The organism is Treponema primitia ZAS-1, from assembly GCF_000297095.1.
GTDB lineage: Bacteria > Spirochaetota > Spirochaetia > Treponematales > Breznakiellaceae > Termitinema > Termitinema primitia_A.
Genome location: NZ_AEEA01000042.1, coordinates 1 through 55,705, shown reverse-complemented (window position 1 = coordinate 55,705; position 55,705 = coordinate 1). Strand labels below are relative to the sequence as shown.

59 protein-coding genes and 2 tRNA genes (1 of these 61 cut by a window edge) are annotated in these 55,705 nt (G+C 46.0%); 16 read left to right on the top strand and 45 right to left on the bottom strand.

Going from position 1 to position 55,705, the window contains the following annotated elements:
• Positions 1–31: the start of a polyphenol oxidase family protein gene (locus TPRIMZ1_RS0107250; RefSeq protein ID WP_010257038.1), read on the bottom strand. The gene continues 758 nt to the left of window position 1, outside the view; the window shows 31 of its 789 coding nt (coding positions 1–31); it begins with the start codon at positions 29–31; the stop codon falls past the left edge of the window.
• Between the two features lie 8 nt (positions 32–39).
• A complete protein-coding gene (locus TPRIMZ1_RS0107245; protein ID WP_010257034.1) occupies positions 40–1,776 on the bottom strand; it encodes a DUF5312 family protein in 1,737 nt (578 codons plus the stop codon).
• A 147-nt stretch (positions 1,777–1,923) separates the two neighbouring features.
• Here TPRIMZ1_RS0107245 and TPRIMZ1_RS21130 point away from each other — a divergent pair, with 147 nt between their 5' ends.
• Positions 1,924–2,358 carry a HEPN domain-containing protein gene (locus TPRIMZ1_RS21130; protein ID WP_010257032.1) on the top strand — a complete coding sequence of 145 codons (435 nt, stop codon included), beginning with the start codon at positions 1,924–1,926 and terminating at the stop codon, positions 2,356–2,358.
• Positions 2,301–2,639, top strand: coding sequence for a nucleotidyltransferase domain-containing protein (locus TPRIMZ1_RS0107235; protein ID WP_081503635.1), 339 nt, complete (start codon positions 2,301–2,303; stop codon positions 2,637–2,639). The genes TPRIMZ1_RS21130 and TPRIMZ1_RS0107235 overlap by 58 nt, the downstream gene beginning before the upstream one ends.
• A gap of 69 nt (positions 2,640–2,708) precedes the next feature.
• Here TPRIMZ1_RS0107235 and TPRIMZ1_RS0107230 read toward each other — a convergent pair.
• A tRNA-Ala gene (locus tag TPRIMZ1_RS0107230) sits at positions 2,709–2,781 on the bottom strand.
• Between the two features lie 20 nt (positions 2,782–2,801).
• On the opposite strand from TPRIMZ1_RS0107230, the gene TPRIMZ1_RS0107225 reads away from it, so the two are divergent.
• Entirely contained in the window at positions 2,802–4,010 is a 1,209-nt protein-coding gene (locus TPRIMZ1_RS0107225) for a glycosyltransferase (RefSeq protein ID WP_010257026.1), read from the top strand.
• Here the strand turns inward: TPRIMZ1_RS0107225 and TPRIMZ1_RS0107220 are convergent.
• From TPRIMZ1_RS0107220 to ilvE, 3 genes are read right to left on the bottom strand one after another with little or no spacing between them, the layout of a single operon-like run.
• Positions 4,007–5,200 (bottom strand): hypothetical protein, encoded by a 1,194-nt coding sequence (locus TPRIMZ1_RS0107220; protein WP_010257022.1) that lies wholly within the window; start codon positions 5,198–5,200, stop codon positions 4,007–4,009. The genes TPRIMZ1_RS0107225 and TPRIMZ1_RS0107220 overlap by 4 nt on opposite strands.
• A gap of 15 nt (positions 5,201–5,215) precedes the next feature.
• Positions 5,216–6,445, bottom strand: a complete 1,230-nt coding sequence (locus TPRIMZ1_RS0107215; protein WP_010257018.1) for a hypothetical protein — start codon at positions 6,443–6,445, stop codon at positions 5,216–5,218.
• Positions 6,446–6,479: 34 nt separating this feature from the next.
• Positions 6,480–7,580: a branched-chain-amino-acid transaminase gene (ilvE, locus tag TPRIMZ1_RS0107210; RefSeq protein ID WP_010257014.1), complete on the bottom strand. Its 1,101-nt coding sequence runs from the start codon at positions 7,578–7,580 to the stop codon at positions 6,480–6,482.
• A gap of 210 nt (positions 7,581–7,790) precedes the next feature.
• Here ilvE and TPRIMZ1_RS0107205 point away from each other — a divergent pair, with 210 nt between their 5' ends.
• Complete coding sequence (locus tag TPRIMZ1_RS0107205) at positions 7,791–9,182, top strand: alanine/glycine:cation symporter family protein (RefSeq protein WP_010257010.1); 1,392 nt, start codon at positions 7,791–7,793, stop codon at positions 9,180–9,182.
• Positions 9,183–9,421: 239 nt separating this feature from the next.
• Here the strand turns inward: TPRIMZ1_RS0107205 and TPRIMZ1_RS0107200 are convergent, their stop codons facing one another.
• Positions 9,422–11,122 (bottom strand): PAS domain-containing sensor histidine kinase, encoded by a 1,701-nt coding sequence (locus tag TPRIMZ1_RS0107200; RefSeq protein WP_010257006.1) that lies wholly within the window; start codon positions 11,120–11,122, stop codon positions 9,422–9,424.
• Positions 11,112–12,269, bottom strand: a complete 1,158-nt coding sequence (locus TPRIMZ1_RS0107195) for an FIST N-terminal domain-containing protein (RefSeq protein ID WP_010257003.1) — start codon at positions 12,267–12,269, stop codon at positions 11,112–11,114. Before TPRIMZ1_RS0107195 ends, TPRIMZ1_RS0107200 begins: the two co-directional genes overlap by 11 nt.
• Positions 12,270–12,384: 115 nt before the next feature.
• On the opposite strand from TPRIMZ1_RS0107195, the gene ychF reads away from it, so the two are divergent.
• From ychF to TPRIMZ1_RS0107180, 3 genes are read left to right on the top strand one after another with little or no spacing between them, the layout of a single operon-like run.
• Complete coding sequence (gene ychF / locus TPRIMZ1_RS0107190; RefSeq protein ID WP_010257001.1) at positions 12,385–13,512, top strand: redox-regulated ATPase YchF; 1,128 nt, start codon at positions 12,385–12,387, stop codon at positions 13,510–13,512.
• A 12-nt stretch (positions 13,513–13,524) separates the two neighbouring features.
• Positions 13,525–13,971 carry a cyclic nucleotide-binding domain-containing protein gene (locus TPRIMZ1_RS0107185; protein ID WP_010256999.1) on the top strand — a complete coding sequence of 149 codons (447 nt, stop codon included), beginning with the start codon at positions 13,525–13,527 and terminating at the stop codon, positions 13,969–13,971.
• A gap of 34 nt (positions 13,972–14,005) precedes the next feature.
• Positions 14,006–14,488 carry a flavodoxin gene (locus tag TPRIMZ1_RS0107180; protein ID WP_010256996.1) on the top strand — a complete coding sequence of 161 codons (483 nt, stop codon included), beginning with the start codon at positions 14,006–14,008 and terminating at the stop codon, positions 14,486–14,488.
• Between the two features lie 74 nt (positions 14,489–14,562).
• On the opposite strand, the gene TPRIMZ1_RS0107175 is transcribed toward TPRIMZ1_RS0107180, so the two are convergent.
• From TPRIMZ1_RS0107175 to TPRIMZ1_RS0107145, 7 genes are all read right to left on the bottom strand, one after another.
• On the bottom strand, positions 14,563–16,218 hold the full coding sequence (locus TPRIMZ1_RS0107175) for a peptide ABC transporter substrate-binding protein (protein ID WP_010256994.1): 1,656 nt from the start codon (positions 16,216–16,218) through the stop codon (positions 14,563–14,565).
• A gap of 167 nt (positions 16,219–16,385) precedes the next feature.
• A complete protein-coding gene (locus TPRIMZ1_RS20030) occupies positions 16,386–16,559 on the bottom strand; it encodes a type II toxin-antitoxin system HicA family toxin (RefSeq protein ID WP_010256991.1) in 174 nt (57 codons plus the stop codon).
• Complete coding sequence (locus tag TPRIMZ1_RS0107165; RefSeq protein WP_010256988.1) at positions 16,556–16,735, bottom strand: type II toxin-antitoxin system HicB family antitoxin; 180 nt, start codon at positions 16,733–16,735, stop codon at positions 16,556–16,558. The genes TPRIMZ1_RS20030 and TPRIMZ1_RS0107165 overlap by 4 nt, the downstream gene beginning before the upstream one ends.
• A gap of 146 nt (positions 16,736–16,881) precedes the next feature.
• Entirely contained in the window at positions 16,882–17,841 is a 960-nt protein-coding gene (locus TPRIMZ1_RS0107160; RefSeq protein WP_010256984.1) for an ABC transporter ATP-binding protein, read from the bottom strand.
• Positions 17,838–18,896, bottom strand: a complete 1,059-nt coding sequence (locus TPRIMZ1_RS0107155) for an ABC transporter ATP-binding protein (RefSeq protein WP_010256978.1) — start codon at positions 18,894–18,896, stop codon at positions 17,838–17,840. Before TPRIMZ1_RS0107155 ends, TPRIMZ1_RS0107160 begins: the two co-directional genes overlap by 4 nt.
• Before the next feature lie 10 nt (positions 18,897–18,906).
• Complete coding sequence (locus tag TPRIMZ1_RS0107150) at positions 18,907–19,932, bottom strand: ABC transporter permease (protein WP_010256976.1); 1,026 nt, start codon at positions 19,930–19,932, stop codon at positions 18,907–18,909.
• The gene (locus TPRIMZ1_RS0107145; RefSeq protein ID WP_010256972.1) at positions 19,932–20,870 is read right to left on the bottom strand and encodes an ABC transporter permease; all 939 of its coding nucleotides are present in this window, start codon (positions 20,868–20,870) and stop codon (positions 19,932–19,934) included. Before TPRIMZ1_RS0107145 ends, TPRIMZ1_RS0107150 begins: the two co-directional genes overlap by 1 nt.
• A gap of 187 nt (positions 20,871–21,057) precedes the next feature.
• On the opposite strand from TPRIMZ1_RS0107145, the gene TPRIMZ1_RS0107140 reads away from it, so the two are divergent.
• Positions 21,058–22,965 carry an HD-GYP domain-containing protein gene (locus TPRIMZ1_RS0107140; protein WP_010256968.1) on the top strand — a complete coding sequence of 636 codons (1,908 nt, stop codon included), beginning with the start codon at positions 21,058–21,060 and terminating at the stop codon, positions 22,963–22,965.
• A gap of 523 nt (positions 22,966–23,488) precedes the next feature.
• Here TPRIMZ1_RS0107140 and TPRIMZ1_RS0107135 read toward each other — a convergent pair.
• The 4 genes from TPRIMZ1_RS0107135 to TPRIMZ1_RS0107125 form a co-directional block, all read right to left on the bottom strand.
• Positions 23,489–23,746 (bottom strand): hypothetical protein, encoded by a 258-nt coding sequence (locus TPRIMZ1_RS0107135; protein WP_010256965.1) that lies wholly within the window; start codon positions 23,744–23,746, stop codon positions 23,489–23,491.
• Between the two features lie 171 nt (positions 23,747–23,917).
• Entirely contained in the window at positions 23,918–24,841 is a 924-nt protein-coding gene (locus TPRIMZ1_RS18620; protein ID WP_010256961.1) for a toll/interleukin-1 receptor domain-containing protein, read from the bottom strand.
• Positions 24,826–25,074 (bottom strand): helix-turn-helix domain-containing protein, encoded by a 249-nt coding sequence (locus TPRIMZ1_RS21125; RefSeq protein WP_010256957.1) that lies wholly within the window; start codon positions 25,072–25,074, stop codon positions 24,826–24,828. The genes TPRIMZ1_RS18620 and TPRIMZ1_RS21125 overlap by 16 nt, the downstream gene beginning before the upstream one ends.
• 262 nt (positions 25,075–25,336) lie before the next feature.
• A complete protein-coding gene (locus TPRIMZ1_RS0107125) occupies positions 25,337–25,771 on the bottom strand; it encodes a hypothetical protein (RefSeq protein ID WP_010256954.1) in 435 nt (144 codons plus the stop codon).
• A 967-nt stretch (positions 25,772–26,738) separates the two neighbouring features.
• Between TPRIMZ1_RS0107125 and TPRIMZ1_RS0107115 the strand changes: the two genes are divergently transcribed.
• The 5 genes from TPRIMZ1_RS0107115 to TPRIMZ1_RS0107095 all read left to right on the top strand — a co-directional run bounded on the left by TPRIMZ1_RS0107115 (position 26,739) and on the right by TPRIMZ1_RS0107095 (position 31,132).
• Positions 26,739–27,470, top strand: a complete 732-nt coding sequence (locus tag TPRIMZ1_RS0107115; protein WP_010256952.1) for a hypothetical protein — start codon at positions 26,739–26,741, stop codon at positions 27,468–27,470.
• A 116-nt stretch (positions 27,471–27,586) separates the two neighbouring features.
• Complete coding sequence (locus TPRIMZ1_RS0107110; protein WP_010256948.1) at positions 27,587–27,763, top strand: helix-turn-helix domain-containing protein; 177 nt, start codon at positions 27,587–27,589, stop codon at positions 27,761–27,763.
• Positions 27,760–28,635: a hypothetical protein gene (locus tag TPRIMZ1_RS0107105; RefSeq protein WP_010256944.1), complete on the top strand. Its 876-nt coding sequence runs from the start codon at positions 27,760–27,762 to the stop codon at positions 28,633–28,635. The genes TPRIMZ1_RS0107110 and TPRIMZ1_RS0107105 overlap by 4 nt, the downstream gene beginning before the upstream one ends.
• Positions 28,636–29,300: 665 nt before the next feature.
• Positions 29,301–29,789: a hypothetical protein gene (locus TPRIMZ1_RS0107100; RefSeq protein WP_026043584.1), complete on the top strand. Its 489-nt coding sequence runs from the start codon at positions 29,301–29,303 to the stop codon at positions 29,787–29,789.
• Positions 29,786–31,132, top strand: coding sequence for a PcfJ domain-containing protein (locus tag TPRIMZ1_RS0107095; protein ID WP_010256939.1), 1,347 nt, complete (start codon positions 29,786–29,788; stop codon positions 31,130–31,132). Before TPRIMZ1_RS0107100 ends, TPRIMZ1_RS0107095 begins: the two co-directional genes overlap by 4 nt.
• Before the next feature lie 11 nt (positions 31,133–31,143).
• Here TPRIMZ1_RS0107095 and TPRIMZ1_RS20850 read toward each other — a convergent pair whose 3' ends face one another.
• The 24 genes from TPRIMZ1_RS20850 to TPRIMZ1_RS0106970 all read right to left on the bottom strand — a co-directional run bounded on the left by TPRIMZ1_RS20850 (position 31,144) and on the right by TPRIMZ1_RS0106970 (position 50,957).
• Positions 31,144–32,598: a zinc-ribbon domain and TM2 domain-containing protein gene (locus TPRIMZ1_RS20850; RefSeq protein WP_010256936.1), complete on the bottom strand. Its 1,455-nt coding sequence runs from the start codon at positions 32,596–32,598 to the stop codon at positions 31,144–31,146.
• A 32-nt stretch (positions 32,599–32,630) separates the two neighbouring features.
• The gene (locus TPRIMZ1_RS0107085; RefSeq protein ID WP_010256932.1) at positions 32,631–32,816 is read right to left on the bottom strand and encodes a hypothetical protein; all 186 of its coding nucleotides are present in this window, start codon (positions 32,814–32,816) and stop codon (positions 32,631–32,633) included.
• A 294-nt stretch (positions 32,817–33,110) separates the two neighbouring features.
• Positions 33,111–34,940 carry a hypothetical protein gene (locus TPRIMZ1_RS0107080; protein ID WP_010256929.1) on the bottom strand — a complete coding sequence of 610 codons (1,830 nt, stop codon included), beginning with the start codon at positions 34,938–34,940 and terminating at the stop codon, positions 33,111–33,113.
• Between the two features lie 16 nt (positions 34,941–34,956).
• Positions 34,957–35,943 (bottom strand): hypothetical protein, encoded by a 987-nt coding sequence (locus TPRIMZ1_RS0107075; protein WP_010256927.1) that lies wholly within the window; start codon positions 35,941–35,943, stop codon positions 34,957–34,959.
• Positions 35,940–36,545 carry a hypothetical protein gene (locus TPRIMZ1_RS0107070; RefSeq protein ID WP_010256924.1) on the bottom strand — a complete coding sequence of 202 codons (606 nt, stop codon included), beginning with the start codon at positions 36,543–36,545 and terminating at the stop codon, positions 35,940–35,942. The genes TPRIMZ1_RS0107075 and TPRIMZ1_RS0107070 overlap by 4 nt, the downstream gene beginning before the upstream one ends.
• A gap of 75 nt (positions 36,546–36,620) precedes the next feature.
• Positions 36,621–37,148, bottom strand: a complete 528-nt coding sequence (locus TPRIMZ1_RS0107065) for a hypothetical protein (protein WP_010256921.1) — start codon at positions 37,146–37,148, stop codon at positions 36,621–36,623.
• 55 nt (positions 37,149–37,203) lie between these two features.
• The gene (locus TPRIMZ1_RS20460) at positions 37,204–37,380 is read right to left on the bottom strand and encodes a hypothetical protein (protein ID WP_157784191.1); all 177 of its coding nucleotides are present in this window, start codon (positions 37,378–37,380) and stop codon (positions 37,204–37,206) included.
• Between the two features lie 197 nt (positions 37,381–37,577).
• Positions 37,578–37,958, bottom strand: coding sequence for a hypothetical protein (locus TPRIMZ1_RS0107055; RefSeq protein ID WP_010256918.1), 381 nt, complete (start codon positions 37,956–37,958; stop codon positions 37,578–37,580).
• Between the two features lie 103 nt (positions 37,959–38,061).
• Positions 38,062–38,433: a hypothetical protein gene (locus TPRIMZ1_RS0107050; RefSeq protein WP_010256915.1), complete on the bottom strand. Its 372-nt coding sequence runs from the start codon at positions 38,431–38,433 to the stop codon at positions 38,062–38,064.
• A gap of 12 nt (positions 38,434–38,445) precedes the next feature.
• The gene (locus TPRIMZ1_RS18610) at positions 38,446–39,075 is read right to left on the bottom strand and encodes a hypothetical protein (protein ID WP_010256912.1); all 630 of its coding nucleotides are present in this window, start codon (positions 39,073–39,075) and stop codon (positions 38,446–38,448) included.
• Between the two features lie 118 nt (positions 39,076–39,193).
• Entirely contained in the window at positions 39,194–40,219 is a 1,026-nt protein-coding gene (locus TPRIMZ1_RS18605; protein ID WP_010256909.1) for an ATP-binding protein, read from the bottom strand.
• A gap of 68 nt (positions 40,220–40,287) precedes the next feature.
• Positions 40,288–41,358 (bottom strand): AAA family ATPase, encoded by a 1,071-nt coding sequence (locus tag TPRIMZ1_RS18600; protein WP_157784190.1) that lies wholly within the window; start codon positions 41,356–41,358, stop codon positions 40,288–40,290.
• Between the two features lie 205 nt (positions 41,359–41,563).
• Complete coding sequence (locus TPRIMZ1_RS0107030) at positions 41,564–42,442, bottom strand: PD-(D/E)XK nuclease family protein (protein ID WP_010256903.1); 879 nt, start codon at positions 42,440–42,442, stop codon at positions 41,564–41,566.
• A 10-nt stretch (positions 42,443–42,452) separates the two neighbouring features.
• Positions 42,453–42,917 (bottom strand): hypothetical protein, encoded by a 465-nt coding sequence (locus tag TPRIMZ1_RS0107025; protein ID WP_010256899.1) that lies wholly within the window; start codon positions 42,915–42,917, stop codon positions 42,453–42,455.
• Between the two features lie 31 nt (positions 42,918–42,948).
• Entirely contained in the window at positions 42,949–43,200 is a 252-nt protein-coding gene (locus TPRIMZ1_RS0107020) for a hypothetical protein (protein ID WP_010256896.1), read from the bottom strand.
• Positions 43,201–43,278: 78 nt separating this feature from the next.
• Positions 43,279–44,232, bottom strand: coding sequence for a DUF932 domain-containing protein (locus TPRIMZ1_RS0107015; RefSeq protein ID WP_010256894.1), 954 nt, complete (start codon positions 44,230–44,232; stop codon positions 43,279–43,281).
• An 88-nt stretch (positions 44,233–44,320) separates the two neighbouring features.
• Positions 44,321–44,713: a single-stranded DNA-binding protein gene (locus TPRIMZ1_RS0107010; RefSeq protein ID WP_010256893.1), complete on the bottom strand. Its 393-nt coding sequence runs from the start codon at positions 44,711–44,713 to the stop codon at positions 44,321–44,323.
• A gap of 571 nt (positions 44,714–45,284) precedes the next feature.
• Positions 45,285–46,544: a hypothetical protein gene (locus TPRIMZ1_RS0107005; protein WP_010256891.1), complete on the bottom strand. Its 1,260-nt coding sequence runs from the start codon at positions 46,542–46,544 to the stop codon at positions 45,285–45,287.
• A gap of 93 nt (positions 46,545–46,637) precedes the next feature.
• The gene (locus tag TPRIMZ1_RS0107000) at positions 46,638–46,826 is read right to left on the bottom strand and encodes a hypothetical protein (RefSeq protein WP_010256890.1); all 189 of its coding nucleotides are present in this window, start codon (positions 46,824–46,826) and stop codon (positions 46,638–46,640) included.
• Positions 46,816–47,079 (bottom strand): helix-turn-helix transcriptional regulator, encoded by a 264-nt coding sequence (locus tag TPRIMZ1_RS0106995; protein ID WP_026043582.1) that lies wholly within the window; start codon positions 47,077–47,079, stop codon positions 46,816–46,818. The genes TPRIMZ1_RS0107000 and TPRIMZ1_RS0106995 overlap by 11 nt, the downstream gene beginning before the upstream one ends.
• Before the next feature lie 591 nt (positions 47,080–47,670).
• Positions 47,671–48,603 (bottom strand): ParB/RepB/Spo0J family partition protein, encoded by a 933-nt coding sequence (locus TPRIMZ1_RS0106985; RefSeq protein WP_010256886.1) that lies wholly within the window; start codon positions 48,601–48,603, stop codon positions 47,671–47,673.
• The gene (locus tag TPRIMZ1_RS0106980; RefSeq protein ID WP_010256883.1) at positions 48,603–49,373 is read right to left on the bottom strand and encodes a ParA family protein; all 771 of its coding nucleotides are present in this window, start codon (positions 49,371–49,373) and stop codon (positions 48,603–48,605) included. The genes TPRIMZ1_RS0106985 and TPRIMZ1_RS0106980 overlap by 1 nt, the downstream gene beginning before the upstream one ends.
• Positions 49,370–50,773 (bottom strand): tyrosine-type recombinase/integrase, encoded by a 1,404-nt coding sequence (locus tag TPRIMZ1_RS0106975; RefSeq protein ID WP_026043581.1) that lies wholly within the window; start codon positions 50,771–50,773, stop codon positions 49,370–49,372. The genes TPRIMZ1_RS0106980 and TPRIMZ1_RS0106975 overlap by 4 nt, the downstream gene beginning before the upstream one ends.
• A gap of 113 nt (positions 50,774–50,886) precedes the next feature.
• Positions 50,887–50,957, bottom strand: a tRNA-Gln gene (locus TPRIMZ1_RS0106970).
• Positions 50,958–51,112: 155 nt separating this feature from the next.
• Here TPRIMZ1_RS0106970 and TPRIMZ1_RS0106965 point away from each other — a divergent pair.
• Genes TPRIMZ1_RS0106965 through TPRIMZ1_RS0106955 form a run of 3 tightly spaced genes read left to right on the top strand, consistent with a single transcriptional unit; the run spans position 51,113 to position 53,473 of the window.
• Positions 51,113–52,084 (top strand): radical SAM protein, encoded by a 972-nt coding sequence (locus TPRIMZ1_RS0106965; protein WP_026043580.1) that lies wholly within the window; start codon positions 51,113–51,115, stop codon positions 52,082–52,084.
• 26 nt (positions 52,085–52,110) lie between these two features.
• A complete protein-coding gene (locus TPRIMZ1_RS0106960) occupies positions 52,111–52,395 on the top strand; it encodes a DUF4491 family protein (protein WP_010256873.1) in 285 nt (94 codons plus the stop codon).
• A gap of 58 nt (positions 52,396–52,453) precedes the next feature.
• Positions 52,454–53,473 (top strand): DUF362 domain-containing protein, encoded by a 1,020-nt coding sequence (locus tag TPRIMZ1_RS0106955; protein WP_010256871.1) that lies wholly within the window; start codon positions 52,454–52,456, stop codon positions 53,471–53,473.
• Positions 53,474–53,756: 283 nt separating this feature from the next.
• Here the strand turns inward: TPRIMZ1_RS0106955 and TPRIMZ1_RS0106950 are convergent, their stop codons facing one another.
• Positions 53,757–54,404 carry a hypothetical protein gene (locus TPRIMZ1_RS0106950; RefSeq protein WP_010256867.1) on the bottom strand — a complete coding sequence of 216 codons (648 nt, stop codon included), beginning with the start codon at positions 54,402–54,404 and terminating at the stop codon, positions 53,757–53,759.
• Positions 54,405–54,732: 328 nt separating this feature from the next.
• Entirely contained in the window at positions 54,733–55,374 is a 642-nt protein-coding gene (locus TPRIMZ1_RS0106945) for a CatB-related O-acetyltransferase (protein ID WP_010256864.1), read from the bottom strand.
• Positions 55,375–55,705: the final 331 nt, after the last annotated feature.

Genomic DNA, 55,705 nt, shown 5'->3' with positions numbered 1-55,705 from the left:
AAAGTGTAAAGGGATGGAGGGTCATCGGCATATATCGAGCTAGCGCCCGGCCTCCATGATACTTATTTTATGCATGAGTTTCCGCGCCTGGCTGAGCGTTTTAATAGTATTCGTAACGCTCTGGGCAAAGGTATCGGTGTTTCCGGACATGTCCGCTAAATTGGTAAGGGTGTCGAATTTCCCATCCGGGGCCTTGGTCAGTATGCCTTCCAGAACCTTCCCCATAAGATCCATGGCATCCCCGACCCGGTCGATGATCTTCTTCGCCTCGTCCGAAGCCTCATCCTCCACAAGCTGGACCTTGTGCCGTTTCACCAACAGGGAAGACATATCCATCTTCGCGGCGATATACCGCTTTCCCAGATCCCCCTTGATGGAGATATCCCCCTCAAAGTGTCTGATAATTTCATCAACCTTAAAGAGATCGTTATAGGCATCGGTAAATTCGGTGAGGTTTTCCTTTTTAAAAAATTCCCCGTCAATCAGGATGGGCCGGAGGACCAGATTCAACTCCGGGACAAGCAGTACGGAATGAAAGGTCCGCAGAAAGGAAAGACAGAAGGCCCCCCTAAAGGGAATCCCAACGGAGTTGTGATCCAGGGAGCTTGAAAAGTCCGATTCCGCCCCGGCAAGGGTCTGCAGCTCCGCGCCCTTAAAAAAATCCTGGAAGTCCTCGAGCAGTTCCCGGCGGCGGTGGTTGCGGTTATAATCGTTAAACTGCTCATCCACCGTACGTTTCCAGTATTCCTTGTACATACTGAACCAGTCCTCGCCGCCGCTTATAGCCTTGGGGAGGATAGTCATATCCCTTTCCGCACAGCGGAGTATCCGGTTCAGGGGCACCGTTTTATTGAAATTGCGGATCACGCCCAGGGCCTTCTGCGCCTGGCCGAGGAGCAGGGTCATCTCGGCCTCCATGTCAAACCCCGGCGTTTCCGACTTGTCCTGGAGGATGAATATAAAAAGGGACTCCAGAAGGGTCATGGGAGGAGTTTCCTTTAAGGAATAGAGGATGTTGTTTAGGTTCCGGAGGTAATTATTCACCAGATGGGCGGAGCAGACCTTTCCCGGCCACTCGCCGCTCCGGCTGGCAAAGGAGACCAGGAGCCGGTCAAACAGAAAGGATGAAAGTTCCTTCAGGCAGTGTAAGGTCCGGGCATTGTAGTACATCACCGCCCGGCGGTCATCCCCTATGGCGGCAATACCCTCCTCCATGGCCTGTGTACCCAGCTGCCGCAGAACCAGATCGGAAGCGCCGACATGCTTTTCCGCTACCTTTACAGGGTCCGTCCCTTCCAGCAGGAGGCGGTGGATATCCTCCATCTCCAGGGAGGCGAGGAAGACATAGAAGGCCCCCTTGTCCCGGTTCACGCTCATATCCAGGGCATCGTAGAAAAAACGGGCGCTGTCCTTGAGGTCCGTAACCGCCTTGTAAAAAGCCGGAAGGAGCTGGTCGTGCTCATAGTCGTAGATCCCCGGAGATTGTTCCTCAATAAGCCGTCCAATTTGGGCCACCTGCTGGCCCTGAAAAATCTGCAGGGGCGTTTTCCCCGCAAACAGGCCGATGATCCAGAAAAAAAGGCGGGTATACCAGGGCAGGGCGTCATACCTGTTTTTGATATCCATGATATCAGCCCCGGAATCCGGAATGCCGCGGTCATCATACAGGAACTGATCCGAATCCCCGGACTGGGCGTTGAGCTTTTCCAGAAGGCTTTTCCGGTCATCCATGGGAAGCGCCATGACCAGACGGTTAAAAACGCCGTTTTCTTCCATACATAACAGTATATGGTATTTGGGTTGTATTTACTACGGCGCACGATATATCGTGTAAGAGGGGCGTTTGTGAGAGCCTGTGGAGTTCAAGTTTTCCGCTTGCTACCATGCCGTTTTTCCATTATATTGAACGGAAGGTAGCGGCAAATGACTAACGAAGATAAATATGATTATTGGTTAGACATAGCTCAATATGATTTTGAATCCGCAGATGCCATGTGTTCAACCGGGCGGTGGTTGTATGTAATATTTATGTGCCAACAGTCGATTGAAAAACTGGTTAAAGGCTTATATACGCTTTACATCGGCGATAATGTGCCCCCAATTCATGATATCAACTCCATATTTTCAAAGTTCAAGAACAAATTGACCGTCCCGGTGGATGAAACTGTCATAGATTTTTTTTCATGGTTAACTTCTTTCTATCTCAACACCCGATATCCTAAGTTCAAAGCAAAATTAAGTGCCGCAGTTAGCAAACAGGATGCCGAAACTACCCTTAAAAAAGCAAAGGAGGTATTCGCATGGTTGCTGACATTGAAACCGTCAACCGAATCGTCCGACAATATATCAACGACGTAAAAAAGAAAATGCCCATCGACCGGGTGTATCTTTACGGCTCGTATGCAAAAGGGACCCCCAGGGATGACAGTGATGTTGACCTCTGTTTTTTCTCAAAAGATTTTGAATCTAAACGGGATTGGGATGTATTGTATGAGCTGTTTCGTATAAAGGCAAAATACGATGATGTATTACTTCTTGAGCCGAACGCCTTTCCAACTTCTGAGCTAGAAAACGATAATCCTTTTGTCAAAGAAGTGTTACGTACAGGGCGGGAGATTTTGCTGGAAGAAGGTATTTGAAATAATCTACCGACACTATATATAGTGTCGGTAGATTATTTTTTATCTTACAATACACCAGATACGTATTGGAGAATACCGGATTCGAACCGGTGACCTATTGATTGCGAACCAATCGCTCTACCAACTGAGCTAATTCCCCATAGGGCAGACTAAAGTCTGGTGAAAAGCATAGCAAATATTGTATACTTAGGCAATATGGTATCGGCCTTGGTTTTGTACAATATTTTCCGTTTTGGGTTTGCCTTCGTCTTTGTGGGGCTCCACGGTGTCCTCATGACGGGGCTATTTTTGGAGTGGCGCCGGGATAAACGGGCCGCCCGGGGAACTTCGTTGCAGGTAGCGGAGGCTGAGGCGCCTAAGCCCCTGGTTTCGGTGGTTATCCCCATCCGTAACGAGGCGCTGCGTATGGAGGGGCTGCTCCGGACCCTGGCCCTCCAGGATTGTCCCGGGACGGAGTATATTTTTGTGGATGATCGGTCCACCGACGAAAGTCCCGCCTTGCTTCAGCGTTTCGCCGGGACCTGGGGGAATGTCAGGATCATCGCCCTGACAGAAAATCCCGGGCCGAACCACAAACAATATGCCCTGAGCCGGGGTATCGATATTGCCCGGGGAGAGCTGTTCCTCTTTACCGATGCGGACTGCGAGGTTCCCCCTTCCTGGATACGCGCCATGACAGCCCGCATGGCCGATGAACGGATCGGGGCGGTTATCGGGCCGGTTTTTAAGCTGCCCCGGGGGAAGGGTTTTTTCCCGGTGTACCAGTGTTTTGACCATGCCATACGCTATATGTACCTGGCGGCTTCCACGGGAATCGGAGCGGCCGGGGGCGGGTTTGGGAATAACCTTATACTCCGGCGGGAAACCCTGGATTGTATCGGGGGCTATGAGCGGATTCCCCCTTCCCCCACGGAGGATGCGGCCTTGATTTCCCAGATCCGGGCGAAATCAAAGTACCAGGTACGCTCCGCCTGCGGCGCCGATGTCTTTGTGATGACCCGGGGGGAAACCTCCTGGGGGGATTTGCTCAACCAGACCCTCCGGTGGAATAACGGGGGGCTCTTTAGTCCCGAGATTTCCACCAGGCTGAATTTCGGTTTTCTGATGATTACTATTTCTATGGGGATGATAGCTATCCCCCTGGTTCCGTTCATCCCTTCCCTATGGCCCCTTCCCGCAGCGGTACTGCTCGCCATGACCATGAATACCCTGGCGACATTGAATATTTTTGGCGCCGCAGTCCCCAAGGCGGGGCCCGCATGGATACTCCACACGGTTTTTACCCCCCTGTATTTTACCCTCCTCACCATCCTGGGATTTCTTGGGGTCAAGCCTTCCTGGAAGGATGCAACGGTCCCCAGGGCTTAACGGAAAAGACCGGCGCCAAGGTAGATCTTGGCCTGCAAACTTGCGGAGTAGCGGGCCATCTGGTTCAGTCCCCAAACCGGTATAGCATAACTAAACGCAAATTCTGTCGGCAGTTTCCAATTTATAAAGAAAACAGAAACATTCGGCCTTACGGTAACCAAGAAATTTGGTGCGGTGGCCTTTAAACCGGGATAATTTTCATCCAGCTTCTTCTCGAAATTATCTTTGTTTGTAACAAGGATATTATCGTAAACAATCTCTTCAACACCGGAAAATGAATAGGTTTTCCCTGAATTGAATTTGAGCTGTACCGGAAGTCCTGCGCTAAGAACCATATCTCCGCCCAAGGGGGTAGTAAAGGCCGGTTCCAGTTCAACCCGTAAATCGTAGCCGTACCCAAGCTCCGCATCAGCATGTTCTACCTTAGCGGATTCGGTTTCTTGCGTGATCTCATCTCCGCCATTGGTAATAATCGTTATGGGAACCGTTTCCTTTTCAATCTGTACTGCCATGTACTCCAAAAAACTGCTGTCCTTCAAATTCTTTTTACCGAGATAATATAAAAATTCACCGCTCAGGTTGACCGCGAAGTGACTGGTAATACTGTAATCGGTATAAAACTGGGACCCAATGCCAAAGACATGGTTGTCCCCGTTAAGAACCGTAAGGGTATCCGCTGTTCCGGCCTTATTAAACTGTTTCTCAAAGTCCGTACCCGACAGGGGAATTTTAATTTCCGGGCCCAGGGTAAAGCGCAATCGAGAGAATTGTACCGGCGCCTTTTCGCCAATGATCTGAATTTTTGCTTCCAGAAAAATATCCGATAGATCGTTGGCATTGAGACTGGCATTGGAAGGTATTTTTGTACCATCGCTTTCAATAGCATAAAATGTTTCAAATTCCACATCCGATGCGAGGGTCAAGCCCGGTTTCCACCTGGCTTCAACGGAGATCCAGTCAAGAATGCCGTACTCCAGGGCAAGGGCGGTGTTGAATATCCGCAGGAGGCCGGTCTCATTAACCCAGTACGATGTACCCCCCTCGTAATTATAAACAAGATCCGCATATTCAAAGGCGGGGGTCAGGGAAAGGCTGAATGTTTTGGCGGGTATAAGCGCGGCATCCTCGGCGGAAAGTACAAAAGAAAACAACAGCAGAAAAACTATCCCCAGAAAAAATCTTTTTTTCATAGTAATCTCCTATATTTAAAAACTCATTCCTATGCTGAAGGTACTTGTTAATTCATCCGCCGCCACATTATAGGAAAGGCCGAGTCCCAGGGCGGGAATAGCTATTTTGCTTAGGTAGAAATTCATAGCGCCGGTGACGCCGTGATCGAATTGGTGTTCAAGAATAGGTCCGTAGGAATAGACTGCCTGATACGTGGCGAGGAGCGCCAGGGTTCCCTGGGAAAATTTAAAGAGGTACTTCTCCAATCCCAATACGGCGCCGGCATAATGCTGCGCAGAAAAAGTGTTGGGGAGTATATTGATACCCACGGAGGAGGCAGAAGATTCAAGGATGGGCGGAGATGCGGGGGCATAATGGATGCCGCCGCGGACAACTGCCTTAAAACCGGGAACCAGGGAACGTTCATAATTCCCCCGCAGGGAAATGGTATGCAGGGCAGGATCGTCCATCACCATAAGAAACGTATAATCCAGTTTTGCATTTTGCTGTGAAAGCAGGTACCCGTCCCAGTGGCTGCGGCCTATTTCCAGGGCCGGGTTGATGCCCCCGGCGAGGACGCCCTCTTCCGGGGACCTGAGGGCATCTTCGCTCTCCCGGATACTCCGCCGGTGCAGGGAAAATGAGACCGAAGTCTTAAGAAGCTCCGTTACCGAATAGTCCAGCCCAAGACGGCCGATGATAGTATCCTGATTGTATCTCCGGAGATCCTTCTTGTGCTGATCCGTATCCTGCTGGTTCTGCCTGCCGTACATGCCCATGAAATTCAAGCCCGGGAAATTCCGCTCCGGGGTAATCTGGTAGATAAGTGAAGTAATTATACCGGAGGTACCGAAGATCCCCGCCACAATAAACTTGTCGTTTAAGCCGAAGGCGTTGGCGTCCATAAAGGCGCCCCCGCCGCTCATACCCCCATCGGAATCCATAAAAAACACCGGGAAGGGGAAAAAGGCCCATTTTTCCCGGACATGCACCGTAAGGGTCATCCCCTCCCCGTCCGGGTTTTCTTCTACCCCGATAGAAAGGGGTTCGAGAATCCCCGTATTGACCATTGCCGCATGGACTTCGTTAAAATCAAGACCCATCCCGTCCCGGCCGATAAACTTTTTTAAGGGGTATTCCGCCACATAGGGCTTGGTACGGACGAGCCCTGTTACGGAAACTGCGGTGATCTCCTGAGCCTGAAGATAAACCCCCGTGACCAGTAAAAGAGTAAATAGAAAGATGCGCCGCGATAACTTTGTCACCGGATTAGTGGAAGTATATTGAACGGGTTATGTCTCATATAACCCGCACCAGCCACCCCTTGGTGTCCGGAAGGAGGCCGTATTGGATGCCTTTTAGGGTATCCCTGATTTCCGCGGTTAGTTCTCCTACCTTGCCGCCGTTGAAAACCGCTTTCTTACCCTGGTAGCTCAGGGATTCTATGGGGGTAGCCCCGGCGGCGGTACCGCTGACGAAACATTCCTTGGCTTCCGCAAAGACTTCGTCGATGGCGATTTGACGTTCCGAAACCTTCACGCCCCGGTCTTTGGCCAGCTCAATGATACTGGAACGGGTAATCCCCGGCAGGATGGTGTCCCCCAGTTCGGGGGTTACCAGTTCACCGGACTTCAGATGGAAGAAGATATTGCAGGAGGAGCCTTCCTCCACATATTTCCGGTGGGTTGCGTCCAGGAACACGCATTCCATAAAGCCTGCGTCCGCGGCTTCGTGTTTCGCCAGGGCGGAGATAACGTAGTTGGAGGACGCCTTGATCCAGCCCGTACCCTTGGGGGTAGCCCGGATCCGTTCGGTAACCACCGCTTCGGATTTGCCGGCGGAAAAATAGGAGCTTACCGGGGTGGTGACAATCACGACCCAGGGCTCGTGGGAGATATTCACCCCGATGCCCCCTTCGGCATAGGTAAAGGGGCGGATATAGATCGAATCGGCGGTCATGAAGGAATCCTTTTCCCACTCCGCCTTATACTGCAGTTTGAAACCCAGCTGGACATTCCGCTTAACCGTCTCCACGCAGGACCGTACAAAGGCGTCCTCGGGAAAGCCGGGCATATAGAGCCCGATCATGGACTTGTTGAACCGGGCCGCGTTCCGGTCGGGCCGGAAAATCGCCAGGCCGCCGTCTTTTTGGGGCAGCGCCTTAAGTCCCTCAAAACAGGACAGGCCGTATTGGGTGGTATAGCCTACCAGAGGCATATTGGTATAGAAATTCCGGGAATCCGCCAGGGCATTTGCCGCATCGGCGCCCAGGGCAGCCTCTTCCGCCGGGGTTTTATGGGGTTTCTCCAGATACTCTTCCTTCCATGTCTCGCCAGGGGACCCGGGTCCCTGATACTTTGCCCGATATATCACAGGGTAGGAACTCAACGCAAATGCCATCACCACCTCCTCAATTTGTACACACTATTTGCCCATTTTACCAAAGTACCCCTGCTCTGGCAATGGCTGAAGCGGAGGAAACGGGAAACGGTGAAGTCACCACGGTGTCACCACGGCGAAATTACAAATGTTTAGACAAATACGCCGGCCAATGCTACACTGAACCATGGCCTTTTAATTGCGGCCTAGAAATCGTTTTGAGGAGTTTTTATGGAAGCGTTTGGGAAAATCGTATCCACGATTGACGGGTGGCTTTGGGGGCCCTGGCTCCTGGTACTGCTTTTCGGTACCCACCTGTACCTGACCGTCAGAACCGGATTCATTCAGAGGAAACTTGGTTTGGGTATCAAGCTTTCGGTAACCAAGGACAAGGGCGGCCAAGGGGATGTGTCCCAGTTCGGCGCCCTGACCACCGCCCTGGCCTCTACCATCGGAACCGGTAATATTATCGGGGTTGGTACGGCGGTTGCCCTGGGCGGACCCGGGGCAGTACTGTGGATGTGGCTGACCGGCGTGTTCGGCATCGCCACCAAGTACAGCGAGTCCCTGATAGCGGTTAAGTACCGGGTAAAGACCAAGCAGGGTACCATGCTCGGCGGGGCCATGTTCGCCCTGGAGCGTGGGCTTAAACAGCGGTGGCTGGGGATTCTGTTTGCGGTCTTTGCAGCCCTGGCAGCCTTCGGCATAGGCGATGGGGTTCAGTCCAATGCGGTGGCGGATCTGGTGTACCGGAACTTCGGTATCGCCAAGTGGATCTCCGGGGTGGTAATGATGGCCTTTACCGGCCTGGTGATCATCGGCGGTATCAAGACTATTACCAAGGTGTGCGAAAGGCTGGTCCCGGTTATGTCTATCATCTACACCATCGGCTGTATCATCATCCTGGTTATACACCGCGCCTATCTCGGCGCCGCGGTTGTAGAAATCTGTACCTACGCTTTCGCCCCCAAGGCGGTGACCGGCGGATTGCTGGGTTACGGCGTGATGGCAGCAGCCCGGTTTGGTATTGCCCGGGGCTTGTTCTCCAACGAATCCGGTATGGGTTCCGCGCCCATAGTCGCCGCTGCGGCCAAGACCATGAATCCCGTCAGGCAGGCCCTGGTCTCCATGACCGGTACCTTCTGGGATACCGTGGTGGTGTGCCTTATGACCGGTCTCGTGGTGGTAAGTTCCGCAATCGCGAACCCCGCCATTGACTACAGTAACGGCGGCGCCCTGACCAATGCGGCCTTCGGCCAGATACCGATCCTGGGTACCCTCATTCTCACCTTCGGTCTGCTCACCTTCGCCTTCTCCACCATCCTGGGATGGTCCTACTATGGTGAAAAGGGCGCCGAATACCTCTTTGGGTCAAAGATCGTTATTCCCTACCGTGTCCTCTACACCATCATTGTACTAGTCGGCGCCGCCATTCCCCTGGGTCTTGTCTGGGATATTGCGGACGCCCTGAATGCCCTGATGATACTTCCAAACATCGTTGCGGTACTGCTTTTGAGCAAGGTAATTGTGCTTGAAACGAAGAAGTACGATGGCATCCATATTGATGATGTGGACACGACCCCCATTCCCTTTATGGAGGATCTCAGAAACGCTCCCCGGTGAAGCCATGCGCCTTTTATGGGGTTAGCGGAAGTGCGCAATGGTTCTGGGGGCCTGTCGCAGGAAAAAAAACATGAGCCTCCCCAGAGGGTCCCCTCATGTTTTTTTCCTGCGCCACCCCACGTTGAACTATTCGACGGCGCACTTCCGAGCCGTTAGGGCGCATGGCTTCACCGGGCCTGATCGCAGAACTACCACGCCTTAGGCGCGTATGCCCATTCAGGGTATTTTCTGTGCTGTTTTTAGGAGATTTTTTTGATAAGTCTTTCGGGCAGCCAGGTGAGGAGGACTTCGGCGACCATATAGGCGTCCATGGGCTTGGAGAGGAAACCGTTGAAGCCGTTGGCCAGGAACATTTCCTTTGCTCCGGAAACGGCGTTGGCGGTGAGGGCTATAATTGGAATACCCGCGTAGCAGCCCCCCAGGGCTCTGATTTCCCTTGTTGCCTCCAGGCCGTCCATTTCGGGCATCATGTGGTCCATCAGGATAAGATCGTACACATTGGCCTTGACCTTTTCCAGCGCTTCCCTGCCGCTTTTTGCCGTATCGGAATGAATCTCAAATGATTCGAGGATAAAACCGGCAACTTCAAGATTGATTTCAATATCGTCAACCAAAAGTACCCGCGCACCGGGGGCAGTAAATTTGATAACCCTTACTTCAAGCTCCGTCAGGTCCGATGGACGGCCTGTCTTGAGGGGCAGGGTAATGGAAAAAACAGAGCCCTTACCGTATACACTTTTTACATCGATCTCGCCCTGCATCATTTCACAGAGCCGTTTCGTGATCGCCAGCCCCAGCCCCGTTCCTTGGACTTGTTTGTTCCGCACCACATCCAGTTGTTCAAAGGCGGTAAAGAGCCGGGGTATGGAATCTTCCTTAATACCGATACCCGTATCCTCCACAACAAAACGTATCCTTTGGACGGTGTCAATCGCTTCCCCATCACATTCAACCCTGAACGTTACTCCCCCTTCCCGGGTATATTTAAGGGCGTTGTTGAGGATATTGGTCACTATTTGACCTATGCGTTTTTCATCGCCGTAGAGCACCTCCGGAAGATCGCCGGAGAAGGCACAGTTAAAGCTCAGATCCTTTTCGGGGAAAAGGAGTTCAAACATGACCTTCAAACGGCCCAACAGGGATTCGAGCCTGAAATAGTCCGACAGCAGTTCCAGCTTCCCCGCTTCGATTTTTGAGAAGTCAAGGATATCGTTGATCAGCGTGAGCAGGACATTGGATGAATTCTGGATGTTTTTAAGGTAGCCCATCTGCACATCATCCAACTTCGTAGATTTAAGCATATTGGAAATGCCGATGATTGCGTTCATGGGGGTACGTATCTCGTGGGATACGGTAGCGAGAAAATCGGACTTTGCCTTATTGGCCTTTTCCGCTTCCCGCTTGGCCGCAAGGAGGTCGGTAGTATCGTAGAAGAGCACCAGGGCGCCGATATTGGCGCCGGCCTCGTCTCGCATGGGGCTGATCTGTACGCTGTAATCCCGAAAGTTTCCGTCCTTGCCAAAGTCTATGGTTTCGTGGAGGTGCACCGGCCTGTTGTCGAGGTTGTCGCTGCGGGTATGCCGGTCATAAATATCATTGGCCTGATCGACAAAGGCTTTGGGGGTATATTCCTTCAGCAGATCCTCATAGTGCATTCCCTGGATCATGGCGAAGGCGGGAACACGGATGGCCTTGAGAAAAATATCGGTACAGTAAACAATTTTTCCGTCCCGATCAAAGAGAATAATAATATCAGGACAATTCTCCAGGAGCAGGTTCATGTATTTTTCCAGCTCCGATTTACTGTCCGAAATTATCTTACTTAAATTATCCTTGGCTGCGGCTACTATTTTATTGCGCTCAATAATAGTATTGGCCTGCTTGAGCTCCCTCTCAAGTTTCCGTATTTGCAGCTGAGCCTGTTCCAGTTCAGAGGACACAGATCACCATGGTATCGTTATGGCTGCGGTTGGTTAAGGCTCCGTTCTTTCCGTAAACCGGGCAGAGTTCCGTCCCGGAATAGGCAAGGTGGAAGGATGTGGCGCCGAGTACGGATTCTACCTTCTCCATCTCCGCAGTGGTATTGAAGCCCTGGGCAAAGAAACGGCCTACACAGCTGAACATCAGCCAGGATCGTTCCTTTCCGGAAGCAAGGGCCTCTTTCAGCACCGCCTCGGTGGTGGTAAGTACTTCCTCGGCAGTAATGGCGCCCACCATCAGCGTAGCTCCCTCGGGGACATAGCCGCCGCAGACCGCCGAACCGTCGGGAGCAATGGCGAACATTACCCGGATAATAGGCCGGGTCCCATCGTTATAATTCAGAATAAAAGGAAAGGAATTGATCCCGGTTATATCGCCCTTCTCGTCGGTTTCAAGCCCCAGGCCCTTCAAATAGGCCGCCACGGAAACGCCGTTGACGCCGCTTAAAAGGTTGCCCTTTGATGCGGTGACCACACCCTTATCCCGAAAGGCCTTCGACTCGGAAATGCCGCCGACAAAAAAGTGGGGATCAAGCTTTCCGTAACAGAGGATAAACACATACCGATCCCGGTACGCCAGACCGCCGTAAATGGTCTGGGCTTCATGGTAATCGGGGTTGTTATCCACCGCTAAGGTACCGAAGTTAGGCACATTGTCCGTAATGGCGGACCATGCCTCCACAAAAAAGTCCCCCGACACATTGAGCAGCAGGGGGGCAAAACTCAGCATTAAGGCAGGTTTTTCCGCCCGTCCGGCCACAGCCTTTTCCCAGGCCTGGCGCAGGGGCTTTTCATCCTCGCCGCTAATAGGCCCGGTCAGGCCGACGCTGAATTCCACATCATCGCTGGTGAGTACCGTAAGGATGAGAAGCATTTCGCCCATGGCGCCGTTGGTCGAACCCGCCAGGGTGGTGGTTCCTGCCAAGGGGAAGGGCAGCTTCTCCGCCAAAGCGGCGATTACCCCGGAACTGATAAAATCGGGGAAACAGGTAATAATGCCGACAGAATGCTTACTCAGGTGATCCAAATCAAGCTGAGAAAGTATATCGCCAACCGCCGCGTTCGTATCGTCAATTTCAATTGTAAAAGCCTTCGATGTTCTTATCATTGTTTATATATTATCACTGGTTGAAGTAAAAATCAACAAAATGCAATAAAGGAACAATCGGGACAAAAGTATTTAAGTGTTGACCCTAGGCTAAGGGTCCCGTACAATAGGAAGTATGGCACTTAACTGCGGCATCGTGGGGCTTCCCAATGTGGGAAAGTCTACTATCTTTTCAGCCCTGAGCTCGGCGCCGGCGGAAGCGGCGAATTATCCCTTCTGCACCATTAATCCCAACGTGGGGATCGTCGACGTACCGGATCCCCGGCTTTCCGAGCTTTCCGCCCTGTTTAAGCCTGAACGGATCATCCCGGCGGCGGTGGAGTTTGTGGATATTGCCGGTCTGGTGAAGGGCGCCTCCAAGGGTGAGGGGCTGGGGAACCAGTTTCTGTCCCATATCCGGGAGGTGGGGGTGATAGCCCAGGTGGTCCGCTGTTTTGACGACCCCGATATCATCCATGTGTCCAATAAGGTAGACCCCGATTCCGATATGGAAACCATAAACGTCGAACTGGCCCTGGCGGATCTTGAGACCCTTGCCAAACGCCGGGAGCGGGCGGAACGGTCCCTCAAGGTGCAGGCGAAGGGGGAACAGAAAAGCGCCGAGACGGTTCTGTCCGCCCTGGACAAAATCGGCCCCCTGCTGGAAGCGGGAAAACCCGCCCGGCAGGCGGACCTGAGCGACGATGAGCGGGCTGCGGTCTACGACTGTCACTTTATTTCCGCCAAACCCCAGCTCTACGTCTGTAACGTGGACGAGGAAACGATGAAGGCTATTTCGGCGGGTAAGGGCGGCAACAACTACATCGATAGGGTAAAGGCCCGGGCCGCCGCTGAAAATTCCGAGGCGGTGATCATCTGCGGGAAGTTCGAAGCGGAACTGGCGGACATCGATGACCCGGCTGACAAACTCGCCTTTCTGGAAGAGCTGGGGCTCACGGAATCCGGCCTGGGCGCCCTGGTTCATGCGGCGTACCGGCTCTTGGGGCTCCAGACCTTTTTTACCGCCGGGACGGATGAGTGCCGGGCCTGGACCGTGCATATCGGGGATACTGCCCCCAAGGCTGCGGGGGTTATTCACACCGATTTTGAAAAGGGATTTATCAAAGCAGAAGTATATTCGTATGAAGATATTGTTAAGTACGGTACTGAGGCGAAGATCAAAGAAGCCGGGAAGTACCGCATCGAAGGGAAGGAATATATCGTCCGTGATGGGGATGTGATGTTTTTCAAATTCAATGTGTAAAGGGGGTAGTCTATGGTGAGTCCTTCATCCTTGCAGAAATATTCACTGTTCGGCGGTCTTTTAGAGGACCAGATCGACCAGATCATGCCTCTAATGGAACAGGAAGACTATGCGCCCGGAGATGCTATCATCGTTGAGGGTGAGCCCAATGATAAGATCCGCTTTATCCTGGAAGGCCGGGTAGCGGCGGAGAAGACCGGCATCGTCCTCTTTGAATTTAAAGAGGGGGACGCCTTTGGGGAGATGGAAGTCCTTGACGTGATGCCCTCGGCGGCCACCATCAAAGCCCTGACTCCCACCCGGGTTATGTCCATCTCCAACCGGGCCCTGCGGAGCATTTACAAGCTGGATATCAAAGCCTTTTCCCTTATGCTGATGAACCTGGCCCGGGATCTTTCCCGGCGGCTCCGGTATGTGGATGACGGAATCGCCAGCGGGAAGTATAAGTCCTCAAAGTAGCCGGGCAAGTCCGCAATAATAAGGAGTGTGAAGTATGGGCAAAAAATTAGTCGCGTATTTTTCAGCAAGCGGGGTTACATCCGAACTTGCCAAGAAACTGGCGGAGGCGGCGGGCGCCGACCTGTATGAAATCAAGCCGGAAGTACCCTATACCAAGGCCGATTTGGACTGGAAGGACAGTCAGTCCCGCAGTTCGATAGAAATGAAAGGCCCATCATCCCGCCCGGCGCTTGCGGATAAAAATGCCAATATTGCGGCATATGATGTTGTATTTGTGGGCTTCCCAATTTGGTGGTATGTGGCCCCAACCATCATTAACACGTTTTTGGAAAGCTATGATTTTTCAGGAAAGACGATTGTGCCCTTTGCAACATCCGGCAGCAGCGGATTGGGCAAGACGAAAGAAAAGCTGCAAACTTCCGTTTCCGGCGCCGCTCTCTGGAAAGAAGGCAAATTGCTCAACGGCAAGCCCTCTAAGGATGATTTGGCCGCATGGGTAAAGAGCCTTAATGTATAGCTTATTTTAAAAGAATGAGGTAAGTCTTTGTATTACAAGGACTTACCTCATATTTCCCAAAAAGATTCAGAAGCTTATAGACCCGTCACGTTTTTATAGAAGAAGAATCCCAGGGGGGTGTAATACAGACCCTTGATACCGGGCTTTGACAGGTAGGGCTGGGTGTAGAAATAGATCGGCGCAACCGCGGCGTCTTCCTTCATGAAGATGTCCTCCGCCTGGTGCATAAAGCGAAACCGTTCCTCGGGAACCGATGTAGCCTTGGCGGCGGCTACAAGCGCGTCGTACCGGGAGTTTGAATACTGGGGATCGTTGTTGCCGCCCCCGGTGACAAATAAGTCCAGGAAGGAGATGGGGTCGTTGTAATCCGCGATCCAGCCGTGCCGGGCAAAGATATAGTTACCGAGCTTGCGGTTATCAATGAAGACCGCCCAATCCTGATTGCTTAAGGTTACGTTGACCCCCAGAACGGTACGCCACATATTCTGCATGGCTTCGCCAATGGCGCGGTGCTGGTCGCTGGTGTTGTAAAGGTATTCCACCACCGGGAACCCCCTGCCTTCGGGATACCCCGCTTCCGCCAGGAGCCGTTTCGCCTCCGCACTATTACTGTTGTAATCCGCAGAATTTATGCTGTAATAGTCCTTGCCAACTTCGCGGAAATCGCTTCCGGGACCGGCGGCGTCGGAAATGCCCGAGGGAACGAAGCCGGCGGCGGGTTTTTCTCCGGTACGGCTGATCTGGTCGACCAGATAGTTCCGGTCGATGGCCAGGGAGAAGGCCCTCCTAACCCGGGCATCGTTAAAGGGCGCCTTCTGGTTGTTAAAGGTAACAAAATAGGTACCCAGATAATCCGCCACGGATAAATCGCCCGAAGAAAGCAGGGTGGGGATTTCGTCCACCGGCGGATTCTCCGCAAAGTCAATGTCCCCGCTGCGGAAACCTGACAGTATGGCGTTATCATCGTCCATCAGGGCAAAGCGGAGGGTGTCCGGGCCGATGACCGGTTCGTAATAGTTGGGGTTTTTTTCGTAGAGAAGATAACTGTTGTGGACCCATTCCTTCAGGCGGTAGGGACCGTTTCCAATGTAGGTAGCGGGACTGAAGGTCCACTGATCCGCCGCTTTTGCAATAACATCGGCCCGGACCGGGAAGGCCGCGGGGAAGGCGGCGATTTCAAAGAAATAGGGGCAGTCATAGGTCAGGATAATTTCCAGGGTCCGGTCGTCGATTGCCCGGATGCCCAGCTGGCTTTTATCAAGCTCCCCTTCCATTATCTCGTTGGCGTTTTTAACCATATCAATCATGTAGTTATAGTCCGCAGCGGTATCGGGGTCCACCAGGCGCTGCCAGCCGTAGACAAAGTCCTTGGCGGTAAAGGCCTGACCATCGGACCACTTCAGGTTGTTCCGCAGCTTAAACAGGTAAGTAACGGACCCGTCGGGGTTTACCGTTTTCTCCGGCGCGCTTTCGGCCTGGCCGGGGACCAGGGCGGCGTTGCCCTTCCCGTTATCTTCATACTTGTAGAGCCCTTCAAAGCTCTGCACCAGATAGATAGCCCCGTCTACCGCTGAATTCAGCGCAGGATCGATGGTGTTCGGTTCGGACCCGACCACGATGGTCATTTGGGTCCCACCGGCCGCAGCAGCCGGTTTTTTGCCGCCGCAGCCGGTAACAACCAAGGCCGTTACCAGAACCAACAGAACCGGCAGTATACTATTTTTTTTCATAAAAATACCTCCTTGAAAAATAAATATGCTTCTTTATTGGATTTTAGAAAGCTAAGAGAATAGTATCAGAATATTCCAAATGAATAAAGATACTGAACACCGAAGTAGCGCAACGGTGACTGGAAACCGAAGGCGCCGTTTGGGGAGGAGGGGGCTGCCGGCTCGCCTTAGGACAAATTCTTGATGATGCTTTTGGCTACGTATTCTTTGATTTCCGTGTGCCGGGGAATAGCATCCTGTTTCCCGGTTTTGGGCTGCTTATAAACGTCATGACCGCCTCCATGGCGGACAAATACAGCGCCATTATTGGTAATGACTTTAATTAAATCCACCCTTTTCATGCAATAAATAATTTTGCTTTGTGATATTTGGAGAGTTCCAAACAATCGTATAAGTCCTTGAGCATGAGTTCCAGTTCTTCAATCGTCTGTCCCTGGGTTGGGTGATCGGGAAAATTGTCAAAGTATCCGATATACCACCCATCATCTTCTTGCCAGTAGGTGTATTGTAATTCCATGTATCTCCTCCGTCTGCTTTTCTGGATTAAGTATACTTCCCAATTTCCGCCCGGACAAGCCGGCCAGCGGCCAGACTTCCAGAATTAATTCCCAAATTAGGTTTATGGAATGAATGGCCGCCTATAAAGCCGAACAGCCGGGCGGTTTAAGCGAACAGGTGGCAGGCGGCCTGGTGTCCCGGGGCAGCTTCGGTCAACACGGGCGCTGTTTCGGAGCAGCGTTTCATGGCGTTGGGGCAGAGGGTACTGAACCGGCAGCCCGGGGGGAGGTCCATGGGGCTCGGGATTTCCCCGTTCAGGATGATCCGCTGCCGGGAACGGGTGATCCGCGGGTCCGGTATGGGAACCGCCTGGAGCAGGGTTTTGGTGTAGGGGTGCAGGGGGTTTTTGTACAGCTCATTGCTGTCCGCCAGCTCTACCAGGTTGCCCAGGTACATCACGGCGATGCGCCGGGAAATGTGGCGCACCACCGATATGTCGTGGGCGATAAAGAGGTAGGTCAGTCCCAGTTCCCGCTGCATATCCTCAAGCATGTTCACAATCTGGGACTGGATGGACACGTCCAGGGCGGATACGGGCTCGTCGCAGACAATAAACTCGGGCTCCACCGCCAGGGCACGGGCTATGCCGATCCGCTGCTGCTGGCCGCCGGAAAATTCGTGGGGATAGCGGTTGGCGTGCTCGCTGTTCAGGCCCACCCGGGAGAGGAGGTAGTTGATCCGATCCTTCCGCTCTGCCTTGGAAGCTGCCAGGTGGTGGATGTCGATCGGTTCCCCCACAATTTCACCCACGGTCATCCGGGGATTGAGAGAGGATGAGGGGTCCTGAAAGATGATCTGCATCTTCCTTCTATAAGGAAGCATATCCGCATGGGTAATGTCCTGGCCCCGGAAGAAGATTTTCCCCGAGCTTGGTTCGTGGAGCCGCAGGATGGTCCGCCCCAGGGTGGTCTTGCCGCAGCCCGATTCTCCCACCAGGCCTAAGGTTTCCCCCTGGTCAATATACAGGGGCACGTTTTCCACGGCGTGAATGTACCGGACTTTGCCCCAGGCTTCTTTGACGCGGAACCGCTTTTTCAGGTTTTCCAGTTCTATAAGCCGGGTCATGGTTGCGGCTCCTTCTGCCCTTGCAGGGATCGCTCCTGGATTGGCAGCCAGCAGGCGACCCGGTGTTCCCGCAGGGGCGGTGAACCGGGCGGGGAATCAAGTACTGTCTCCGGAGGCAGCTGCTGGATACAGATACGCATACAGCTTTCACAGCGGGGCGCAAAGGGGCAGCCCGGGTTCGGATCCAGCATATTGATGGGGGTCCCCTCAATGGGGATCAGCCGCGTGGCCTCCTCCGCATCGATGCGGGGCATGGACCTGAGGAGGCCCCTGGTATAGGGGTGGGCGGGGGCGTAGAAGATATCCTCCACCGTGCCCTGCTCGGCGATATGCCCGCCGTACATCACCAGAACGGTGTCACAGATTTCGGCGATCACCGCCAGGTTGTGGGTGATGAAGATCACGGCCATCCGGGTTTTTTCCTTGATGTCCTTCATCAGCTCCAGTATCTGGGCCTGGATGGTAACGTCCAGGGCGGTAGTCGGCTCGTCGGCGATGAGCAGCTGGGGCTCGCAGAGCAGGGCCATGGCGATCATCACCCGCTGGCGCATACCCCCGGAAAGTTCGTAGGGGTACTGGCCCATCCGCTGTTCTGGGTGGGTAATGCCCACCAGGCGGAGCATCTCAATGGCCCGTTCCCGTGCGGCCTGGACGGAAATTTTCGCCGTTCCCTTTGCCGTATCCGCCGAGTGGATACGCAGTACATCTATCAACTGGTTTCCGATGGTATACACCGGGTTAAGGCTTTCCATGGGGTTCTGGAAGATCATGCTCATCCGGTTGCCCCGGATCGTCTCCATTTCCTTCGCCGAATAGCCCAACAGGTCCCGGCCTTCGAAATTGATGGACCCGCCCACGACCTTTCCCGGGGAATCCAGGATGCCCAGAATCGAATAGGCCTCCACGCTTTTGCCGGATCCGGATTCGCCCACAATGCCCATGACCTCACCGTATTTGAGGATATAGCTTATGCCCCCCACGGCCTTCACCTCCCCCACGGGGGTAAAGAAGGAAACCTGTAAATCATGGACATCAAGCAAGGTATCTTCCACCATACCGCCCCCCCTATTTCTTGAGCCGGGGATCCAAGGCATCCCGCAGTCCGTCGCCAAAAAGATTAAAGGAGAGGATCAAAAGGCACAGTATCAGTGCCGGAATGATAAGCCGGTACGTATAGGTGTACATTCCCCCCAGGGCGTCCGCTGAAAGGGATCCCAGGCTGGTCATGGGGGCGTTTACCCCGAGGCCCAGGAAGGAAAGGAAGGATTCCAGGAAGATGGCGATGGGTATCTGAAGGCAGGTGGCTGCCACCAGGGAACCTACGCAGTTGGGAAGCAGATGCTTCAGGATGATCCGCGAATCCCGCGCCCCCAGGGCAACCGCGGCGATGACGTACTCCTGCTGTTTGAGCTGGAGTATCTGCCCCCGGACTATCCGGGCCAGGGTGGTCCAGTACAGCAGGGCAAAGGCGATAAAAATAGCGATAATGCTGGGCCCCAGGGAAATGACCAGGCGCCCCATAAGGTTAGTCTGGTTAGCGTCCGCGAAGGAACTGAGCAGGGGCTTCAGGGTTACTGCCAGCAGTAATACGACGAGCACATCGGGAACCGAATAGATGATGTCCACGATACGCATCATCACCAGATCCGTCCGCCCCCCTATGAAGCCCGAGATTGATCCGTAGACCACCCCGATAAGCAGGGTCAGTATCGCCGCCATAACCCCAATGAGCATGGACACCCGGGTTCCGAACATAACCCTGACAAAAATATCCCTGCCCAGGGTATCGGTCCCGAAGACGTGGGGAAAGACCCCTTCGCCCTTTGCAATCTTTTCCAGTTCAAGGGGAGAATTGGCGAGGGGCGCCAGGTTTTCACTGCCCCGCACCTGCTCATCGTAGGTATAGGCCACGAAAAGAGGCCCGGCATAGGCGAAAACTATGAGGAAGATGATAACCCCAAGGGAAACCATGGCGACATGGTTCTTCTTCAACCGCCTCCAGGCATCCTCCCAGTAGGAAACGCTTTTATGCTGGGGGGTAAAGGCTTCCTTTTCTTCCCTGGTGGCAGGGGTAAAGTCCAGGGCTTCCATCAGCCGGCCTCGTTGGAAAACTGGATCCGGGGATCGATGATCTTGTAGATCAGGTCAACCAGGACGCTCATCAGGATAACCAGGGCGGCAAAGAAGATGGTGGTTCCCATGATCAGCGGGTAGTCCCGGTTTTGTATGCTCTGGATAAAGTAACGACCCAGACCAGGGATGTTAAAGACGCTCTCCACCACAAAGGTGCCGGTCAGCACCGCCGCGATGAGGGGGCCCATGTAGGTAACCACCGGGATCAGGGCATTCCTGAGGGCGTGTTTGAAGATCAGGTGCGAAACCGGGTGCCCGTAAGCCCGGACGGTCTTAATGTATTCCTTATTAAGCACATCCAGCATAGAAGACCGGGTATACCGGGCAATGGAGCACATGGGGGTGAGCCCCAGGGTAAAACAGGGAAGCACATAGCTGATAGGCCCCCGGCTAATACCGGAGCTTGGGAAAACATGAAACACCCCCCCGGCAAAGAGAACCAGCAGCGCCGTGGCGCTGACAAAGACCGGGAAGGCCACCCCCAGGGTGGTAACAACCTGGAGCAGGCTGTCCTCCCACCTTCCCCGGGTATACGCCGCTAAGCACCCCAGGCTAATCCCCACAATGGTCGCCCAGAGCAGGGCAATGGCCCCAATCTTCGCCGAAACAGGAAACATCTCCCCAATAATGATCCGGACCGGCCTATTTTTCTGCATTTTTAAGGAAACCCCCATGTCCCCCCGGAGGAGGCCGAGGACATAGTTCTTTAACTGTACCGGAAGTGGCTTATCCAGGCCGTATTTCGCCTCAAGTTCCGCCAAAACTCGGGCCGAAATAGCCTTTTCTCCCAGAAACGGCCCCCCGGGGACGGTATTCATCAGAATAAAGGTCAGGCATATCACCAGAAGCAGGGTTGCCAAGGCAAGTAAGATTCGCTTAATGAAATATCCGGCCATTTACATTGCCTCACATTTCAGGATTAGTCATTACGGTAACACCCGAGGGGCGCTTGTGCAAGGGGGATTTTAATTTTGCATACCGGCGCGCGTTGACAAATTAACTCCGGGGCTGATATAGTTGGTTGAAAATCTGTAAAATTGGTTTTTTCTGTGATATATTCAGGATATAGGGGAGAACCTTAGATTGATACACAAAGAAATTCAGGATCATTTTATTGAAAACGCAGAAACCTATACCCGCCTGACCAATGAAAAATTGCCCAGGGGACTAAACGCGGACGAAATAATTAAGACCATGATCGAACGGACGGGAAAATGCCGTATCATCATGGTTGAAAATAACACCTTTATTGACGAAAATCTTAAACCGGTATTCGCCGATCCCGCCGCCCTTGCGGAAGCCGAGGCGGATGAGCTTTTTGCATTTGCCTGCCGGCTCTATTCGGTTCCCTATTTGGGAGATGAGGGTAAAAGCGTGGATCAGTTTCTGGCCCTGGAGCTCTTCAAGGCCCTGGCTGTAAATGCCCAGGCTACAGGAAAGATCGAGCGGGAGCTGCAATGCCAGTACATAATTGGGGAAATCTGTCATTACCTGAACGGCATTATGTTCACCGCCGAGGCTATCGAAGCCATGCACCGGGTATTGGATTTAGCCGGGGACTATGTTTCTATAAAAGATAAAAAAACCCGGTATTACGCCGTTGCGGCCTACCGCGGCCTGACAGCCTGTTTGTTCAATTACGGATCATACCGGGAGTTTTTTGACACCGTGGATAAGGCCGTTTTGTTCTATGCCCGGCAGGATGTGCGCAGTCTGGACCCGGATTTTCCCTGGGACGAATTGACGAATAAGGTCTATAAGCTGCAGGGTTGGGTTGGAAGCCATTTGGAGTTCGGGGTCGGCAAACCCATAGACGAAGATCTGGCGGAACGAAATTACCAGGTCCTGGTTCAGGGTTTTGACAGCCGGGAGCTGGGGATACTGCATGGTTCGGACCGGGAAAAGCGGAGGGCTGTTATAGGGGAGGAGACTAAAAAAACAGAAAAAGAAAACGGCATGACCATAGCCTGCTACGCCGTTTCCGCCTTCCACACCGGCCATATCACCATGGAACAATACCTCGACATACTCCGTGACTGCCTGGCAGTTCAATTTGAGTGGCAGGACCCTCCCCGGGATTTTGTAGTCACCAATAACCGGATCAACGTGGTGATAACCTGCAGCGCCCTCCTTGCCCGGTACCTGAACAGAATTTCCAGCAGCCATGAGGAGCTCCCGGGGGTAGCGCTGGCCCTGTTTAAATTCCTGCGGGGTATTTCCCTGGTGGACCTCAGTGTGATTGAAGCCATGGGGGATGAACTCCAGTGTGTCATGGATAACGCCCTGGATATACAAAACCGCCGGGAGTATATCGACCTGATCCTCAAAACCACCACCCACAACCACCTGCCCACCTATGTCCATTCCATGATGGTCGCCAGGATGATAACCCTGATCACCAAGTACTTCATCGACCACGATCCGGCAAAGCTCATCAATATGCGGGGGGCAAAAACCGCCGAGGAGGTTGTCGCCCTGGAAGAAGAAATACTGGAAGAGGCAAACCTGGCCGGCATGGCCCACGATGTCGGCAAGATATCCTACATACAGGCAGTCTCGGTTACCTCCCGCCGTCTGACGGACAATGAGTTCGGCATGATAAAGCGGCATCCCGGCGGGGGCTTTAAGTTCCTTGACAAGGAAATCTACGGCAGCATCCCCGATGTAGTGCGGGGTCATCATAAGGACCATAACGGCAAGCGGGGCTATCCCCCTGATTTTGACAACACCACTTCCCCCTACCAGTTTATGATCGATATTTGCACCATAGCGGATTGTATTGACGCCGCCACGGATACCATAGGCCGGAGCTATCAAATCAACCGTACTGCGGACTTTATCATGAATGAACTCATAGAACTGGCCGGAGACCGGTACAGCACTGAGGCGGTGGAAGCCCTGAAAGATCCGGAGATACGCTCTCAAATTACGGACGCCCTGAACAATTACCGCCGGGAAGCCTATTACAAGGCCTACCAGGAAATGTTATAGGGTACGCAGAACACTACGTCCAGCCAGTGGGTACAGCAGAAAAGAAATTGAATACGTTCCAGAGGTTCTTAATATAACTCTTTACCCTATAATGACTTACTAATTTCCCCAGGGAGGATTCGACCTTCCGGTCAGCAACATCCTGTTGCTTCCCTACAGGCGCCTCCACACCCTTACGCCGCCATCCTGGCGGCTTTTCCTCCCGTTGGTCGGCGGGTGCTCCGGGTTCGAATCCTCAATTTGGTTTAAAGTAAAATATCTTCCCCAGGGAGGATTCGAACCCCCACGAGCAGATCCAGAGTTTTAGTCCACTCTGTGTCACTAGCATCCAATTAAGGAAAATAATACATTTTTACTATAGGAAAACTCTCTTTTTTTGTCAACATCCGGTACCAGAATCCTCCTGACACATCTTGGAATCTCCTGAATTTTGGGGTTTTGCTCATACTTCCTGCTCATAGTGGGAAGCTGGAAGGATCTATACCAAGCCAAGGCTGCCAAACAATGCATGTGTCTGCTTGCTTTAGTCATCAACGGATTGTAAGGCGGCGATAAGCTGCTGCCCCTCCGGAGTTTTCTTCATATCAGCATCTGCCACAGACAGCCATTCAAAAATATTCATGTCATCGGGCCTGATCCGGGCATTGCCAATATATTCTTTCTTTTCCAAAAATTCCTGGTAATCTACATTGGTTAAGTTAAAACCCATCTTTCTCCCCTTCAAAAAGGCTCCCCCTAGGGAACCAAGAACTCCGGTTCCCTGAAACACCTTCCTGTACATATCCAGCATCCTCTTTTCTGGGCTTACTGGCAAGTTATTTATTCCGACCTTTTCCATTTGTGGCAAGGTTTTCGTCGCGCATTTCGGTGATGGCGTTCGGGAATAAAGTCACAAGCGTGACAAAATTGCGGGCGGTTTTATCCGCTCTGTAGAGCGGTAGTTTCTCGTTATTCAGTGGGGTTCGCTTTGTGTTGTTTCATTAGGCTGATTGATGCCTCCTTCGTAAAATAATACCTGAACGTCAATGGGTTTACCATCAGCGTCCTTTCCTCGGATAGATATCTTTTTTGTTTGGGGAATTTCTACACGCTGCACTGGTAAAGTACTATTTAATAATTTTACATATATGTCTGGTTTTAAGTCGTAATAACCCTGTTTTAGCTCAATAATATACCCGGTACGACTTAACCCAGTATTTGGTAAATCAATGAAACCAGAACGAAATATGTCTGGGAAAGCACGGGTAGCTTTATTGATTTCGGCAATAACAAAATCATCCCTGTGAAAAGCTATCTTACCTTTCCCATCAATGAGCCACAATAAGCATAACGAAAATGTGTTCCCACCAAAACTATTACAAATCGCAACTAAGATGTTCGAAAACGCCGCAATTAATCGATTCCAAAAAGTATATTGGGTTTCCAAAGTCAAAATACTTGTTATAAACTCATTAATGTTAATTATTGTATTTGAACATTGGGTAACCTTGCCGATTTTCTCAATTAATGTCTGGGCGTCATTTGCTGTTTTAAATGAAGTTCCTTGTAGTTTGTCAAAGAATGGCGGCAAGTCCTTAAACTCTAATCCTGAATGACATATAGGGATGCAAAGCTTACCTGTGAAAAAACTTGCCCCAGCTTCCGCGCAAATCCAAGGCCTTTGTATAGAAGTGGGACTACACAGGACTAACACAATATCGCTTTTCGTAAAATTATTTCGTATTTTATCAAGAAAAGCATCTCCCAACTCAAGTGTATACGACGAGATAAAACAAGTAATATTATTATAAAAACAATTCTCAATGAAAGTACCCAACAATTGTGCAAATTCTTTTTCTTCTGCATAGTGAGATATAAAGACTATCGATTTATCCATACTATCTCCTGTCTTATGCTTTTTCCGGTAAGCAGCCAGTTGATGTCTATATCTTGTTGAGCCAGCTTTTCCAAGGCTTCACGGGAAAGCCTACGTCTACCATTCATAAAGTGGGATAACTGAGACTTGGACAGGCCGCAGTTCTCTGCAAACTGTATGGCCGTAAGCCCTGATTTCTGGCAAAGGTATACAAGCCGGTCTGCTTCTGTCTTGCATGGCTGTGTCGGTTGCATTTTCCCATCCCATCTTACCTAAAGTTGACATATTGTAAACTGAATAGAGAATTTCGTCAATAAAAAATTACCGTAAAAAGAGGTATGGGCCATTTCAATACCCTTGATGTCCTTTTAGGCATATTTATTCCATCCGCGGGGCACATAACCCACCCCTTGGGACGGTTAAAATGAAGCAATGTTTACAATATGTAGTATGTACCATGCGAAGGAATAAAACATCAGAGTCGTTTCTCGATGGGAAACGACTCTGATTAATATTTTATGAAGCGTTCAGCAACAAGCATTGCCATTGTCGAGAGACAGTATCCGCTAGTTGTCGATTGAAAGTTTCAGCTTCACCGTTAACGTTCCAATGCCAGTAAAAATCGGCAACCCACTCATATAACTTCCCACCAAGATAAACCTGATACTCGCGGACTCCGGCATCCCATCCATCACAAATAATTGTGATAAGTACCTCTGGGTATCGAGCCGAAATATTTTTGAAGTATTTTTCTGGGACCCGACCGATTTCACTACCAAAAAAAATTGCGTTGGCATCAAGTAGCCCTTCGGTTCCAAATTCCGCAACTTCATCCCCGTCACCAAGCCGGATATAGGAGCACCCGTCTTTTTCAAAAAGAACATCCCGCCAAAATGCGTCTATTTTAGACACATTTCCATTGCATTTCATGACATAATTGTGATCCATCATCAAATGCCTCCTTGTATTACAAAAAAATTTTGGCCTAAAACGGCCTCAACTCAATATACGATCCTTTCCCAGAAAAATCAATATCTCTTTATAATATAAGGAATTACGTAGGGCTTTAATTATATTATTCCTTATTCACGGACGTAATGCCTCAAAATAAAATCTTACCGTAACAGATGGATGCCTCGAAATAAAAATCTTACCATGGCTAAAAAACCTCAAGGGCATCAACAGCCCGATGGACCTCCTGTTGTAACAAGACCGGGTTGTAGCGTTGGTACCGCTTGGACAACTCCGCCTTCGCCCCTTCCGGCTTTGCTCGCTCCCGGTTAGGCTACTCGTTTTGGGTAAGATTTTTTATGAGGCATGGTCCCGTTTCGGTAAGATTTTTTATGAGGCAACGCGGCTTATTGACTTTTTTTGTTTTTTTTTTAAAAATNCTTTTGTAGCCTAATGGTTCATATCAAAGGAATAAATGGCACACATTAATATAAATGGAACTACTAGGCTACAATTTTTTCTTACTGGACCATTTTATATAACCGCTCAAAATCTTTTAAAATTCCCATCATGCCATCTGCCTACCCAAAAGGGGCGGCTGTTCTCCTTTTTGGACAGCCTCGTTGTAACTCAGTTATGATTCATTCAATCGCTTTAAATTTCATGTATATATTTCTTTAAAACTTCTATTTCTATCAATCACGCCATAGCAGCGATCTGGGGCATTTTTCGATATAGACATGGGTTACTTAGTAACCCACACTTCATATTCAATAATAGATTATTGATGATTTATTCAGTCCTAATAAATATTCATTTTTTATAGGCTTTGTTTTCTCTAAGCCCTATGTTCCCGAATCATAGGATGTCGTTCTTCGCTGCCATAACCCACCTTGGTTAAACAGTCACAGCTAATCTAATCAAAAACAACATACCCGTGATCCAATTAATTTTAAGGAGCCAAAAAATGGATGAGATGTCCCATAAGCTTAGTATTCATTCTCTCGCATTGGCATTCAATAAAGCTTTTATCCGAAACATTGAAGAAGCGCATGGATTAAATATAAATTACCCGGCATACCGGTTACTTTACTATGGCAATACGGGAATATTAGTTATTGCAGGTGTCGTTTTAAATCCAATTATACCAATATTGACCCAAATAGCAAATATTTTTATACAGCTTATACACAAAGGCATACTTTATCCTAATATAAGTATTACAGATTTAAGAATTCATGAATTGGAATTACGGTACACTTTCTTGTATTATCAGCCATTCCTTTGTAAATCTTCCGGATTTCGCAAAGTTGGTAATCGTTATCTTTCACGGGATTATAGAAAGTACTATAGGACTAATGGGGAATTGAAGGAGACCAGAAAATCATTTTTGTGTATAGAATCTCATAATAATTCATCAAGTGTCATATTCAACATTACCGGGAAGAAGCGGCAATACCTTTGCCTTTCAGATTTAACGCTTACGATACCACAATTATTCTGTAAACTCATGCCCCTTCTGTCGTGTTTTTTATCACAGGCAACTAATCCCTTCTTTTTTAATATCAATCACAATTATTTACCGTATCTTTGCCCTGATTTTATAGCTATTTTAAGAAAGGCCGGATGGTTTAACAATTATAACCGCTTTGTAAAAAAACGTGTCCATAATTTTAATCCTGGGGGGCCTTTATGCTAAAATTTGACTTTATTATATTAACGCACAGCTTTTATTTTTATTCTTATACGGCATAACATACTAATGTGTACCACGTGGAAATAAATAATATTAATGGTACCAAGGAGTGTTAAGATATGGAACTATTAACCGTATCGGATGTTGCAAGTGCTTTGAGCGTTTCGCAATCTAAAGTTTATAAAATGGCAGAATCCGGAGAATTACAGTCTGTAAAGATTGGAAAATCATTACGATTTACAGAGGAACAAGTTAAAAAATTTATTTTACAAAAATCCGCAGGAGAAAATAAATGAACTATATCGACAATGATCCAAGATTGCAAACAGGAAAACCAGCGGGAATTGATAAAATATCTATTTGGATTCATCCTTTTCTTATAAGAGAACCGTCTGCTTTTCATCCATCATCTGGCAACAATAAAAAAGTTATTTTGAGATATACCAGTAGAAATGGATTTAGTATTGATTTTCAGGCAGAATTTTTTGATCCCTTTAAAAATATTTTTATTCAGATATTAGAATATTTAATAGGTTTATCTATTAGAGGAATTTTAAAATCACCAATAAATAAAGATTTTTCAACTGTAGAAAAATGTTTTTGTACCTTATTTACGGATTTATTTGCAATTGATTGTATTGAATTTTATTTTGATTTTATGAGAGGCCATTTAATCCTCTCAAATATTACTAATCAAAAATATAAAACAACTCGCTATAGCAATAATTATACCAGAGAAGGAAAATCCGTAATTATTGCTTATGATCGTATTGAAAGATTAAAATATGTAAACCAAATGAACTATGATGAAATTTCATCAATCATTTATCCAATGAGATTTGAATTTAAACTTAATCGCACAAATTGTGAATATCTACACCCTACAAATATTTTCGGGAATTATAATGTGATATTTGATAACTATTTAATATTTCTTGCAAAAAGATGGCGTATGTATAATCAACAAGTTGTATCAATTCCTGTATTGAATAATTTATATTATGCAGAAAAATTCAAAACAATTATACAATATTCACAGTGGCAATTTCCATATAGTATGATGAACCTTGAAAAAACACCTTCATGCCCTATGCCTAACAAAAGCGTTAAACTTAAGGATATAGACAGAAATTGGGCAGTTCAATTCTCGTTAAAGGACTGGGTATAATTAACTTTACGGGTACCCCTTAATATGCCCGTCGAAAGGCTAAAGATATTGATAGTTATATGTTGTTAAGTTTTATAAAATTATCATTTAGGAACAAAAAATGATCAATCCAGGAATGATGAGTAGCAATACCGATTTATGGGAAACATCCAAGATCTATTTGATAACCTAGACGCACAATACCGTTTTACCCTTGATATATGGCCATACCTCAGAACTCAAAGTGTCTGCGTATACATCGAAGCAAGACGGCCTTTTGCAAGATTGGAAAGGTATATGTTGGATGAACCTTCCGTATGGACGGGAAATTATAAAATGGGTTAAAAAAGCTTAAGAATCATCATTGGTCGGTACTACCGTGGTTGCATTGCTTCCGGCCCGAACCGATACAGTTTGGTTTTGGGAGTATGTTTATAATAAGGCAAAAATAACTTTTGTCCAAGGGCGGCTGAAGTTCGGCGGCTGGAAGGGGGCTGTGTCGTTCCAGTAAATGATTGCAGTATGGGATAAATAGTCTCCCAAAAGACTATCAAAGATAATTCAGAAAATGTCGCTTCATAAGCGACATTTTTCTGGATATAAAGTATTATATTATCAATACTATGAAAAAGCATCATATAAAAAGGTGGACTGTCTTCTCGTAGGGTTAAACCCAGGAGGCAGCCATGTCCAGAAGTTACCGCAAATTCCCCTCAGACCAATGCTCAGAATATTGGGGACCTGATTGGCGATGTATTCGTACTAAAGAGCGCCAATGTATTCATGAAGAAATGAGGACCCCCGAAAAAGGTGATATTATTTTCCCCCGTTATCATGCTACCGGTGATGGAAGCTGGTCTTCTTCATCACGGTTTTACTATCCCAAGAAAAGAGTATGGGATAAATACACCACTGAAATCAGAAATATCCTAAATGGATATTCCGATCATTATGACGATTTTGAAGATGATTTTCTGATAGATTTTAACCATATCAGAGTATTCAAATATTATGACGGTGTTCTTTTACATTTTGACTGGCTTAAATCCAAAGAAGCTAAACGAATAATCAAGGCGTGGGAAGGAAAACCGCTTGATGTGTTGTACTGCCTTAATTCTCATCGAATAATTGAAAAGGCGGCACAACATGCGTTAAATAGGATGGTCAGAAAATGAGGGAGCTTAAATCCATTAAACGTATTGAAACCCCCGAAGAAATCCACAGGAGTGAAAAAAGGCAGCAACGGCGCGAAAAAACTATTATGCAAACAAGAAAGAAAAGGCAACATAAGTTAGAATGTAAGGAAAAAAAAGAATCTGAAGATGCTGCAGTTGAAAAAAATTTAGCAGAGGATCGCAAGAAAAATACATTTGCGGAGAAGAAGCCTGACGGCTTTAAATTTCTTGAGGCGTTTTCGTATATAAATTGGACCCCTTTTGATAAAAGGGATAGACTACCCCAGGGATTTAGGTCTCGTTCTTTTAATAAAGAACGTCAGTATATAGATTTTTTCAAGTCCTATATATATCCTTACTCTGTTTCCCTTCCCTTGCTATTTACAACAATCCAAAAAGAGTATTTCCTAGATGAACAAGGCAAAAACAAAAAATCATCGTATTATGACATTATTATCCTTTCAAAGAGGTGGATACGGGACATAGTGAGCGGCGATTCATTCTATCGGAGAAACAAGGAATACTTTACTAAAGCCGAAGCCCATTATTTCCTAAACACAGCGATGCCCTATACCGGTCCGTCATCGGTTGTTGCACTATATTTCCATGCAAAGTGTAAGGCACGGAACCTTGACGCTAAATATTGTAGGATTATTGTCAAGATGTTTACACTGAAATTTGAAAAATATTTTGATCATGCCATAGTCACCGGTTTTCTCGATTTACTTGCACGCAGCCCGAACTGTCAGATTGAGGATGGTGAACTTGGGGATATTTGTGATTTTTTAATTACAAATATTCGCGGCACAATCAAATGGGGTACGAAATTTCCAGCCTTTTCATTCAGCGGAAGAACAATAACCAGCATTATTTCACTCGCAAACGAATGGCATGTTGAAATTCAACGAGATCAAGAAGCCCTGAACATGCTTACACAGGCGAGGCATCTTAGACAAAGGCAAAACAGGCCAATTATAAATGACACTTTTGCAAAAAAATGGGAAGGGATGGACATACCTAATTATAACTTTGAGACCGATGAATATGTATGGACGTTAACTCAGCTCTTGACTGCTCAGGATCTCCTTAACGAAGGCCGTAAAATGAAAAATTGTGTTTCTTCTTATACTTATGATTGTTCAAGCGGGGAATGTTTCATATTTAACCTTTCTTGTTTTAATAAATATTCTCGACTAACTGAAAGCAATGCAACACTACAGGTAACCAGGGATCGTATACTGGTTCAGGCAAAAGCTAAATGTAATTTTAGAATTGGACCTGCTGCTATGAATGTCATTATCCGGTGGGCTCAAGCGAACCGGATTAAAAATAGGGTATTATAATAAATATCAATTTAATTTGCTAAACTAATATAGTTTCCATCCCCATCGGTAAATTTTCCACTAAAAATAGCGATCAAATCTATCAGCGCCCATATCAAGCTTATGCCGGTTGCTGCTGTAAGTAGCATCAGTACTCCCGTTATGTTTTTACCGGCATAGAATCGATGTGCACCGATGAATCCCAGGAACAAACACAATAGGACAGTGGTAGCCCAGCTTTTCCCGCCTAAATCTATTTTTGATCTTCTGGAATGAATTCTTATATATTTTAACAAAACACTTTTTTTTGATTTAATTTTAGAAAAATTTACAGTTGGTGTTTTAGAATTATTGTTTGTATTGATACTAAATAATTCTGCAACTGAAATATAATAACTTTCTAAAAGGTCTTTTAGTTTATCATAAGCTATCAGTGCTTTTTTATAAGCAAATATTTCAGAAAAAGAGCTTGAAATGCAAACAATCAAATAAATAATATTAACTATAACCCATATACTCAATGCGACTTTTGGCGCATACAAATTCCATTGTATTTTTTCAATAAAATTAAGAAGTACTGGAATATAAGACAATCCAAATATTGCAGTAATTATAAAGAATGATTTTATCCACATGCCTGGATGATATATAAAACCACAAGGATTTTTAGGCTCACTAAAGCTTTGTTTTTCTATTAATTTATCCTTATAACGATATATAAGTTCTGATAAAAGAACTGATTTCCCAAAAATATTATTGTATCTAACAAGTTTTTCCGTAAAACCAACAAGGAAAACATCAAATTCATCTTTGATTTTTTGAACTCGTTCTTTCTTCCCTATAAAATCAAATAGCATACTAAAAAAACCATTTTTACTATTTAAATCATCAAACAACTTACTTGACATAATTTTAATGCCACCTAAAGGTCCTGCAGCAATAATAGAGGTTGCGGATTCAGCAAGCAATGAGCACCCTTTTTGCATAAGTTCTTTCCCTTGTTTAGAAAACTTATCCTCCTCGTAACGAACTTTGGCTTCCATAAAGAAAACCATATTTTGTACCATGAGTGAAGCTCGCATTTGCAATTCTTTCGTTTCATCTTCGTTTTTTGTTTTTCCATAAGCTCGGTATAATGATTCAATCATTAAGTCAAAAACACTGGAAACCATGGCAGGTGAATTTATTACTTCTAAAACTTGTAATTGAGCCTTTGCCGCAAGAGCAAGCGCTTCATCATTATCCCTTGAATTGCTTAACTGCATAAGATGGTCTTTTAACTGGGGAATTGTCGTTAATTCATTTGCTTTCTCGTTAGACTGGTTTATTTTTGTTTGATTAGTTATTTTGCTGTCTTTGTCATCATGCATTTCATATTCTATATCTTCAAATTGTGTTGTATCATCAGTTGAATTTATTTTTGCTCCGCATTTTTGGCAAAAATTTACTGGAGTAATTATTTTATTTCCGCAATTATGACAGTACATGACGATATTTTTAGCACCTCCCTTGTATATTTTTATTTACTACTTTTTATAACAGCGACAATTTTATATGAAACGGCACCATCATCTATATGCGTATACTTAAACATCTGCCTTGCTTCCCACATATTATCCGCAGTTACCATTGTTGACTTGATCCCCATTATTATCGGTGGTTTCCCTGTGCGAATAGTTTGATATTTTACGTTGAATGTTGCCATATCAGTCCTTTCTTGAAACTATTTTTTAATAAATATATGATGCCTTCGAGGGCTTGCATGACATGATTTTAATTCCTCTTGACTTTTATTCTGTGTATTAAATGAACCAGGGCAATATTTACAAATATAGTGAGCGGGTTGTTGGGTGACAACAAATTTAACCCATTGATGGATACCACCGCTTTTTGAACAATGATTAGAATGGGAAACCGGGTATGAACCGGTTGTATCTGTTGTCTGCCTACAATTTCTACAAATCCATCGTTGCATTTTTTGCAGCTCCTTATACTTATTTTAAGCTTCCTTTGGGTATGCAAAATAAAAATCTGTTTTATCATGCAACTCTGCTAGAATCGAATCATCGCTGGACATCGGATATCCGTTTTCAGAGTACCACTGTTCAAGAATAATCGACATATTATCTTGTAAGTTGGTAACTGATTCAACTGTAAGACTTTTTCTGAATTCTTCCTTGATATTAGCCGGAAAATCAGAAATAACCTTGATAAATTCAGATGATTCAATTAAAACTTCAATTGCGCTCTCAAGCTTTTTCTGATTTATTTCATTCTCGTTACCTTTAAGATTAAGGATATTGAAAGAGGTCTTGGAAGATATTTCCACTATCATGCCCATTGCTTTTACTTTTATTTTGTTGAAATCTATAATTTTAACTGAAACCAAATCAGCCTGTTCCTTGAAATAATCAGACCATCTCGCATTATTTTGGCGTTTTTGTATTGAAAACAAATCAAATTGCTGCATTTCGGTAAACATTTCATTCAAGGTATCGACTAGATATTGTGTAATATCGGTGTTTTGACTCCACTCTAGCCGTTTTTTTAGATTGGCTGTCTTATCATAAGCAACAAGTTCATTAAATTTTGTTTTGTATTTCAAAGTAAAATAATCGACAAAGCGATTAAACCCGGACATCAAATCCTTTTCCCGGCTTTCAATGTATTGCTTATCGGCCTCTGCATCATCCTCTATCCATGGTATAACGTTATTTTTACCGATACGGTCGAGAAGAATATCGTATTGGACTTTATTTTTTTCCCATTTGCAATAAATACGGCTAAGGAGTATACCATTTAGGCTGATATTGTAATCTTCGTTTACCAGGCGGCGTAAAATGGCCTTTGCATTTTTTTGCTCGCCTAGGGAGATGTAATTTAAAACTGCGATTTGAAGCACGTCAAAGTTATCTCCGGCAAGGCGAATAGCGCGGTCAAGCAATTTTCTTATCTCCTCGCCATCCTTTGCCTTGTCAAGCAGGACAATATGTTCAAGGGCGCAGGATGCGGCGATAACGTCTTCCCGCATGAGCTCTACATAGATTGTGTCAAATTTTTGATAATCTTCAAGGGCTTTTGCTTTATATGCGGCGGATATATCCTCTCTCTGCTCGTATTTCTTTGCCACCTCTTTTGCTGCATTGCCCTTATAATACCAGAATGGCGGAAATGCCTGGAAAATTTGCTTTTGGGTGTCAAGCCGTTCATAACGGCGCATCGGGTCTGGATCTAAAAGGATTGTGTTATATTGTCGTATTTGCTTTTCAGTAAGGCGATAACGATCATCAAAGTTATATTTATCGGAAAGACGCCACGCACAGGCAAACAATTCCCGTTGTAAAGCTGAGAATTGTTCAATAGCCGCCCTTTGAAGTTCCCACTTGGCCCTTTCTTCAGCAAGACCTGCTTCGCTTTTTGTTTTACGATAAGACATATAGCCAATACCGATTTGGCTCGCAATACCAATCGCCGCTGTTATCGGATTCCCTCCGGCAATGATGACACTTAAATTAGGTACCGCCGACCATATAGCATTTTTCAGTTTTGCCTGATATTCCTTTTCAATAAACTTCTTATCTCCTTCCTGTATTTTGAAGAAGGTAATTGTGTCAAGGATTTGCTTTAGAACAGAAAGTAAAACTTCATCATGAATAATATTTTGAATATTGAGGTTATTCAAAATTGCATCGTATTCCTGCTCAAGGATATAGATGTCGTTATAATCGACAATTTGTGAAACCGATACCGTACACAAATTCAATGCATAGGCCGCTTCAAGTTTTTGTCTGTCGGTAAATGTTTTTTCCAATGTATTTTCATTGCTCATAAGTCTTTATCCCCCATTAGTATCCACTGTTTAATTCAAGCTCCAATACAATTGGAACATGATCTGAAATTTGTTTTCGATGATTTTCTAAATCGTTATGGTAATATTTCTTAACGGAATTGATACGAGCAATCTTCAAAGGAATATCAACCAAATTTAACATATCATAGCTAAAATGGTCATAGTCATTGGCAAAATTCTCATCATTATCTGCACTGCTTTGCAAGCGACCACCATGGATGGCTTTTTTTACATGCTTTTTAAGAAAATTAAAGTGAACTTTTTCAGATTGTGAATCGGTGATATTCCTTTTTAATGTGGTTTTTTCTTCCTGTTCTGTAATCATCATTTGATTTGTACTATTTAACCCTGATTCACTACACCATGCTATCGGCATATTGTAATCACCTAAAAGGATCGTATAAGCAGGCATATTGTCGCCATATCTTTTTTTGTTTATCCGGTTATATACTTCTTCCGTGACAAGCGCGTATTCCTTCATTCTGGCCGCTTTATCTTCGGCAGGACTGCACAAATGCACATTTATCAAACGTATTTCAAAAAAACTTCCTCCGGGTAATCCGGCAGGAGTAAAACGTCCATAATACGGATTGCGTACTAATGCACCGTTTTTTATCTGTTCAAATATCTGCGGGCCATTTCTAGAACATTCCCGTACACGCTTGGTATTCCAAAGAAACGCATAGCCCTTTGCAGTATTTGCCGTACTTCTGACATTTTGTGAAATCTGCTGTTCGTTTGTGTTATCACCGTCATTAAAAAATTCGAGTTCACTTTTATTGCTTCTTGGCGATGCCTGGCTTCCCTCCCAATATAGGGGAAGTCGGCGCAATAGCATGGTAAGTGCTTCCGGACGTAAAACTTCCTGGAGGGCTATGATATCAAACTGCTCTGATACAATAATATTGGTAATGACATCAAGGTCTTTTTGAGTTTTCCCTGAAAAATTTAGCATATTAAAAGAACCGATGCGGTAACTCATATTTCCCCTGTGAAATCAGTGATAGCTTGTTCACAAAATATTTTAACCAGATACTTTTGCTGATTCTCAAATATTTTATCGTTATTAATTTTTCCATTGATTAAGAAAGCTGATCCTGCTGCCACCATTGCTGCAGCGCCAAAAAGAGCTGCTCCGCCGATAGCCCCGGCTATTTTTAATCCCGCTGGCAGCTTATTGATTTTACCCCCGATATTACTCAGTCCTTTTTTTATTGAATTTTCGGGAGTTGTATTGCCAAATAATTTAGCGAGTTCTGAAAGTTCTGCTTCACTCCATTTTCTTTTTTCTGTATATAGTAAAGCATTATTTCCATCCCAGCCATATTTCATACCGAATTCATCATAGCGCCATTGAATCTTATCAAAAAGAATGTCATTTATTTTCCCGGCAAAAATAAACATCGCGCCATCTTCCCTTGCCGTGCCAAGAAGTTCATATTTTAAATTCTCACCTTCATATTCCGATTTTGTTTGTATATTTACAGTGTATGTGCCTGTTTCATTTAAAGCCGATTCCAACAATTTTGCCAAGGAAGCATTCACATCTGCCTTGTCATATATGATATAAATTATTTTGCCCATGCCGTTTTCCTCCTTAGCATAATCAACAAAAAAGTGTGATCATACCCGATGTGGGTATGATCATTTAATCCTTACTCACTCTCTGCAAAGCACCTTCTGGTCAGCCTCTAATAACAGAACATTCACATCATAAATGTCATAAATCTGGTTATCCAAACAAAACATAATGGCCAAATCAAAAATAGAACTGGCATTAAGGACAAATCCCGCGCTGCTAAGCAGATTCTCCATTTCGGACATGGAAAGCTTAAGCGATAAGCCAAGGGCAATGACGGTATTTTTAACCGGATGATAATACCTGTTCCCAATGATTTTTGAATAAAGCCTTCGGTCAATCCAAGCTCCCTCATACAATTGAGCCGGGGTAAGCCCTTTTTCCTCCCGCAGTTTGTCCAGCAAAACCGCGAAAGTTTGGGGGCTTCTCCGCTTTTTAATATAACCGCCCATTTCACTTGACAGTTTATCCAAGGATGGCATTATTCCCTGCTTATGAGTATCGTTAGGGTAAGGTTTGAAGTCATTTGCAAGAGGATAATTACCCCGTAATACATAATGTCCCTTAATATACGCTTTTAGTCCTTGGACCATTGCATCATTAATCATTCGTTCCTCCATAGTAGCGGGTGTTTTGGGAGTATTTGTCCCTTTCGAGGCGACATTACTTTTTTAGTAAAGTATTATTTATCAAGCCAACCGGTTCAAATTCAGCCTTAATCTCTGCTTCCTTATTTTCATCTGACTTAGCTTGCGCAGATTTTTCCATCAAGATTTCTGTTTGTTTAAGACTTATTTCAACTGCCAATTCATTCATGTAATGCTCATTTTCTTGTGTCATATATTCTCCCTGATAATCAGTATAACACTGCTTTATTGATCTTTTGTCGCAATCACGGCGACACGCAATTAATACAATATATATTAATAATGCATGGATAAATCCGATAAATCAAATAAACCCCATAATGACAGCATACAAAATACGATGAAACAGTTTTAAACTTGAAACTGCTTCATCGTTTGAAAACAGTAATTTTATGCAGTTTCTTTTAGATCTTCAAGTTCTTCCCTCTTAAAGAAATGGAAACAATCAAGGCATAGAAACGTCTTTTCAGACGATATATCCTTTTTTGACTGTCCGAAACGCACCCCGACCGATGCTCCGCTAAAAGCGCCAAGCAGAAACATACTGGCAATTCTCTTTTTATCCCGAAATCCCATGAATGATATGAAGCCGGTAATAATTCCGCCCAAAAGACCTCCTATGCTTGCACATAATATAGATTTTTTATTCAACGCAATTATATTCGCTGATCCACAATGCGGACAGGGATACCGTTGCGATTGATATTGATCCCCTTGATATTCAGGCGGCGGCAGTTCCTCCCTCCATTCTTCTTCACATTCGTCAGCCATATTCGCCTCCTAGTTAAAATTAGCCGCCCCCATGCGGAGGCGGCGTGATAGTTGATGACAATACGGGGTACTAACCCATATAGATTGAAAACATTGTCCATAGTTACAGTATTTCGTTGTCAGGGTCTATTGCCTGTGTCATGTGGATTATAGATTTCTCTCCATCATCTTTCTTGACAGTAACAATAATTGAGAGAAAATCCTCTTTAACCAAAGGACCTTTAAGCACGATAAACGGAATGTAATACCGGTCTTCGGATGGTTTTTCGGTTTCCCCTTTCATGGTTAGGTTGGCTTTCACGAGGCTTAACAGATTGTCAATCCGGTGTTCCAGACTAACCCCCAGCGATAACAGAAAAGGAGAAGGGGTAAGATTTTTCAGTAATGTCGGGTCGATTTTCACCGGCATTCCGATTCCTTCTTTTTCTGCTTTTTCATTGATGTTTATCACGGTCCGGCTTTTCATTTGCTGCATAGATGCTCCTGCTTAACCCGCAAGGTCCAGCGGCGCAAAAACCGCATAGGTCCGTTTCGGGTCATCCTGCCGTTTCAGGATGAGCTTCCTGCGTTTCCCCTTAGCCGGGCTGACCTGGGTATAAACCGCCCATTCCGTTTTCGGGAGATCCTCAAGGAACCGCATATTAACAATTTCCCCGGTCATCCGGGAAAACGTGCTGAACGCTACGGTCATTTTTTTGGTCATGTCGAGGTTCTTCCCCATGCCGGTGTTTTTCAGGCTGATGGTTCCTTTCTTAACCGTTTTTCCCGGGAGTATCTGCGTCCAGTTCGGGAAGATGATGTTTTTCACCGGGTCCTTAAGCTCAATGGTTTTCTTGGTGATAACCGGTTTGTAGTCCCCGCTTACAATCTTCCGGTTGATTTCGGCAACATGCAGCCTATTTCCGTCAATGGCAATGAGCCTGCTCCCCGTCTTGGTTGGCTCTATGTGGAGAACCGAAGTAAAGGGATGCTCGTCATCGTATTTTAGGGCTTTAAGGACAAAAAGTATTTGTTCAAACTCATCCCTGTTTTCGGATCGGGCGAACACGATAGCAGCTTTTTTCATTCTTTCGGAAAAAACGCTTTTAGATAATTTTTCTTTGAGAGATTTGTACATACTGTACCTCCTGTAAAATAAATTGTTGTGAGATAAAGAAACCGGAACCGCCGCAATACAGGGTATGCCTGAATCGGACGGCTCCGGTTATATAGAAATCCGGAAAGGAAGTCAGGGATTAGGCAGCACGGGTGCTTTCTTGTTTTGTTTTCCGTTTGGCAAGTTCATCGGCCAGGAACCCCTTGAGGTCTCCCAGGTCCCTGATACCCGCCTCATCCAGTTTGATAGTCTGGATGATTCCTCGGGCTTCCTCTTTTTCCCCTTCGGTAAAATAGGCTGACCCGGATTCTGAAACAGTGGTAATAAGTTGCCCGATTTCCTGAACAATACTTTTGCCACGATCCTTTACGCTGCCGGCCGTTGACGGTTCCGCAGGGAGCTTGGAAGGAACCGCTTTGGGGGGTTCGGTCTTAACCTTCCCGGTTTTAGCGGGTTTCGTCTCCGGTGCAGGAGCCGCAGTACCGCTTGAAAGCCAATCATATAGGGCAACACCGAAAGCCTCTCCCGGCTTGTCAATGCTTTCATCCTGAAACTTGCCGGTACGGTCCTTGGTTACGGTCGCCTGATGCTTCTGGTTTAACTCCATGAGCAGGTCAAACTCGTATTCAATCCCCTTGCCCTGTTCCGGCGCCAAGCCCATCTTTTCCGGCGCAACCTTCCCGCCCTTTCCTTCCCCGATTACCCATTCGGTCTTGCTCCGCATGGTAGCAATGATGTGTCCGGGGAAATTGAGGATGGCGTCGATAAACCGCTTTTGTTTCGGGTTTACTTTCGCCCAGGGTGAAAAAGTGTTTTTGCTAACACTGCTTTGGGCGATACGGTCTACCTCATCGGTCAGTTCCCGCCACGCATGGGAGAGGGAATCAATCACCAGTACCCTGTATCCTGCCTTGACACATTCGTTCATTGCGGCGATGTAGTGGTCAACGGTTTTCTCGCTGAGGTCGTCAACGTCAAAGGGAATCCGGTCGGCGTATTTGGACGCTGACCGGGCTTCGGTGTCAATGACCGCAAAGGGAACGCCCATCGTATCGGCAATCCCTTTCGCCATCCGTAAGGCCGTCATGGTTTTTCCGGAACCTGACGGGCCGAATAACGCGCACCGCAAATAGAGTTGGGTACGCTCCGCTTTCTTAAAAGCCATTTTGCTTCTCCTTCGCCCTTACTATGTAAGGGTCTTTATTGTTTTTTGATGATAAGAACTGCAAACAATTAATCCTCGTCATAGTTCCCATCAGCAAGATACCCCTTCTTGGCAGGAGTAAAGATAATTTTTTCCACGCAGTCATCCGTCTTTTCGTCTCCCGTAGGCCAATTGATTTCCTCTGTGAGAATAAGAGAACCATTGTCAGTACCCGTCCATTGCGCCTTAGATGGATTGATAAAAGCATCACCTTGGCAAAAGTCTTTTTTGTTAAACCAGCACAGCCTTAACCGCTTTGCCGATATGTTGAGATAATCAAAACCTGCCTCGATCCTTCCCGATTTGAAATAGATTTTGAAATCAAAAGGCGAATGAGTCCGGCCATCAATATTAAGAATACGCCGTACGTCTTCTAAGGTGCAGTTATACGTGTTCAATTCAAAGATGATTGAGCGCAGCATATCATAAGAAAAGTCAGGGGTTTTTGCTCCAAGATTACAAATATCAGAAATTTTGTCATAATACTCGGGTGAAAGGCTGTCCTTGCAATACTCGGTAATCTCGGCTATGGTGAGCCGGTTTGATTTGAAGTGGTAATGTATCCTCCCCGGACGGTTTACAAGATACTCGGAAAGATTGCGTGTGTCATTACAGGTAAGCAGAAACAGTTTCTTTGCTGCAAGGGTTGAGTCAAACATATTAAGCAGGCTGTCCTGACCTTCCATATCATTTTGATCTGTCTTCGTTTGAAGCGTATAATTTTTCTCAAACTCATCCAGAACAATCACGCAGGGCTGGTGGATAGTGTCGATAAATGATGCGATATTTCCAAGGTTTTCTTTGACAAGAATAACCGGAAATCCGTTTTTGAGCGCTTCGCTGCTGATTTTCTTGACCGTAAGACTTTTCCCAAGTCCTTTGGGGCCGGAAATCAACACCCCAAGATTTCCTTCGGTTTTACCAAAGGAATGCAGGACCCGCCCGGTTATTTTTTCAACATTGCCATACACTTTTTGGGTGATGTTAAAATTATTGTCTATTTCTCCCAGACTGTAGCCTTTTTCCTTGTCAAAGCATAATTCATAGATTTTAGCCGGAAGGTTATCCAGTACCGAAATAGCGTTACCGGCAAATACCATATAATTCCGTTCGTTCTTTATCACCAGATTTTTCATTGGTTCCTCCAAAGGGATTTTTTCTCCCGATAGGGTAATCGGAAGTAGAAATTGAGACTAAGCCCAATTGTTAGTTTGATAGTGCGGCTATAAAGCCGTACCGTAATAAATCAAGCGCCGACCGGGGAACATAGAATGTTTTCCCTTCAAGTAATTCTCCTTCCCCCTGTTACGCTGCCGCCTTGATATCCGGGACATTAACGCAATCCTGATAGTAATTGCAGAACTCACAGCATAGACAGTAGGACTGACATTTCACCGATTCACCGGGACGTATTTCAACAGAGTGGCCTTTTCCCAGTTCGGCTGCCATAGCCTCTGCCGTTTCTTTGTCATCCAAAACACGCACCGCCGTTTTCCTTCCCTCCTTCTTGACGGCATATTTGGTCGGCTTATCCCACCGTTCATCAGGAGTACAGGGAGGAATGTCGTTATCCCCAAGTTCCTGACCCCGTACATATTCCCGGATCTTGTTTTTAATAAGGTTTTCAATCTTGAGAATATTCAGGAAGCTAACGCCAAACTCATAGACGTATACCGGGTTTTTGGGATATTGATAATCACGGGATGCATCGGTTTTGCTGTGGTCTTTCAGTAAGGCGATAAACCGGCATTGCTTAACCATAAATCCGTTTCTGGCAAGGAGCCAGGAATATATCATTCCCTGCTTGTACCAATCGTCAAAATCACCAACCTTAATTTTCCAGATCGATGCGGTTTTATAATCGTAAATAATACCGTTCTGCATGTCGTAGTTGTCGATTCGGCCTGTTACGGTAATATCGCCTACGGGGTAGCTTATTTCCTGTTCGGTAAAGTCATGCTCCCCTTCCTGTTCTAGAAGGGAGTGAACCGCCGTACCCCAGATAGCCCATACCCGATCTGAAACATCATCCTCTAAATGCTCCCAATGGCGATCGGTAAGGATAATTTGTTTTACCCCCTGTAAAAGTGTCGTAGCCGAAATACACCCCGGCTGATTGTGCCGTTCCGTGGAAACTGCTTTTACCAGCCCCTCCGGAAGTTTCAATTTATTTGTGATAATCATCTATTGCCTCCTATGCGGTTTCTTCATTCTCATCTGCATCCAGGTAACCGAGTTCCACCATGTCTTCCCGGGTCATATCCCAGCTATCATCACGGATCACTTCACCCTGCCGGCCTTCAAAAACACCCCTGAAACCAATGCCGCCTTCGCTGTATTCAAGCGTAAAGGATAAAGCGGTGTACTTTTTGGTAAGGGCTTTCAGTATCGGGATCGGGGGAGACCAGGCAGTTTCAAACCAGACTGAGATAGAACCGTCATCATCTTCAATATCGCACTCTGAGATATTCCCGTTTGTACCCCAATGGTCATACTGTTTTTCATACCAGTCTTCACCCGGTTCCCCTAAAGGAACTATCTTTTCAAAGTCCAAGGTTTTTCGTTTATACTCGTTCTCTGAAAAACAGTCAGACAGAAACGTATCCACATCTTTTCTATCACCTTCCGCTTTTAAGCGGTTTTCACACCAGTTCGGCATATTAAAACCTCCTATAATATTAGCAACTGGCTTATAGCTTTGCTGAGCCTTTTCCATCACATCCGTTTTTATCTGCGTCACCCTTCTTTCTGAAATCGTCCAGTAACCCGATATAGTCAAAATCTTCAAGTTCGCTGAGTAGGCCATCAAAATCTTCTGACGGCCCGAGCATGTCCGCAATCGCATGAATAGCCATTGAATCTACGCCGTAGTCATCCGCAAGATTATTGAGGTAATCATCTCGGTCCTTATAACCGTGTGATGTATCATTTGGTTCTCTCATGCCATTACTTCCGTTACTTGCATTAAAATAAGCCGCCCATACGGACGGCTTTTGAGATGGTGAGAATAGATTTGAGAATTATGCCGCAAGCTCCAGGATGATTTCCTGCGCCTGATTCATAATGGCGTCTCCGTCAAGGAACATAGCCATCTTGCTGTCCGCATAAGTCGCGGTTCTCCGTTTGGGTTCCGCATTAGAACGGTAATCGGCGATGGCGTTGTAAGCGCCCCACGCCGTCCCCTTGAAGTTTTGCAGGTCATCCTTCTGCTTGAAAAGGCTTTTGATGAGCTCCTTCACTTCATTGTTGGAGTTAAGCTGCCTTTTGGACATTTCCCTTGAAACCGGGAACAACTTGTCCAGCACCTTGGTAAGATTGACCTTCTTTCCGGCGAGCATGGACGCAAATTCTTCAAGATCGTGGAAATACTTTGACGCCGCTCCCATCGTCCGTAACGCTTCTTCTTTCCGCTGTTCCATGATGGACAGATGGCGGATTGAGATTTTGCGGTTGGCCGTATGGAGAGCCGCCGAAAGGGTATTGTTACACACAACCCTTATTCCGGTCAAAAAGACCTGTAAACAAGCAGACCCGTCATGGGAATTGGACAGACAAAGGTAGGGCTGATATTCATCGCCCATGATGCGGCCTTTCGGCATATTCACCAGCATAAATACCCGCCGTCCGTTAAAAAGCGATCCGGCCGTTTCGTAGGTGCATTTTACCTTACCATTACCGATAAGCTCGTCGGCAAAGGCAAACACATCCTTGTTCTGCGCTATGCAATACCGCTCTGAAACAATGCCCAATACTTCTTTGGTATCGCTCCGCACATTGGCGACATAACTCGGAATGGGAGCCGCCCAGTTACCCGCAGCAAATACCGGTGTCTGGTCAACTGTCCACTCCAATTTAGCTGCCTTGATGGCTTCCTTAGAAGTAAGCACCCCATCCAGTACCGCGCCGATCCCATGCCAGGGAACCTCTCCCTGTCCTGAAAACATCCAATCGTTTTCCATTAAACCTGATGCCATGATAAAACCTCCACTTAATAAAATTGGGCTGCCTGATTATTAGACAGCCCCTTCATACGGATTACACGAAACAGTGAACGTGATAGAACTAGAATCCGGCGACAAGTTTTTCATCCTCATCGCTCGTCTCCTCCGCGCTGTCTTCGTTACGCTTGAACTCCGGTCTGAACTCAAGATGCTCCGCAACGATAACGATTTTAGATTGTGTCTTACCCTGACCGTCATTCCACCGGTCCTGTTTAAGCCGCCCGACAACCCGGACGCCCCGTCCTTTATGCCCCAAGTTGTTGGCCTGTTCCGCGAGCTTCCCCCAGGTTTCCACCGTGAAGTAACTGACTTCTTTCTCCATTTCAGCACCCTGTTTGAAGAAACGATTTGACGCGAAATCGAACTTGCAAACCGAGGTTCCTTTGGTGGTGCTACGAAGATCCGGGTCCCTAACCAGGTTGCCTTCGATGATAATCGAATTGATGCTGTTCATTGCTAATGCTCTCCTTGCAAATTAAAATAAGGCCGCCAAATACAGGCGGCCTATATACAATATGACAATATATATTTGAAGGATGGATTGATGGGAATTATTGATTCAGGCTGGAATAGTATCAATAAAATAAATCATTTCACGTATGCCCGGAAGCGTTTAGTATACGTATTTTGTAGTCGAGTTTATTAGATATTTTTTTGTAGTTAACATCCTCAACATCACCAGTTGCCTACCGGATGGAGATAGCCAGGAAGTTGGCCCGGTCATTCACCTTAGCAAGGATTTTGGGAGCTAGTGTCGGCTATTTTTAGGGCAATTTTGGTAAATCTGGGGTAATTCCCTCACCAATCCACCACCATCAAGGGTGCCCCATAAAATCACATTCCGATGCAAAATAAAGGGGGTGTCTGGTGGTGGTGGTGGTAGATACATTGACGAATCATAAATGTCAAAAGAGAGCTGCTTCAGGTGAAGAATAGAGCCCCAACCGTTTCCTGCATAAATAACATAAAAAACCCGGGCACATCATAATTGTTGCCCGGGCAAAGGTAATAGAACTAATAGTGTACTATATCTTTTTTGTCTCTGAATCAACCGGCATAACACATTCTATGATATCCCAAGTCTTTCCGTTTGCCATGCGTACTTTCCCATCTTTTTTTAATTTCCGGAGGGCATTTTTGACCGATTCCTCACTCTTTACTCCCCCAGGGGCAAGCGTATTCCATAGGACTTTAAAATCAATGTTTCGCTTTTCACCGATGATTTCTAAGATTCGATCCGGTATGTTCGAGTCATCACTTTTCACATGAACAGAAGAACTATCATTAGAAAGCTCAAAATATGCACTATTTTCACCTGTGGATACCTTATTCAATAAAGCAATATGTTTCCCATCTATCGAATATCTATTTTTTAGATGCTCCAAACAATAGGTATTATTGCCTAAATCTGAAAGAAAGACCGATTCGTCCAACCAATAAGAGAAGGCATTGTTCCCAGCGAGTTCACCTTTTTTGTTAGTCTCAGTGATCAAAAGCAACGACTTGTTAGTTTCAATTGCAGGATAAAAAACCTTTTCGAGGTTTTCTTCCGTCATCTGTGGTATTCCGCCTACAAGGTCACCAATTTTATCAATTATAATAAGATCGCAATCAGCAAACTCAGGCGCATGAATGATAAGATTATACAACCAAAGATTGTTGATATGTTCCCCGATTTTTAATCCAACTTCCTTCATTGATTTTTTCCGGTTTGTTTCAATTTTTGCAGCATCAGAATGTGCATATTCTGCTTCTCCTTTCGAGTTGCTCTCATTTTCTGCAAACTTATGCACACCCTTTAATATCGATCGTAATTGTGGTCCGTTTAATATCGTCATCTTGGGAAACGCCTCACATGCATTGAAGCGAACCATTTGAGCACCGGTACGATCATCGAATGCAAGATAAAGTACATTTCTAAAATATAAAGCAACTTGCAATGCCAAAAAAGTTTTACCTACTCCGCTATCTGCCGCGAGACTCATCATTGAAAGCTTACGAAAAAACATATCAAAAAGCGCGTACGGTTGATTCGCGAGATTTCTTTGCTTCAGTATATCTATAGAATCGTACAGTACTTTATTTAATTCAGCAGGAAAACTGTCTTTCTTAGTCTTTTCAACGATGTGCTCCGGAGTAAACGAAGTACGATTTTGTGCCCTCAGTGCTTTATGCTTCCTTATGGCAATCACTATCCGAATGAGCTTTTCAATGGCAGTTATACTACCTACTATAAGCGCACCAAAAACGGCGCCTTGTATTTTATTTTTATTAATATCGTTCATATTTATTTTCTCCTAAAAAGATATCAGCATCGGCTGTTGAAGAATTTCGGAAGGTGAGAATATTCTCACCTTCCGAATACGGTTCGAATAAAATCATTTCCCTGATTTTAGGTCAGGCTGCAAGGTTATCCCCTGGCTCATGTTGATCAGAGTGGGTTCACCCCCGCGCATTACGATTTCAAAACCGGAACGACCATAATCGGGGGCAGCCACCAAAAATTTTTTCAAAAAAGGTTTAATTGCGTAAAATAAGGCATCGGCCTTTGGATCGTCAAATATCATTTGACTCCTCCCTTAGCGTGGACGGTGAAGTATTTTTATACGCCACATCAGCTTTGGAAATTTCTACACTAGCGGCATTTTCCAATGCTTGCAGGGCGCTCACCGGGCACAAAATTTTTCGCCCGAGGCGAAAACATTGCGAGAAGGGAGCGATCCCGGCTTTCATTCCACGGATCGCCGTGGAACGACTCACTGAAAGTGCGGCACATAATTCACACATGGTGATAAATTTTGGGACAGTTATATTTATCATAATTTTCCCCAAACATGAAATATTCAAATGTTTGAAGCAAGAAGTGTTGAGATGGAAAAAATATTTTAGAAAAATTTAATAGCATCAAACGACCGCCCCAAACATTATTTTTTAGATCCGGGCTTACCTTTTACTTTGCCGGTTCTTTGCACCTATCAACGATAGGATGCTCAGGAATATTCCTGTAAATCTTTGTTTGAGTACGACCGACGGTTACGGAAGTAGCTTTGTATAATGTAGCAGTTTTGAGCGTTGGCTAAATGATTTTCAAAAAACTAATTTCGTTATGCCCTAAAACCGTTGGCACACAACCAGAATTTAAAAATCAAAAATCACCGCTAGTAGCACTAAATAGTCACAAAAACCTCCATATTTAGACTATATAAAAAAAAGGAAAAAATCAAGCGATTTTTGCAAAAAATATTAAATATTTTATAATAGTGTCTCATAATAGCGATAAACAGCCGGGAAAGTATTCCCCCCTGCTTATTTTTTGTTTTGATAGGTATCAAGGTATAAATCTCGCTTGGGCAGAACCCGGCCGGCGCCAGCATATAGCTGAGGGACCCGGAGGCCATAACAACCGTTATGTCACCCTATTTTTTCGGCTTGTTTCTTGTCATACTTATATCCTTTGCTAACAAACCCACTATGGTCAACTTCATGCTGTTTGGACTGTTCCAAGAGCCATGTATAAAATTCCCAGAGAGCGAGATCATCCCATTTATCCTCTACCTTATCCAAGATATATTGATGGAGACGTTCTTTAGCAACTGTAGCCGCCGTACGAGACGGAGAAGATAAAATTTCTGGAATGGCGTCTACGAGCGTCTCTTTTTTTGCTGGGCAGCTTTCTTTCAAAGCCTTGGCCTTTTTGCGTAATTCTTTTTGGGTGATTTCTCCCTTGCCCCTTTTTTTCAATAGTTTGGCCCGTTCGGATTTATCCGGTATACCCTTGGTTTCAATTATATCCTGGATACTCCCGGCGCCGGGAGTATCCAAGTAGTCCAAGAGAGCTTTGTCGTTCTTAATTTCGTTTATACCAACAAACAAGTTATTAACAAACTTCTCGCTTTTCCCTATGAGATCGGCTATTTGTTTATGGGTAAACGCTTGGTCCCTTAAAGAAACCATCGCATTATAAAGTTCCTTTTGGCTCAGATCGACCCGCTGGACATTCTCGACCAGTTGGATGACGGCGCGATTTTCCGCATTAGAGATAATACACCGAATACTGTGGAACCGTTCTGGCTCGGCTTGATATAGCCACAGGTAAGCCTTAAACCGCCTATGTCCAGTTTTCACAATATACAGGTCCCCGTCAGCATAGACCGTTATCGGCTGCAATAGGCTATGCCGCCGTATACTTTCGGCAAGTTCCTCAATTCCAGTGTAATCTTTACGGACATTTTCCCGGATCACAATGTCCCCAATGGGAATATCCTTAACCATAACGTTCACCGAGTGGCTGTCCTGGGTGCCGTTCCGTGATAGGACTTCCTTCAACATTCCCGCCTTAGCCATTAGATTGCCTCCTTTATGGAAATGCCTAAGATACTTTGGATAAGGTTCTTTACTTCCTCATAGCCATTCTGTGTTTCGGCCTTGGATGAAAGCCGGTAATTCCGCTTATTGATGTACTTACGGTAGACGCTGCTCCGCGAAATATGATTTGAATTAATGAACGGCCTGAAAACTTCGTTTTTCAGAAACATATTGGTTATCTGATTCCGATAGGTCTCTTGATTGTCGTTGAGGGGCTTCTCAAACTGATTGAAAATAACATGGATGTCGAGGTCATCCAGTTCCAAATCGGCCAATTTTTCAAACTGGTATTTCAAGGCTTGATAACTGAAAATATCCTGCTGAACAGGAACCAGAAGCACATCGCTTGCCGTGAGGACATTTCCGATGATGTTATCGTAGGTAGGCGAGGTGTCGATGATACAAAAATCATAGCCTAGCCCCTGCAATGCCCGCTTGAGCCGTTTGAGACTGTCTGTGCTCCTAAACTCATTGAGCCGAACATCGCCACGAATCAGATTAAGATTATCCTGAATCCTGATAATGCAATCCTGTACCTTCGCCCCCAAAAAAAGGTCAAAGATAGTCCGTCCCTGAGTTATGTCCAATCCGACAGAATCGTCCAGATAGAAGGAAAGCGAATTATTGCTTGCATCTGCGTCAATTACCAGACACTTATACCCAGCGCCGATTAATGCTTTGACAAAAAGGACAGACAGGGTGGATTTCCCAGTCCCGCCTTTGATTGAGTTTATTGCTATGGTTTTCATACATTACCGCCTGTTGCTTCCTGGGTCTTGCCCTGCTCCATAGAGAGATCCGGTAAAAGCCCGCCGAATACTTCACCCGTAATAACCGCCACATCGGAAAGGTCACTTTCAAGGGCGTGTCCTGAATAACCCTTAAAGACGGATTCGGTCTTATGCCCTGTGGCAAGCATGACCTTCCGGGCTTCGAGTTTATCCGTCATACGGGAAGCGTAAAAATGCCGCCAAGAATGGAAGACCACATTTCGTTTGGCCCAATACTCCGTAACTTCCTTTTTCTTTTCTGTGGTGGGATTTTCTCCGGCACGAAGCTTAAAGAGCATCCGTTTTAGTTCAAATGCCGGAGAATACGAACCGCACGGGCGTTCTTTTTTCTCACCGAAAAAGACATAGCCATTGCCATGTGGATTAAACCGGGCAAAGTTCAGCATTGCATCCCGGATTGCGGGGATTATGGGAACACTACGAGGCTCATCAGTTTTGGTGGATTTTAAACCGTCAATCGCAGAAAAGGAACTTTCGATGGTAAGGTATTCCTCCCCGATGTCTTCCATCCGCAGGGCCAAAATCTCCCCTATCCGCAAACCGGTGGTCATGGCGACAAGATTTATCAGCATGGAACGCTTGTCTTTCCAGTCCAGTTTGAACAGATCCTCCGCCTCTTTCGGCGAGAGGACGCCACGCTTTTTAGCCTTGGTTGAATAGCCTGTCAAACCGATGGTCGGATCGTTAGGAATAAGCTCATTTGCAAAGGCCCAACGCAGGGCGGTAACCCCGACTAACATAATTTGCCGCAGTGTTATCGGGGATAATTTGTCATGCTTCTTGGCAATCGCAATGGAAAAATCCTTGAGGTTTTGCCTGGTTACTTCGCCGATCCTTTTCCCTTTAAAATTAGGCACCCAATAGAGGACTACCCGTTCAGAACTAGTGCGGGCATAGGCTTTCCCAAGGTTAATTCCATGGGAGCGCTTATCGGCGATATAGGGAGAACGGTCGTAATCCCAAAAGCGTTTAAGGTAGTCTTCTAAAGTTTCTGCTTCTTTGAAGCCCTTTTTGACGATGGCTTCAACTAAGCCTTTTTCTTTCAGGATTTTTTCAATCTTGAGGACATCCTGAGCGGTGAGGTCCAGACGCTTCAGTCCCAAGAATAGCTGGTTGGAACTAATCAAGGCATCCAAGGGACGGCGGGATTGGCTCTCGTGTTCCGCTTGCCGTTGAGGAACGCCCTCTTTGAGCCATCCGGCAATGACAATAAGGGCATCATCACGGTTGTCCTTGCCGGTAGAGATGGCTGTTAGCCGTTTTTGGTAGCGGGGTCGGTAAATTGAACGTAAAAGATACGTTCCCGGGTGTGCAGATAATACTGACGCATCAACAACTCCTTCGGAGCCAAGGGGCAAAAATCTTGCTCATACCCTTTGCTCACAGTTAGAAAGAAATTAATTGAACGCCAGTTTTCTGGTGGTTCGAAAAGATGCAATAATTCCTTATATTACAAAGAATTACCACATTTTTCCCCAGGGAGGATTCGAACCCCCACGAGCAGATCCAGAGTCTACCGTGCTACCATTACACAACCGGGGAATGTGCTCCAACCACCAAAGGTCATTGAAACCTAACTAATCTGAATAATATAAATTAGACGTTTTTTTGTCAAGTGCGGCCTCAGATATTGACGCCTATGCAGCGGTCTCATGGTATTCAGCGGGGAGGGAACTTTGTGATATACTTTTTCCACTATGCTGACCCCAATCAGACTGTTCCATGGCGGAGTCATGGTCAATTACCGGTGCAATGCGGCGTGCCGGCATTGCCTTTACAGTTGCTCACCAACTAGACAGGCAGGATACATGGATGCGGATACTGCCCGGAAAGTTGCCGCCCTGCTTGTAAAAGGATGTGCCAACTCGGTACACATAGGCGGCGGTGAACCCTTCCTCAACTTTGATGGTCTGCTTGCGGTCAGCCATGAACTTCATCATGCGGGTATACAAATAGATTACATCGAGACCAACGCCTTTTGGGCGCAGGATAAAAATGCGGAAGCGATGCTCAAGTCCATGAGGAAAAAAGATATCCATACCCTCTGTATTTCTATCGATCCCTTTCATGCCGAGTATGTGCCGTACAGTCTCCCCCTAAAACTGGCTGAGCTTTGCAGAGAAAATGGCATGGACTATTTCCTCTGGAAGGAATCGTTCCTCTCCAGCCTTACCAGAATGGATTCAAAAACATCCCATACGCGACAGGAAATTGAGCAGAGTCTTTCAAAAAACTATATAGCCGAAACGGCGCAGCTCTACGGTATCAGCCTAGGCGGCCGAGCGGTCAATATAGAGGAGGAATACACGCCTCTCCACCCTGCGGAAGAACTATTGGACGAAAAACCCTGCCGCAACCTGACCAATACGGGCCACTTTCATGTGGATCTTCAAGAGTTTTTTATACCCCCCCAATGTACCGGTATCCGGTTACCCCTAACCGAAGTAGTGGAAGGTCTTGATGAAGAAAAGTATCCGGTATTCAGCACCCTCTATCACCAAGGGATTGCCGCATTATTTGCCCTTGCAAAACAACAGGGTTTTATCGCTGCGGGATCCGGTTACCCCTCGGCCTGTAACCTTTGTTTTCATATCCGTGCTTTTCTTGCGGATAAGGGTTTCCCTGAACTAGATACGGATCATTACCGGGAGAGCCTCAAGTACTATTAAAAACGGTGAGAACACAAGGAGATGAAATGTCGTTCCATGGATTAATAATTGGCGCCGCCGCATTTATACTAATTGGATTATTCCACCCGATTATTATTCATGCCGAATACCATTTTGGGGTAAAGGCGTGGCCGGCTTTCCTATTATTTGGAATAGTATTTTCTGTTATATCATTGCTCATAAAAAATAGTATTCTCAGCTCAATAATAGGAATTATTGCTTTTTGCAGTTTCTGGAGTATCAAAGAATTATTCGAACAACACAAAAGGGTTGCCCGGGGGTGGTTCCCCAAAAAACCCACGGGTGTGTAAAACTGTTACAGTGGCAGAAAGACGATTTATCTGATAAAATATATTAAGGAGTATTAATATGGATATAAAGAGCTCACTCAAAAAATATCTCATCCTTGCTGCGCTTTGTTTTTGCGGTTTGACCGCCTGTTCAAGCCGGGGCGCCCAACTGGCAGTCCATACTGAATCCACTAAATCCCAGCCGGTGGTAAGTGCCGGAGCAGGCGGTATACCCAAGGTTTACATGACCACCGATATAAGCCCGGCCGGACTAGCGGCAATGTATGAAGCCCTGGGACGCAGGGTAAGCGGCAAGGTGGCGGTAAAAATCAGTACCGGTGAACCCGGGGGGCATCATTTCCTTGCGCCGGATCTTATTAAAGATCTGGTTCATTCGGTGAATGGTACCATCGTTGAAAGCAATACCGCCTATGGCGGACGGCGCGCAAGTACGGCCTTACACAGGGTGGTAGTCCAGGAGCACGGCTTTACCGCCATAGCCCCGGTGGACATTTTGGATGAAGACGGTTCCGCCAGTCTGCCCTTTGCACGGGGGAAAAATATCACCGAAGATTTTGTCGGTTCCCATTTTACCAATTACGATTCTGTCCTCGTGCTTTCCCACTTTAAGGGCCATCCCATGGGCGGGTTCGGCGGCGCCATTAAAAATATTTCCATAGGCATCGCTTCTACCATGGGCAAAGCCTGGATCCACAGCGGAGGAACAAGTAAAACCAATGCCTGGGGCAACAATAAACAGGACGCATTTCTTGAATCCATGGCCGAAGCAGCCGGCGCCGTTATGTACAGCCTAGGAGATAATATCATGTATATCAGCGTGATGAATCACCTGTCAGTTGACTGTGATTGCAGCAGTAATCCGGCCCCACCCGAAATGGACGATATTGGCATCCTAGCTTCCCTTGATCCCGTTGCGTTGGACAAAGCCTGTGTTGACCAGGTGTATGCCTCGGATACCAAACGAAGTGCATCCCTGCGTCAACGCATTGAATCCAGAAACGGTATGCATACCCTCGACCACGCGGAAGCCCTTGGGCTGGGCAGCCAGAAATATGAACTGGTAAGTATCGACGGGTAACCCCCCTATGGACCCAATTAGGTTACCGGGAACGCACTAAAATTACGTATGGGGTCCTGCCAGCCGGAAGAAATATCAGGACCCCCCAAAGGGTCCCCCCGATATTTCTTCCACTGTCACCCCCGATAACGTTAGTGTGAGTGCGTTCCCGAGCCGTTTAGGGGTCCATAGGGGCCTCTGTTTCGCTTAATGGAGTGTGGATCTCCTGCGTGGGCATTTCGTATGGTGAAGTTATAGTGAACGGTAACCGATACGCCTACTGACGGCGAATCGGTTGCAGACCTTATACGAAGTTGGGCTTGTTTTTATACTTTTTTATATGTTCATTTACCATATTTTTTGTTTCTGAATATTCATTATATATTTCCCTTTCCTTGAAATAATGATTTAAGAAAAATAACCATATAAATAAAGGCGCCAATAATGATCGGCGTGGTGCTATTTTTGTATTTTGTTTTATTTCCTCATTTAGTTCGTATTTTATTTCCAATAAATTTGTATATAATTCTTTTGTTTCATTAAAATATTCTTTATTTTTGCTATAATAGTTTAAATAATATTCATTAAATTCTTTCCAAAAATATTCATCCTTTGGATACAATGTTATAATACTTTTTAATGTTATTATATTTGGCTCATTAATTTCTAAAATTTCATAATACCATATTTTTCTTTTAAATATTATTTTTTCAAGATAGATATTTTTTTCTGAAAGATATATTTTCCCGTAATAATTTATAAATATATATATCATTACATAAATTAATGGTACTAATACAATTATATAATATTTTATATTCACAACATCATTATGTTTTACTCCATCAATAATACTTATAATAAATACTATTATAAGGAGTGTAACAAATGCCAGTGAAAAGAGCGTTTTTATTCCACCGTCGTTTTTATACATTTTCATTTCAATATTCATTGTATCTTATTTTTCTGATAATAGCAAGCCTAATTTCAAACAACGGAGTTACGCCCCTATGGACCCGATTAGGTTACCGGGAACGCACTAAAACTATGTATGGGGTCCTGCCAGCTGGAGCAAATATCAGGACCCCCCAAAGGGTCCCCCCGATATTTGTTCCACTGTCACCCCCGATAACGTTAGTGTGAGTGCGTTCCCGAGCCGTTTAGGGGTCCATAGGGGCCTTTGTTTTGCTTAATGGAGTGTAGCGGAATGACCTAAGGGAGACCGAGAAGAAACGCATACAGACCTTGTGAAGCTTGGGATGCCTTTTACCAATTATTTTTTATTTTACAATCTTCTTCAATTCTTCTTTTACATATTCTAAATTGCTATTGTGTAATATTGGTATCAATTTATTTATTTCCTTTACCGATAAATCCCACCATTTTAATTTTACCATTATTTCTATTAATTCATCATCAAACCTTTTCCGAATAAGCTTTGCCGGATTTCCGGCTATTATTGAATATGGTTCTATATTGCTTCCCACAACACTTTGGGCTCCAATCATTACTCCATCTCCAATTTTAACGCCGGGTAATATTATTGAGTTTTGTCCTATCCATACATCATTTCCAATTATTGTATCCCCTTTAAATGGTAGTTTTTCCAGTGAAGGGGCATTTTCATTCCATTTTTCAAAAATGTAAAACGGGAAAGTTGAAACACAGTCCATTTGATGGTTTGCCCCGTTCATAATAAATTCAACACCTGCAGCTATTTGGCAAAATTTTCCGATAATTAATTTGTCATTATAAAATTCATAAAAATGGGTTACATGACTTTCAAAATCAATATCACTAAAATAGGTAAAATCACCTACAATTATATTTTTGTTTTTGATTGTCGGTTTTATATAAACAACTGTTTTTATATTTGGAACAGGAAATATTGCGTTAGGATCGGGTAATATATTATTTTCCATAATATTCTCCAAGAAATATTTATATAATATTCTTTAAGTTTTGTCAACGGGCGGAGTTACACCCCTATGGACCCAATTAGGTTACCGGGAACGCACTAAAACTATGTATGGGGTCCTGCCAGCTGGAACAAATATCAGGACCCCCCAAAGGGTCCCCCCGATATTTGCTCCACTGTCACCCCCGATAACTTAATGTAAGTGCGTTCCCGAGCCGCTTAAGGGGTCCATAGGGGCCTTTGTTTTGCTTAATGGAGTGTATCTCTCCCGCGTAGTCATTTCGTATGACGCAGTTAGGGCAAACGGAGTGGAGCTCTCTCGCGTAGCCATTTCG

What these genes read in the sequence shown, in the direction of transcription:
- TPRIMZ1_RS0107245 (WP_010257034.1), bottom strand. Translation starts at nt 1,776, where the DNA reads ATGGAAGAAAACGGCGTTTTTAACCGTCTGGTCATGGCGCTTCCCATG.
- TPRIMZ1_RS21130 (WP_010257032.1), top strand. Translation starts at nt 1,924, where the DNA reads ATGACTAACGAAGATAAATATGATTATTGGTTAGACATAGCTCAATAT.
- TPRIMZ1_RS0107235 (WP_081503635.1), top strand. Translation starts at nt 2,301, where the DNA reads ATGGTTGCTGACATTGAAACCGTCAACCGAATCGTCCGACAATATATC.
- TPRIMZ1_RS0107220 (WP_010257022.1), bottom strand. Translation starts at nt 5,200, where the DNA reads ATGAAAAAAAGATTTTTTCTGGGGATAGTTTTTCTGCTGTTGTTTTCT.
- ilvE (WP_010257014.1), bottom strand. Translation starts at nt 7,580, where the DNA reads ATGGCATTTGCGTTGAGTTCCTACCCTGTGATATATCGGGCAAAGTAT.
- TPRIMZ1_RS0107205 (WP_010257010.1), top strand. Translation starts at nt 7,791, where the DNA reads ATGGAAGCGTTTGGGAAAATCGTATCCACGATTGACGGGTGGCTTTGG.
- TPRIMZ1_RS0107195 (WP_010257003.1), bottom strand. Translation starts at nt 12,269, where the DNA reads ATGATAAGAACATCGAAGGCTTTTACAATTGAAATTGACGATACGAAC.
- ychF (WP_010257001.1), top strand. Translation starts at nt 12,385, where the DNA reads ATGGCACTTAACTGCGGCATCGTGGGGCTTCCCAATGTGGGAAAGTCT.
- TPRIMZ1_RS0107185 (WP_010256999.1), top strand. Translation starts at nt 13,525, where the DNA reads ATGGTGAGTCCTTCATCCTTGCAGAAATATTCACTGTTCGGCGGTCTT.
- TPRIMZ1_RS0107180 (WP_010256996.1), top strand. Translation starts at nt 14,006, where the DNA reads ATGGGCAAAAAATTAGTCGCGTATTTTTCAGCAAGCGGGGTTACATCC.
- TPRIMZ1_RS0107175 (WP_010256994.1), bottom strand. Translation starts at nt 16,218, where the DNA reads ATGAAAAAAAATAGTATACTGCCGGTTCTGTTGGTTCTGGTAACGGCC.
- TPRIMZ1_RS20030 (WP_010256991.1), bottom strand. Translation starts at nt 16,559, where the DNA reads ATGAAAAGGGTGGATTTAATTAAAGTCATTACCAATAATGGCGCTGTA.
- TPRIMZ1_RS0107165 (WP_010256988.1), bottom strand. Translation starts at nt 16,735, where the DNA reads ATGGAATTACAATACACCTACTGGCAAGAAGATGATGGGTGGTATATC.
- TPRIMZ1_RS0107160 (WP_010256984.1), bottom strand. Translation starts at nt 17,841, where the DNA reads ATGACCCGGCTTATAGAACTGGAAAACCTGAAAAAGCGGTTCCGCGTC.
- TPRIMZ1_RS0107155 (WP_010256978.1), bottom strand. Translation starts at nt 18,896, where the DNA reads ATGGTGGAAGATACCTTGCTTGATGTCCATGATTTACAGGTTTCCTTC.
- TPRIMZ1_RS0107150 (WP_010256976.1), bottom strand. Translation starts at nt 19,932, where the DNA reads ATGGAAGCCCTGGACTTTACCCCTGCCACCAGGGAAGAAAAGGAAGCC.
- TPRIMZ1_RS0107145 (WP_010256972.1), bottom strand. Translation starts at nt 20,870, where the DNA reads ATGGCCGGATATTTCATTAAGCGAATCTTACTTGCCTTGGCAACCCTG.
- TPRIMZ1_RS0107135 (WP_010256965.1), bottom strand. Translation starts at nt 23,746, where the DNA reads ATGTACAGGAAGGTGTTTCAGGGAACCGGAGTTCTTGGTTCCCTAGGG.
- TPRIMZ1_RS18620 (WP_010256961.1), bottom strand. Translation starts at nt 24,841, where the DNA reads ATGGATAAATCGATAGTCTTTATATCTCACTATGCAGAAGAAAAAGAA.
- TPRIMZ1_RS21125 (WP_010256957.1), bottom strand. Translation starts at nt 25,074, where the DNA reads ATGCAACCGACACAGCCATGCAAGACAGAAGCAGACCGGCTTGTATAC.
- TPRIMZ1_RS0107125 (WP_010256954.1), bottom strand. Translation starts at nt 25,771, where the DNA reads ATGATGGATCACAATTATGTCATGAAATGCAATGGAAATGTGTCTAAA.
- TPRIMZ1_RS0107115 (WP_010256952.1), top strand. Translation starts at nt 26,739, where the DNA reads ATGGATGAGATGTCCCATAAGCTTAGTATTCATTCTCTCGCATTGGCA.
- TPRIMZ1_RS0107110 (WP_010256948.1), top strand. Translation starts at nt 27,587, where the DNA reads ATGGAACTATTAACCGTATCGGATGTTGCAAGTGCTTTGAGCGTTTCG.
- TPRIMZ1_RS0107105 (WP_010256944.1), top strand. Translation starts at nt 27,760, where the DNA reads ATGAACTATATCGACAATGATCCAAGATTGCAAACAGGAAAACCAGCG.
- TPRIMZ1_RS0107100 (WP_026043584.1), top strand. Translation starts at nt 29,301, where the DNA reads ATGTCCAGAAGTTACCGCAAATTCCCCTCAGACCAATGCTCAGAATAT.
- TPRIMZ1_RS0107095 (WP_010256939.1), top strand. Translation starts at nt 29,786, where the DNA reads ATGAGGGAGCTTAAATCCATTAAACGTATTGAAACCCCCGAAGAAATC.
- TPRIMZ1_RS20850 (WP_010256936.1), bottom strand. Translation starts at nt 32,598, where the DNA reads ATGTACTGTCATAATTGCGGAAATAAAATAATTACTCCAGTAAATTTT.
- TPRIMZ1_RS0107085 (WP_010256932.1), bottom strand. Translation starts at nt 32,816, where the DNA reads ATGGCAACATTCAACGTAAAATATCAAACTATTCGCACAGGGAAACCA.
- TPRIMZ1_RS0107080 (WP_010256929.1), bottom strand. Translation starts at nt 34,940, where the DNA reads ATGAGCAATGAAAATACATTGGAAAAAACATTTACCGACAGACAAAAA.
- TPRIMZ1_RS0107075 (WP_010256927.1), bottom strand. Translation starts at nt 35,943, where the DNA reads ATGAGTTACCGCATCGGTTCTTTTAATATGCTAAATTTTTCAGGGAAA.
- TPRIMZ1_RS0107070 (WP_010256924.1), bottom strand. Translation starts at nt 36,545, where the DNA reads ATGGGCAAAATAATTTATATCATATATGACAAGGCAGATGTGAATGCT.
- TPRIMZ1_RS0107065 (WP_010256921.1), bottom strand. Translation starts at nt 37,148, where the DNA reads ATGATTAATGATGCAATGGTCCAAGGACTAAAAGCGTATATTAAGGGA.
- TPRIMZ1_RS20460 (WP_157784191.1), bottom strand. Translation starts at nt 37,380, where the DNA reads ATGACACAAGAAAATGAGCATTACATGAATGAATTGGCAGTTGAAATA.
- TPRIMZ1_RS0107055 (WP_010256918.1), bottom strand. Translation starts at nt 37,958, where the DNA reads ATGGCTGACGAATGTGAAGAAGAATGGAGGGAGGAACTGCCGCCGCCT.
- TPRIMZ1_RS0107050 (WP_010256915.1), bottom strand. Translation starts at nt 38,433, where the DNA reads ATGCAGCAAATGAAAAGCCGGACCGTGATAAACATCAATGAAAAAGCA.
- TPRIMZ1_RS18610 (WP_010256912.1), bottom strand. Translation starts at nt 39,075, where the DNA reads ATGTACAAATCTCTCAAAGAAAAATTATCTAAAAGCGTTTTTTCCGAA.
- TPRIMZ1_RS18605 (WP_010256909.1), bottom strand. Translation starts at nt 40,219, where the DNA reads ATGGCTTTTAAGAAAGCGGAGCGTACCCAACTCTATTTGCGGTGCGCG.
- TPRIMZ1_RS18600 (WP_157784190.1), bottom strand. Translation starts at nt 41,358, where the DNA reads ATGGTATTTGCCGGTAACGCTATTTCGGTACTGGATAACCTTCCGGCT.
- TPRIMZ1_RS0107030 (WP_010256903.1), bottom strand. Translation starts at nt 42,442, where the DNA reads ATGATTATCACAAATAAATTGAAACTTCCGGAGGGGCTGGTAAAAGCA.
- TPRIMZ1_RS0107025 (WP_010256899.1), bottom strand. Translation starts at nt 42,917, where the DNA reads ATGCCGAACTGGTGTGAAAACCGCTTAAAAGCGGAAGGTGATAGAAAA.
- TPRIMZ1_RS0107020 (WP_010256896.1), bottom strand. Translation starts at nt 43,200, where the DNA reads ATGAGAGAACCAAATGATACATCACACGGTTATAAGGACCGAGATGAT.
- TPRIMZ1_RS0107015 (WP_010256894.1), bottom strand. Translation starts at nt 44,232, where the DNA reads ATGGCATCAGGTTTAATGGAAAACGATTGGATGTTTTCAGGACAGGGA.
- TPRIMZ1_RS0107010 (WP_010256893.1), bottom strand. Translation starts at nt 44,713, where the DNA reads ATGAACAGCATCAATTCGATTATCATCGAAGGCAACCTGGTTAGGGAC.
- TPRIMZ1_RS0107005 (WP_010256891.1), bottom strand. Translation starts at nt 46,544, where the DNA reads ATGAACGATATTAATAAAAATAAAATACAAGGCGCCGTTTTTGGTGCG.
- TPRIMZ1_RS0107000 (WP_010256890.1), bottom strand. Translation starts at nt 46,826, where the DNA reads ATGATATTTGACGATCCAAAGGCCGATGCCTTATTTTACGCAATTAAA.
- TPRIMZ1_RS0106995 (WP_026043582.1), bottom strand. Translation starts at nt 47,079, where the DNA reads ATGATAAATATAACTGTCCCAAAATTTATCACCATGTGTGAATTATGT.
- TPRIMZ1_RS0106985 (WP_010256886.1), bottom strand. Translation starts at nt 48,603, where the DNA reads ATGGCTAAGGCGGGAATGTTGAAGGAAGTCCTATCACGGAACGGCACC.
- TPRIMZ1_RS0106980 (WP_010256883.1), bottom strand. Translation starts at nt 49,373, where the DNA reads ATGAAAACCATAGCAATAAACTCAATCAAAGGCGGGACTGGGAAATCC.
- TPRIMZ1_RS0106965 (WP_026043580.1), top strand. Translation starts at nt 51,113, where the DNA reads ATGCTGACCCCAATCAGACTGTTCCATGGCGGAGTCATGGTCAATTAC.
- TPRIMZ1_RS0106960 (WP_010256873.1), top strand. Translation starts at nt 52,111, where the DNA reads ATGTCGTTCCATGGATTAATAATTGGCGCCGCCGCATTTATACTAATT.
- TPRIMZ1_RS0106955 (WP_010256871.1), top strand. Translation starts at nt 52,454, where the DNA reads ATGGATATAAAGAGCTCACTCAAAAAATATCTCATCCTTGCTGCGCTT.
- TPRIMZ1_RS0106950 (WP_010256867.1), bottom strand. Translation starts at nt 54,404, where the DNA reads ATGAATATTGAAATGAAAATGTATAAAAACGACGGTGGAATAAAAACG.
- TPRIMZ1_RS0106945 (WP_010256864.1), bottom strand. Translation starts at nt 55,374, where the DNA reads ATGGAAAATAATATATTACCCGATCCTAACGCAATATTTCCTGTTCCA.